At 66.7% G+C, this 57351-nt stretch carries 53 protein-coding genes (2 of these 53 only partly in view); 25 read left to right on the top strand and 28 right to left on the bottom strand.

Annotation, left to right across the window (positions count from 1 at the left end; all coding sequences use genetic code 11):
• Both AC4ELH_RS13720 and AC4ELH_RS13715 read left to right on the top strand, forming a co-directional pair.
• On the top strand, nucleotides 1-468 hold the 3' portion of the coding sequence (locus tag AC4ELH_RS13720) for a helix-turn-helix domain-containing protein (RefSeq protein WP_498884921.1). 399 nt of this gene lie to the left of the window's left edge; the window shows 468 of its 867 coding nt (coding positions 400-867); the start codon falls outside the window, past its left edge; its stop codon occupies nucleotides 466-468.
• A 75-nt stretch (nucleotides 469-543) separates the two neighbouring features.
• Entirely contained in the window at nucleotides 544-1857 is a 1314-nt protein-coding gene (locus tag AC4ELH_RS13715) for an esterase family protein (protein WP_498884919.1), read from the top strand.
• Between the two features lie 271 nt (nucleotides 1858-2128).
• Here AC4ELH_RS13715 and AC4ELH_RS13710 read toward each other — a convergent pair whose 3' ends face one another.
• Nucleotides 2129-3265 (bottom strand): FAD-dependent oxidoreductase, encoded by a 1137-nt coding sequence (locus AC4ELH_RS13710; RefSeq protein WP_064887479.1) that lies wholly within the window; start codon nucleotides 3263-3265, stop codon nucleotides 2129-2131.
• Between the two features lie 59 nt (nucleotides 3266-3324).
• Between AC4ELH_RS13710 and AC4ELH_RS13705 the strand changes: the two genes are divergently transcribed.
• From AC4ELH_RS13705 to AC4ELH_RS13690, 4 genes are read left to right on the top strand one after another with little or no spacing between them, the layout of a single operon-like run.
• Nucleotides 3325-4527, top strand: a complete 1203-nt coding sequence (locus tag AC4ELH_RS13705; RefSeq protein ID WP_498884916.1) for an acyl-CoA dehydrogenase family protein — start codon at nucleotides 3325-3327, stop codon at nucleotides 4525-4527.
• A complete protein-coding gene (locus AC4ELH_RS13700; RefSeq protein ID WP_498884914.1) occupies nucleotides 4520-5728 on the top strand; it encodes an acyl-CoA dehydrogenase family protein in 1209 nt (402 codons plus the stop codon). Before AC4ELH_RS13705 ends, AC4ELH_RS13700 begins: the two co-directional genes overlap by 8 nt.
• Nucleotides 5729-5776: 48 nt before the next feature.
• The gene (locus AC4ELH_RS13695; RefSeq protein WP_448444633.1) at nucleotides 5777-6616 is read left to right on the top strand and encodes an alpha/beta fold hydrolase; all 840 of its coding nucleotides are present in this window, start codon (nucleotides 5777-5779) and stop codon (nucleotides 6614-6616) included.
• A complete protein-coding gene (locus AC4ELH_RS13690; protein WP_498884912.1) occupies nucleotides 6613-7518 on the top strand; it encodes a fumarylacetoacetate hydrolase family protein in 906 nt (301 codons plus the stop codon). Before AC4ELH_RS13695 ends, AC4ELH_RS13690 begins: the two co-directional genes overlap by 4 nt.
• Before the next feature lie 76 nt (nucleotides 7519-7594).
• Here the strand turns inward: AC4ELH_RS13690 and hrpA are convergent, their stop codons facing one another.
• A complete protein-coding gene (hrpA, locus tag AC4ELH_RS13685; protein ID WP_498884911.1) occupies nucleotides 7595-11476 on the bottom strand; it encodes an ATP-dependent RNA helicase HrpA in 3882 nt (1293 codons plus the stop codon).
• A 138-nt stretch (nucleotides 11477-11614) separates the two neighbouring features.
• Between hrpA and AC4ELH_RS13680 the strand changes: the two genes are divergently transcribed.
• Both AC4ELH_RS13680 and AC4ELH_RS13675 read left to right on the top strand, forming a co-directional pair.
• On the top strand, nucleotides 11615-13441 hold the full coding sequence (locus tag AC4ELH_RS13680; protein WP_498884909.1) for an acyl-CoA dehydrogenase: 1827 nt from the start codon (nucleotides 11615-11617) through the stop codon (nucleotides 13439-13441).
• Between the two features lie 25 nt (nucleotides 13442-13466).
• Nucleotides 13467-14177, top strand: coding sequence for a fumarylacetoacetate hydrolase family protein (locus AC4ELH_RS13675; RefSeq protein WP_498884908.1), 711 nt, complete (start codon nucleotides 13467-13469; stop codon nucleotides 14175-14177).
• Here AC4ELH_RS13675 and AC4ELH_RS13670 read toward each other — a convergent pair.
• Complete coding sequence (locus tag AC4ELH_RS13670; RefSeq protein ID WP_498885048.1) at nucleotides 14143-14973, bottom strand: IclR family transcriptional regulator; 831 nt, start codon at nucleotides 14971-14973, stop codon at nucleotides 14143-14145. The two genes, AC4ELH_RS13675 and AC4ELH_RS13670, sit on opposite strands and share 35 nt — an antisense overlap.
• A 115-nt stretch (nucleotides 14974-15088) precedes the next feature.
• On the opposite strand from AC4ELH_RS13670, the gene AC4ELH_RS13665 reads away from it, so the two are divergent.
• From AC4ELH_RS13665 to AC4ELH_RS13655, 3 genes are read left to right on the top strand one after another with little or no spacing between them, the layout of a single operon-like run.
• Nucleotides 15089-16141, top strand: a complete 1053-nt coding sequence (locus AC4ELH_RS13665; protein ID WP_498884906.1) for a zinc-binding dehydrogenase — start codon at nucleotides 15089-15091, stop codon at nucleotides 16139-16141.
• Entirely contained in the window at nucleotides 16138-16542 is a 405-nt protein-coding gene (locus AC4ELH_RS13660; RefSeq protein ID WP_498884904.1) for a nuclear transport factor 2 family protein, read from the top strand. Before AC4ELH_RS13665 ends, AC4ELH_RS13660 begins: the two co-directional genes overlap by 4 nt.
• Entirely contained in the window at nucleotides 16535-17347 is an 813-nt protein-coding gene (locus AC4ELH_RS13655; RefSeq protein WP_498884902.1) for an SDR family NAD(P)-dependent oxidoreductase, read from the top strand. Before AC4ELH_RS13660 ends, AC4ELH_RS13655 begins: the two co-directional genes overlap by 8 nt.
• Here the strand turns inward: AC4ELH_RS13655 and AC4ELH_RS13650 are convergent.
• Genes AC4ELH_RS13650 through AC4ELH_RS13640 form a run of 3 tightly spaced genes read right to left on the bottom strand, consistent with a single transcriptional unit; the run spans nucleotide 17328 to nucleotide 21341 of the window.
• Nucleotides 17328-18518, bottom strand: a complete 1191-nt coding sequence (locus tag AC4ELH_RS13650) for a cytochrome P450 (RefSeq protein WP_498884900.1) — start codon at nucleotides 18516-18518, stop codon at nucleotides 17328-17330. The two genes, AC4ELH_RS13655 and AC4ELH_RS13650, sit on opposite strands and share 20 nt — an antisense overlap.
• The gene (locus tag AC4ELH_RS13645) at nucleotides 18505-19917 is read right to left on the bottom strand and encodes an ABC1 kinase family protein (RefSeq protein ID WP_463791733.1); all 1413 of its coding nucleotides are present in this window, start codon (nucleotides 19915-19917) and stop codon (nucleotides 18505-18507) included. Before AC4ELH_RS13645 ends, AC4ELH_RS13650 begins: the two co-directional genes overlap by 14 nt.
• Nucleotides 19914-21341 carry an ABC1 kinase family protein gene (locus tag AC4ELH_RS13640; protein ID WP_498884898.1) on the bottom strand — a complete coding sequence of 476 codons (1428 nt, stop codon included), beginning with the start codon at nucleotides 21339-21341 and terminating at the stop codon, nucleotides 19914-19916. Before AC4ELH_RS13640 ends, AC4ELH_RS13645 begins: the two co-directional genes overlap by 4 nt.
• A gap of 79 nt (nucleotides 21342-21420) precedes the next feature.
• Here AC4ELH_RS13640 and AC4ELH_RS13635 point away from each other — a divergent pair, with 79 nt between their 5' ends.
• Complete coding sequence (locus tag AC4ELH_RS13635; RefSeq protein WP_498884896.1) at nucleotides 21421-22017, top strand: TetR/AcrR family transcriptional regulator; 597 nt, start codon at nucleotides 21421-21423, stop codon at nucleotides 22015-22017.
• Between the two features lie 33 nt (nucleotides 22018-22050).
• Here the strand turns inward: AC4ELH_RS13635 and AC4ELH_RS13630 are convergent, their stop codons facing one another.
• Nucleotides 22051-23817, bottom strand: coding sequence for an HNH endonuclease signature motif containing protein (locus tag AC4ELH_RS13630; protein ID WP_498884895.1), 1767 nt, complete (start codon nucleotides 23815-23817; stop codon nucleotides 22051-22053).
• 131 nt (nucleotides 23818-23948) lie between these two features.
• Between AC4ELH_RS13630 and AC4ELH_RS13625 the strand changes: the two genes are divergently transcribed.
• The gene (locus AC4ELH_RS13625) at nucleotides 23949-25241 is read left to right on the top strand and encodes an integrase core domain-containing protein (protein ID WP_498884893.1); all 1293 of its coding nucleotides are present in this window, start codon (nucleotides 23949-23951) and stop codon (nucleotides 25239-25241) included.
• A 70-nt stretch (nucleotides 25242-25311) separates the two neighbouring features.
• On the opposite strand, the gene AC4ELH_RS13620 is transcribed toward AC4ELH_RS13625, so the two are convergent.
• Entirely contained in the window at nucleotides 25312-26205 is an 894-nt protein-coding gene (locus AC4ELH_RS13620; protein ID WP_498884892.1) for a mycobacterial-type methylenetetrahydrofolate reductase, read from the bottom strand.
• Nucleotides 26206-26349: 144 nt separating this feature from the next.
• Between AC4ELH_RS13620 and AC4ELH_RS13615 the strand changes: the two genes are divergently transcribed.
• Together AC4ELH_RS13615 and AC4ELH_RS13610 are read left to right on the top strand one after the other, a co-directional pair.
• Nucleotides 26350-27111, top strand: a complete 762-nt coding sequence (locus AC4ELH_RS13615) for an alpha/beta hydrolase family protein (RefSeq protein WP_055118957.1) — start codon at nucleotides 26350-26352, stop codon at nucleotides 27109-27111.
• A 9-nt stretch (nucleotides 27112-27120) separates the two neighbouring features.
• Complete coding sequence (locus tag AC4ELH_RS13610) at nucleotides 27121-27573, top strand: 6,7-dimethyl-8-ribityllumazine synthase (protein ID WP_064880485.1); 453 nt, start codon at nucleotides 27121-27123, stop codon at nucleotides 27571-27573.
• Here the strand turns inward: AC4ELH_RS13610 and AC4ELH_RS13605 are convergent.
• The 4 genes from AC4ELH_RS13605 to AC4ELH_RS13590 all read right to left on the bottom strand — a co-directional run bounded on the left by AC4ELH_RS13605 (nucleotide 27570) and on the right by AC4ELH_RS13590 (nucleotide 31401).
• Nucleotides 27570-28931, bottom strand: a complete 1362-nt coding sequence (locus AC4ELH_RS13605) for an FAD-dependent oxidoreductase (protein WP_498884890.1) — start codon at nucleotides 28929-28931, stop codon at nucleotides 27570-27572. The genes AC4ELH_RS13610 and AC4ELH_RS13605 overlap by 4 nt on opposite strands.
• A 76-nt stretch (nucleotides 28932-29007) precedes the next feature.
• Nucleotides 29008-29913 carry an alpha/beta hydrolase gene (locus AC4ELH_RS13600; RefSeq protein WP_448444614.1) on the bottom strand — a complete coding sequence of 302 codons (906 nt, stop codon included), beginning with the start codon at nucleotides 29911-29913 and terminating at the stop codon, nucleotides 29008-29010.
• A gap of 34 nt (nucleotides 29914-29947) precedes the next feature.
• A complete protein-coding gene (locus AC4ELH_RS13595; protein ID WP_498884887.1) occupies nucleotides 29948-30904 on the bottom strand; it encodes an AraC family transcriptional regulator in 957 nt (318 codons plus the stop codon).
• 98 nt (nucleotides 30905-31002) lie between these two features.
• Nucleotides 31003-31401: an STAS domain-containing protein gene (locus AC4ELH_RS13590; protein ID WP_448444610.1), complete on the bottom strand. Its 399-nt coding sequence runs from the start codon at nucleotides 31399-31401 to the stop codon at nucleotides 31003-31005.
• A gap of 407 nt (nucleotides 31402-31808) precedes the next feature.
• Between AC4ELH_RS13590 and AC4ELH_RS13585 the strand changes: the two genes are divergently transcribed.
• Nucleotides 31809-32429 (top strand): TetR/AcrR family transcriptional regulator, encoded by a 621-nt coding sequence (locus tag AC4ELH_RS13585; protein ID WP_498884885.1) that lies wholly within the window; start codon nucleotides 31809-31811, stop codon nucleotides 32427-32429.
• Here the strand turns inward: AC4ELH_RS13585 and AC4ELH_RS13580 are convergent.
• From AC4ELH_RS13580 to AC4ELH_RS13540, 9 genes are all read right to left on the bottom strand, one after another.
• A complete protein-coding gene (locus AC4ELH_RS13580) occupies nucleotides 32408-32848 on the bottom strand; it encodes a hypothetical protein (protein ID WP_448444607.1) in 441 nt (146 codons plus the stop codon). The genes AC4ELH_RS13585 and AC4ELH_RS13580 overlap by 22 nt on opposite strands.
• Nucleotides 32849-32914: 66 nt before the next feature.
• A complete protein-coding gene (locus tag AC4ELH_RS13575; RefSeq protein ID WP_498884884.1) occupies nucleotides 32915-33454 on the bottom strand; it encodes a hypothetical protein in 540 nt (179 codons plus the stop codon).
• A gap of 235 nt (nucleotides 33455-33689) precedes the next feature.
• Complete coding sequence (locus tag AC4ELH_RS13570; protein ID WP_498884882.1) at nucleotides 33690-34289, bottom strand: TetR/AcrR family transcriptional regulator; 600 nt, start codon at nucleotides 34287-34289, stop codon at nucleotides 33690-33692.
• 48 nt (nucleotides 34290-34337) lie between these two features.
• Nucleotides 34338-34988: a hypothetical protein gene (locus AC4ELH_RS13565; protein ID WP_498884880.1), complete on the bottom strand. Its 651-nt coding sequence runs from the start codon at nucleotides 34986-34988 to the stop codon at nucleotides 34338-34340.
• Entirely contained in the window at nucleotides 34985-35893 is a 909-nt protein-coding gene (locus AC4ELH_RS13560; RefSeq protein WP_498884878.1) for a VWA domain-containing protein, read from the bottom strand. Before AC4ELH_RS13560 ends, AC4ELH_RS13565 begins: the two co-directional genes overlap by 4 nt.
• Nucleotides 35890-36849 carry a hypothetical protein gene (locus tag AC4ELH_RS13555; RefSeq protein ID WP_498884877.1) on the bottom strand — a complete coding sequence of 320 codons (960 nt, stop codon included), beginning with the start codon at nucleotides 36847-36849 and terminating at the stop codon, nucleotides 35890-35892. The genes AC4ELH_RS13560 and AC4ELH_RS13555 overlap by 4 nt, the downstream gene beginning before the upstream one ends.
• Nucleotides 36840-37313: a hypothetical protein gene (locus AC4ELH_RS13550; RefSeq protein WP_064880505.1), complete on the bottom strand. Its 474-nt coding sequence runs from the start codon at nucleotides 37311-37313 to the stop codon at nucleotides 36840-36842. The genes AC4ELH_RS13555 and AC4ELH_RS13550 overlap by 10 nt, the downstream gene beginning before the upstream one ends.
• Nucleotides 37303-38169 carry a DUF58 domain-containing protein gene (locus tag AC4ELH_RS13545; protein WP_498884875.1) on the bottom strand — a complete coding sequence of 289 codons (867 nt, stop codon included), beginning with the start codon at nucleotides 38167-38169 and terminating at the stop codon, nucleotides 37303-37305. The genes AC4ELH_RS13550 and AC4ELH_RS13545 overlap by 11 nt, the downstream gene beginning before the upstream one ends.
• A gap of 7 nt (nucleotides 38170-38176) precedes the next feature.
• Nucleotides 38177-39178 (bottom strand): AAA family ATPase, encoded by a 1002-nt coding sequence (locus tag AC4ELH_RS13540; protein ID WP_498884874.1) that lies wholly within the window; start codon nucleotides 39176-39178, stop codon nucleotides 38177-38179.
• Between the two features lie 137 nt (nucleotides 39179-39315).
• Here AC4ELH_RS13540 and AC4ELH_RS13535 point away from each other — a divergent pair, with 137 nt between their 5' ends.
• Nucleotides 39316-39765: a VOC family protein gene (locus tag AC4ELH_RS13535; protein ID WP_498884872.1), complete on the top strand. Its 450-nt coding sequence runs from the start codon at nucleotides 39316-39318 to the stop codon at nucleotides 39763-39765.
• On the opposite strand, the gene AC4ELH_RS13530 is transcribed toward AC4ELH_RS13535, so the two are convergent.
• Nucleotides 39738-42566, bottom strand: a complete 2829-nt coding sequence (locus tag AC4ELH_RS13530) for an MMPL/RND family transporter (RefSeq protein ID WP_498884871.1) — start codon at nucleotides 42564-42566, stop codon at nucleotides 39738-39740. The genes AC4ELH_RS13535 and AC4ELH_RS13530 overlap by 28 nt on opposite strands.
• Before the next feature lie 77 nt (nucleotides 42567-42643).
• Here AC4ELH_RS13530 and AC4ELH_RS13525 point away from each other — a divergent pair, with 77 nt between their 5' ends.
• Complete coding sequence (locus AC4ELH_RS13525; protein WP_448444589.1) at nucleotides 42644-43357, top strand: WHG domain-containing protein; 714 nt, start codon at nucleotides 42644-42646, stop codon at nucleotides 43355-43357.
• A gap of 5 nt (nucleotides 43358-43362) precedes the next feature.
• Here the strand turns inward: AC4ELH_RS13525 and AC4ELH_RS13520 are convergent, their stop codons facing one another.
• Nucleotides 43363-44544, bottom strand: coding sequence for a zinc-dependent alcohol dehydrogenase (locus AC4ELH_RS13520; RefSeq protein WP_448444587.1), 1182 nt, complete (start codon nucleotides 44542-44544; stop codon nucleotides 43363-43365).
• Nucleotides 44545-44633: 89 nt separating this feature from the next.
• Between AC4ELH_RS13520 and AC4ELH_RS13515 the strand changes: the two genes are divergently transcribed.
• A complete protein-coding gene (locus AC4ELH_RS13515; RefSeq protein ID WP_448444585.1) occupies nucleotides 44634-45128 on the top strand; it encodes a flavin reductase in 495 nt (164 codons plus the stop codon).
• A 3-nt stretch (nucleotides 45129-45131) separates the two neighbouring features.
• Here the strand turns inward: AC4ELH_RS13515 and AC4ELH_RS13510 are convergent, their stop codons facing one another.
• Nucleotides 45132-45851 carry an NUDIX domain-containing protein gene (locus AC4ELH_RS13510; protein WP_448444583.1) on the bottom strand — a complete coding sequence of 240 codons (720 nt, stop codon included), beginning with the start codon at nucleotides 45849-45851 and terminating at the stop codon, nucleotides 45132-45134.
• A 51-nt stretch (nucleotides 45852-45902) separates the two neighbouring features.
• The gene (locus tag AC4ELH_RS13505; RefSeq protein WP_055118998.1) at nucleotides 45903-46280 is read right to left on the bottom strand and encodes a nuclear transport factor 2 family protein; all 378 of its coding nucleotides are present in this window, start codon (nucleotides 46278-46280) and stop codon (nucleotides 45903-45905) included.
• 72 nt (nucleotides 46281-46352) lie between these two features.
• Between AC4ELH_RS13505 and AC4ELH_RS13500 the strand changes: the two genes are divergently transcribed.
• Entirely contained in the window at nucleotides 46353-47048 is a 696-nt protein-coding gene (locus AC4ELH_RS13500) for a cutinase family protein (protein ID WP_498884868.1), read from the top strand.
• 14 nt (nucleotides 47049-47062) lie between these two features.
• Here AC4ELH_RS13500 and AC4ELH_RS13495 read toward each other — a convergent pair whose 3' ends face one another.
• Genes AC4ELH_RS13495 through AC4ELH_RS13485 form a run of 3 tightly spaced genes read right to left on the bottom strand, consistent with a single transcriptional unit; the run spans nucleotide 47063 to nucleotide 50344 of the window.
• The gene (locus tag AC4ELH_RS13495) at nucleotides 47063-48301 is read right to left on the bottom strand and encodes a fatty acid desaturase family protein (RefSeq protein ID WP_418021068.1); all 1239 of its coding nucleotides are present in this window, start codon (nucleotides 48299-48301) and stop codon (nucleotides 47063-47065) included.
• A gap of 20 nt (nucleotides 48302-48321) precedes the next feature.
• Nucleotides 48322-49464, bottom strand: coding sequence for a ferredoxin reductase (locus AC4ELH_RS13490; protein WP_498884865.1), 1143 nt, complete (start codon nucleotides 49462-49464; stop codon nucleotides 48322-48324).
• A 31-nt stretch (nucleotides 49465-49495) separates the two neighbouring features.
• On the bottom strand, nucleotides 49496-50344 hold the full coding sequence (locus AC4ELH_RS13485; RefSeq protein WP_498885046.1) for an adenylate/guanylate cyclase domain-containing protein: 849 nt from the start codon (nucleotides 50342-50344) through the stop codon (nucleotides 49496-49498).
• Between the two features lie 85 nt (nucleotides 50345-50429).
• On the opposite strand from AC4ELH_RS13485, the gene AC4ELH_RS13480 reads away from it, so the two are divergent.
• From AC4ELH_RS13480 to AC4ELH_RS13460, 5 genes are all read left to right on the top strand, one after another.
• A complete protein-coding gene (locus AC4ELH_RS13480; protein ID WP_055119002.1) occupies nucleotides 50430-50903 on the top strand; it encodes a carboxymuconolactone decarboxylase family protein in 474 nt (157 codons plus the stop codon).
• 124 nt (nucleotides 50904-51027) lie between these two features.
• Nucleotides 51028-53571, top strand: a complete 2544-nt coding sequence (locus AC4ELH_RS13475) for a DEAD/DEAH box helicase (RefSeq protein ID WP_498884863.1) — start codon at nucleotides 51028-51030, stop codon at nucleotides 53569-53571.
• A 106-nt stretch (nucleotides 53572-53677) separates the two neighbouring features.
• A complete protein-coding gene (gene helR, locus AC4ELH_RS13470) occupies nucleotides 53678-55849 on the top strand; it encodes an RNA polymerase recycling motor ATPase HelR (RefSeq protein ID WP_448444574.1) in 2172 nt (723 codons plus the stop codon).
• On the top strand, nucleotides 55842-57047 hold the full coding sequence (locus AC4ELH_RS13465; protein ID WP_055119007.1) for an FAD-dependent oxidoreductase: 1206 nt from the start codon (nucleotides 55842-55844) through the stop codon (nucleotides 57045-57047). The genes helR and AC4ELH_RS13465 overlap by 8 nt, the downstream gene beginning before the upstream one ends.
• A 7-nt stretch (nucleotides 57048-57054) precedes the next feature.
• A protein-coding gene (locus AC4ELH_RS13460) for a TetR/AcrR family transcriptional regulator (protein WP_055119009.1) crosses the window boundary here: on the top strand, nucleotides 57055-57351 show its beginning. 327 nt of this gene lie beyond the right edge of the window; 297 of the gene's 624 nt are visible here — the first part of the coding sequence; it begins with the start codon at nucleotides 57055-57057; the stop codon falls past the right edge of the window.

The following is a 57351-nucleotide window of genomic DNA, read 5'->3' as shown; positions in this document are numbered from 1 at the left end:
ACCATCCGATCCATCGAGGACGAGCTGGCCGCCCGGCGTGAAGGCTACCGCCAAGCGGTACTGGCCCATCTGACCCTGCTGCTCATCGATCTGGCCCGCCTCGCCGACGACGTCGTGAGCGACCTGCGGCGCAGCGGCGAGCCATTGCTGGCCGAGGTGTTCTCGGTGATCGACCGCCGGTTGTCCGAGACTCTCTCGCTCAGCGACGTCGCTCACGAGGTCGGGATGACAGCGGGTCATCTCACCACCCTGGTGCGCCGGCGGACCGGTCGCACGGTCGGCGAGTGGATCAACGAGCGCAGGATGAGCCGGGCTCGCGACCTGCTGGGTGAGACGGACCTGGCCGTCTCAGAGGTCGCCACGCGGGTGGGAATGGCCGACCCTGGATACTTCAGCCGCCAGTTTCGCCGCACGCACGGCGTGCCACCACGCGAGTGGCGGCGGCGCGGCCACGGGCATCAGAACTGAATCACCTTGATAACAGAGGGGTTACGCCGGGCGCGGCCCCGGTAGTCGCAACTCAGGCGTTGTTAGCGTGCCGGTGTGAGACTGAGAATGTTCGGTCGGGTGGCGCGCCGCGTGGCGGCCGCGGCGATTTCAGGTTTGATGTTGCCGGCACTGGTGATGGCCGCGCCCACACCGACCGCCGCGGCGTATTCACGCGATGGTCTGCCCGTGGAACGCCTGCAGGTGCCGTCGGCCGCGATGGGCCGCGACATCACGGTTCAGTTCCAGGGCGGCGGACCGCACGCCTTGTACCTGCTCGACGGCCTGCGCGCCCAGGACGACAACAACGGTTGGGACATCAACACCGCCGCGTTCGAGTGGTTCTACAAGTCGGGCATCTCTGTCGTCATGCCCGTCGGAGGGCAGTCCAGCTTCTACAGCGACTGGTACCGCCCCGCGGCCGGCAGTGCGGGCACCACCACCTACAAGTGGGAAACCTTCCTCACCCAGGAACTTCCGGCCTTCCTGGCTGCCAAACGCGACGTCGCGCCGACCGGCAATGCCGTCGTCGGGCTGTCGATGTCCGGTGGCGCGGCCTTGACCCTGGCTATCTGGCATCCAGCCCAGTTCATCTTCGCCGGCGCCCTGTCCGGCTTCCTGAATCCGTCACAGGGCCTGTGGCCCACCATGATCGGCTTCGCGATGAAGGATGCCGGTGGCTACAACCCCACCGACATGTGGGGCATGTCCAGTGATCCGGCCTGGCGTCGCAACGACCCGACGGTCAACATCAACCGGCTGGTGGCCAACAACACCGCGATCTGGGTGTACTGCGGCAACGGTGTTCCTTCCGAACTCGACGATCCCGGCGGTAACTTCGGCACGCTGTACAGCGCGCAGTTCCTGGAGAACATCACGATCAACTCCAACAAGGAGTTCCAGCAGAAGTACGTGGCTGCGGGCGGACGCAACGCGAAGTTCGAGTTCCCGCCGAACGGCACCCACAACTGGAACTACTGGGGATCGCAATTGCAGCAGATGAAGCCCGACCTGCTGCGGGTGCTCAGTCAGAACGCTGCGGCGGCCGCCGCTCCCCCCGCTCCGGCTCCGGCCGTGCCGGGTCAGGTGCCGCCGGCTGTGCCCGGTCAGGTTGCTCCCGCCCTGCCCGGTCAAGTAGCTCCCGCCCTGCCCGGTCAAGTAGCGCAGGTGCCCGGTCAGGTTGCTCAGGTTCCCGGCGTGGCGGCAGCGCCCGCTGCACCGGTGGTACCCGGCACGGCCGGAGTGCCCGGCCAGGTGCCCGGGGTAGCCGGGGTGCCTCGGGTGGCCGGGGTGCCGGGAGCGGTTCCCGCCCCGGTGAGCCCGGTGAGCCCCGGCCTGCAGACCGTGCCCGTCGCGCTGCCCCGGGCCTGAGCCGCGTTCGTAACCCCACGGCGGAAAATCAGCCGAAATTTCGCCGTGGCGTTACATACGCGAAAGAGTCAGCACCGAACCGCTCCTACCGCGCTCGCCGACGATCAGACTGCCGGGGTCTCCCGCACCGAACTTCAGCGTTCTGGGGCTCCCACACCGGGTTTCGAGATCATCCAGACCCGTTCCTCATCCCGGCGGGCGTCGTGCACAATGCCCACAATGTCGGCACCGTGCGGACCCTGATGCTGTCCACCTATGTGGTGCCCGTCGATCAGCCGTTGGTGACGATGGATTGATCTCCGGGCCGCACGCCACGGTAGATGCCGCGGCGCACGATCCACGGCTGGAGTACCCGCTCGATCGACCAGGACGGAAATCGGAAGGCAAATCCGTTGGGAGCGAACACCTCCAACCCATCCGGCTGCACTCCGAGCACCGAGCCCCACCGGCTGGACGGCGGACGGTAGCTGCGCGTCGTGCCGCCCGTGAAGTAGGCGGTCACGTTTCGGGCCAGCAGTCCGTCGGCCCGGTTTCGGGCCGAGGAGCGCAGCGGGTCGGTGGCCGCGACATCGCCGACAGCGAATACGCCATCGTGTCCCGGCACCCGCAGTTCCGGTGTCACCCGAACGAACCCGCGCTCGTCGAGGACGTCCGCCGGCAGCCAGTCCGTGTTCGGCCGGACCCGGCCGATGGTCCACAGCACCGCATCGGCCTGCACCGAAGGTTGTCCCGTGCTCCAGTGGACGGGTTCGGAGGTGATGGCCGCGCAGTCGAAGCCTTCCGGTACCACGGCGCGATGCCCCGGGTGCAGGGTCACGCCCGCCGCAGCCAGCCTGTCTTCGACCCGCTTCCGGGCCCGCCAATGGTGCTGCGGCAGAGGATGCTCGCCGGGGTAGTACAGCCCCACCTGGTTACCCGGCCACCGGACGGCGATGTTGGCCGCACTGCTGGCCGCCGCCGCGCCACCACCGATGACAGCAACCGAACGTGCCGAACCCAATCGCTCGTGTGCAGTCCTCAGCCCGGCATCGACATCGCCTGCCGACTGCAGAACCGCCTGCCGCCAGAAGCCGTTCGTCACACCGGTCGAGATGACCAGCGCGTCATAGGGTTCCACCTGCTCGTTCCCGCCGGCATCCTGCACGCTGACCGTGCGTGCCGAAAAGTCGACGCCTGCCAGCGTGCCGTGCACCGTGCGGACCCGGTCGAGTTCGCGGAACCGGTCGAAGCCGATCCAGTAGTTGCGTGCCCAGTCTTCGGGCCGGGCCAACCGGGTGCCCAGCTCCTGACCGCTGACCAGGCCAGGGTTGACCGAGATGCCGACGACGTCGAAACGACGCGCCAAGCGGATCGCGGTGAGCACGCCGGTGTCGCCGAGTCCCGCAATCACCACGCGCTTTCGGTCCACGACCGTGGACGCTACCGCCCGCCTGCAGGCCGGCAGACCCCTTTCCCTATCGTGGCTGGATGAGCAGCGTCGCTGATGCGGACCGGGTCGCCGACCTCGCCCGCCGGGTCGTGGCCGACCACGACCCCAAGAAAGTCCCCATCCCCGAGTACCTGGCCGCCTGTTACGACGCGGGCCTGTCCTGGGTGCACTTCCCCGAGGGCGTCGGTGGTCTCGGGGTGTCACGTGGTCTGCAGGCCGTGGCCGACCGCATCCTGCAGGGCGCCGGCGGGCCCATCCCGCTGAGCTTGAACCCGATGGGCTACGGCATGGCCGCACCCACGGTGCGCGAGCACGCACAGTCCGATGAGCTCAAGAAATCCTGGCTGCGGCCGCTGGCCAGCACCGAACACATCTGGTGCCAGCTGTTCTCCGAGCCAGGCGCCGGATCAGATCTGGCCGGGCTGGCCACGTCGGCGGTGCCCGATGGCGACGAATGGGTGCTGAACGGGCAGAAGGTGTGGACCAGTCTGGCGCACCGCGCCCGCTGGGGTCTGCTGCTGGCCCGTACGAATCCCGATGTGCCCAAACACAAGGGCCTGACGTACTTCGTGCTGGACATGCACGGCCCGGGCGTCGAGACCAGACCACTGCGACAGATGACCGGCCAGGCCGAGTTCAACGAGGTGTACATCACCGACGCCCGCATCCCCGATGCGCACCGGCTCGGCGCAGTGGGCAACGGCTGGAACGTCGCGATGACCACCCTGATGAACGAGCGCAGCGCGCTCGGTGGCAGCGGCAATCGACGCGGAGCCGGGACCATCTCGGATGCCGTGGCGCTGTGGGCATCACGCCCGGACCTGCGGACTCCGGTGCTGCGGGACCGGCTGAGCCAACTCTGGCTGCGTTCGGAGGCCCAACGGCTGACCGCCGAGCGGTCCCGGGCGGCCGCCACCGTCGGCGGACCGGGACCCGAAGGCTCGATCGGCAAGCTCGTCGGCGCCGAGCTCAACCAGCACATCTACCAGTGGTGCATGGATCTGCTTGGGCCCGAGGGGATCCTGTATCACGGCTACGGGACGGGTGATCGCGACGACGAGCAGGACGGCAAGGACTGGCGTGGGCCCCTCCAGCAGCGCTTCCTACGCAGCAAGGCCAACACCATCGAAGGCGGCACCTCAGAGGTGATGCGCAACATTCTCGGCGAACGGATCCTCGGGCTGCCCGGTGATCTGCGCGCCGATGCCGGTATGCCGTGGAAGGAGATCCCGCGTGGTTGAGAAGCTTGCGGATCAACCCGACGAGCAAGCTGAGAAGCTTGCGGATCAGTCCGAGTTCAGGTTCACCGACGAGCAGGCTCAACTGCGCACCGCGGTCCGAAAGTTCTGTACCGAGAACTTCTCCGAGCCGACGGTGCGGACACTCATGGAATCCGAGCCACGGTTCGATCCGAAAGTGTGGGGCCGGTTGGGCGCTGAGCTCGGCGTGCTCGGCCTGGCGGTTCCCGAGGCCGACGGCGGAGCCGGCGGGACGCTCGTCGACCAGGCCATCGCGGTCGAGGAACTCGGGGCGGCACTGGCCTGCGGACCGGTGTTCGGCACCGTGTTGCTGGCCGTCCCCGCTCTCGTCGCAGCCCCGGCCGGCCCGGTGCGCGACGAACTCATCGGCGCACTCACCGAAGGCACGCGGACCGCGGCGTTCGCGGTGTCGGATCGGGCCGGCGTGTTCGATCCCACCGCGGTGAATATGACTGTCGCCGAAGACGGGACGTTGACCGGCACGGTCGAGCGCGTGGTCGACGGCGACGCCGCGGACACCTTGTTGGTGGCGGCCGCCGGATCCGGCGGCGTCGGCCTGTACGTGGTCGACGCGTCAGACGCGGGAGTGCAACGCACCCCGCTGACCACGCTCGACCTCACGCGGCCGCAGGCCACCATCGTCTTGACCGCGGCGCCCGCCCAACTGGTGGCCGGTCCCGACGAGGCCGACCGCGTCATCACCCACGCATTCCAGGTGGCAGCGACACTCCTGGCCGCCGAACAGATCGGAGCCGCACAGCATCTGCTGGATCTGTCCGTGGAGTACGCGAAATCGAGGCTTCAGTTCGGCAGGCAGATCGGGTCCTTCCAGGCCGTCAAGCACCGGTTGGCGGATGACCTGGTCGACCTCGAGCACGCCCGGTCAGCGACCTATCACGCGGCGTGGGCGCTGACCGACGGCACCGACGACCCGGCGCTGGCAGCCAGCATTGCGCAGGCCACCGCGTCGGCGGCATTTGCCAAGATCGCGGCGGACACCATCCAGGTGCACGGCGGGATCGGGTTCACCTGGGAGCACCAGGCGCACCTGTACTTCAAGCGGGCCACCACCGATGCCGCCCTGTTGGGCAGTGCCGAAGCCCATCGGTCACGCGTGGCCGACCTCGTGCTCGACGATGCCCGGGCCGATCGCGTCCCGTGGGTGGCGACAGGCACACAGTGATCGGTTGAAAAGACGCGGCGGACCTTCTGCGACCGTAAGATTCCGCTGATGGACAGCCCCGTCGAGCACCGCACGCTGGCGGTCGACGGGGTGCGGTCGCCGGTGCTCGTCGCCGGCGCGGCGGGACCGGACGCCGGCGAGGCAGTGGTGTTCGTGCACGGCAACAACGCCGGGGCCAGATGGGACCGTTTGCTGATGCCGGTCGCCGGTATCGCTCGGGTGATCGCCCCGGAGATGCCCGGATTCGGTGCGGCCGACAAGCCGGCACAGTGGCCGTACACCGTGGCGGCCTACGCCGCACATCTGGGCGCGCTTCTGGACCAACTCGGTGTCGAGCGCGCCCACCTGGTCGCCCACGATTTCGGCGGCCCCTGGGCACTCGCCTGGGCGGTCGACCATCTCGATTCCGTCGCCAGCATCACGCTGATCAACACCCCCGTGGTGATCAACCACTTCGCCGCCAAGCTGTGGCGGACACCCGTACTGGCCGAGGCATTGTCGCGGATCGGCAACCCGGCAGTGCTGCGTCGTGTGCTCGCCATGCGCGATCCGGGGCTGCCGGCCGATGCGCTGGAGTCGATCGCCGAGCACATGTTCGCCCGTGGCACACCCGATGCGGTGCTGAAGCTGTACCGATCCACCGGCCCGAATGCCCTTGCCCCGTATGCCGATCGGCTCACCGAGTTCACCGGCGATGTCCTCGTGGTGTGGGGCGCCGATGACCACTACGTGCCGTACGCGCAGACGGACGAGTACCGCCGGATCTTCCGGAGCTGTGAGGTACAGCCGGTGCCAGGCACAGGCCACTGGCCATGGCTCGAGCAACCAGACACGGTGGCCGGACACGTCACCGAGTTCCTGCGCAGGCAGCTCGGGAGGACTCGGTGAAACTACGCCGTGTCCGCACCGCCACCGGCCTGAGGGTGCAATCCCTTGATTCCCAGGGTGATTGGTCTGAGCACTCAGACCGCACAGCCCTTGGTGGTCCGGTTTTCGACGAGGCCTGGCTGACAGCAGCAGCCGACCGCCAGCTGCAACACAGCGACCACCTCCTGCCGTTCCAGCCGGTGTCATTTCGCGACTTCATGTTGTACGAACAGCACAACATCGACGCGGCCCGCGGGCTGATCCGGCGCTTTCACCCCGGCCTCTACCGGGTGACGTCGCTGTACGAACGCGTCACCGGTCGTCCGGTGCCGCAGTTCAGGCCGAAGCCGCTGTTCTATGAGCAGCCGATCTACTACATGTCCAACGCACAGACCTTCGTGCCGACCGGCACCCCGGTTCCGGTCCCGGACTATTCACAGGCGCTCGACTTCGAGTTGGAGATCGGATTCGTGTTGGCCGCACCGTTGTTCAACGCGACACCCGATGAGGCCGCCGAAGCGATCGGAGCGTTCGTCGTACTCAACGATTTCAGCGCCCGCGATGTGCAGCGACCCGAGATGCTCAGCGGCTTCGGGCCGCAGAAGTCCAAGCATTTCGCCAGCTCGATGTCGGACACCGCGGTCACCGCCGACGAGATCCTGCCGCGCATCGAAACCCTCACCGGTTCGGTGGCACTCAACGGGTCGGTGGTCAGCACCGTGAGCAGCGCCGGCATGCAGCACACTTTGGGCGAGGTGCTGGCGCATGCGTCACGCAGCGAACCGCTCTATCCGGGTGAGCTTTTCGGCACCGGGACGCTGCCCGGGGGAAGCGGCATGGAGACCGGGCACTGGCTGCGCAGCGGGGACACCCTCACCCTGATCCTGGACGACATCGGGCAGATCGAGCACACCATCCTCTGATTCTCGCCGAAACCGCATTCCAGCACAGAAAGTGCGAGAGAGGGCCTGCCGGAATGCCGTTTCGGCGGAGGGGCTGTCAGCGGGTGACGCCGTCGATGGCCTTGTAGATGCGCTGCTCGCTGACCGGGCGCGGCGTACCCAGCTGCTGGGCCCACAGGCTCACCCGCAACTCCTCGATCTGCCATGCGATGTCACGGATGTCGGCCGCTGCGGCCCGGCCTGGCGAAAGCGCCTGAACCAGTTCGTCATAGGCATCCTCGACCGCGTGCACACGCGACATCCGGTCTCGGTCGGCGCCGAGCGCCTGGGGCAACCGCTCGAGCCGGCGGGCGATCGCGGTGACATATCGGGCCAGGTCGTTCAGCCGCGCTATCCCGGTCTCGGTGACAAAACCCTTGGGCAACAGGCGTTCCAGTTGAGACCGGATGTCGGCTACCGCATCGGCCTGGGCAGCTGACGGCTTGTCGGGCAGCGCGACCTGCACCTCGTGCGCCGCGGCCAGCACCTTCTCCACCCGGTTCACCCCAGCTTGGGTGGTGGGGCCGAGTTCCTTGCCTGCCCGGGTCAGAACCCCGGCGAACTCCGTCTTCGTCCACACCGGCTTGGGCACCAGCACGTCAGCGGCCGCGTCGGCGCAATCATCGAGCAACGCGGCCAGCGAACCGTCGGGATTGGCGTTGAGCGCCAGCCGGGTGCGGGTGCTCAGGCCGCGTTCGATCGCCTTCACCGGTGAGGGTGTGGTCAGCCGCAGTAGACGCCGCAGGCCCGGCCGCATGGCCGCGGCCTGGTCGGCCGGGTTGGCGAACACCTTGATATCGACGGCTTTTCCGGCGTCGACGAAGGCCGGATAGCCCCTGACTGTGTGACCGCCGCTGACGTTCTCCACTGTGCGTGGCAGCTCGTCGAGATCCTCGGGCCATGCCCGCAGCCCGGTGCGTTCCAGGTCGCCGCCCAGCGCGTCGGCCACAGCCTGTGCGACGGGCACCGCGAGCTGCTCACGCAGCGCGTCGATATCCTTGCCGCGGGCCACCTCTTTGCCGTCGACTGATTCCACGGCGAAGGTCATCCGTAGATGGTCCGGTATCTTGCTCAGGTCGAATGCATCGATGGACACCAGAATGCCGCTGCGCCTGCGCAGTTCGCGCTGCACCTCGTCCAGCAGGGACCCGGCGGACGGATCGATGTCACCCAGGATGGCCCGCGCGGTGTCGGGCGCCGGGACGAAGTTGCGGCGCAGGTCCTTGGGCAGCGATTTGATCAGTGCGGTAACCAGTTCCTCCCGCAGGGCCGGTACCTGCCAGGCGAAACCGTCACCACCGAGCCGCGCCAAGACCCCCACCGGCACATGCACAGTGACGCCGTCGTCGGCCGCCCCGGGCTCGAATCGGTACGTCAGCGGCAGTTCGAGATCGCCGGCCTGCCAGGTATCGGGATTGTCCGCGCCGTCCTCGGACCGCAGCAGATCGTCACGGGTGAAGGTGAGCAGGTCGGGTGTCTTGTGGCGCTGCTTCTTCCACCACGCGTCGAAGTGACGCGCCGATACGATATCGGCCGGGATCCGGGCGTCGTAGAGCGCGTAGATGTCGTCGTCGCCGACCAGCAGGTCACGCCGACGGGCGCGTTCCTCGATCTCCTCGAGTTCGGCCCGCAGCCGCGCGTTGTCGCGGAAGAAGTGGTGGCGGGTCTGCCAATCCCCCTCGACCAAGGCGTGCCGGATGAACAACTCACGGCACAGCTCCGGATCGATCTGGGTGTAGCCGATCTTGCGGCGCGGGACCAACGGTAGCCCATACAGCGTGACCCGCTCGAAAGCCACGACCGCACCACGTTTGGCTTCCCAGTGCGGCTCGCTGTAGTTGCGCTGCACCAGATGTCCGGCGACGCGCTCGATCGCCTCGGGCTCGACCTTGGCGGCGATGCGGCCGAACAGCCGGCTAGTCTCCACCAGGTCGGCCACCACGATACAGCGCGGCGGCTTCTTCGTCAGCACCGAGCCGGGAGCGAGCACGAACCTGGAGTTGCGGGCACCTTGATAATCGCGGGACTCACCCTCGCGCAAGCCGACGTGGGACAGCAGGCCCGCGGTCAGTGCGGCGTGAATGCTGGCCGGCTCGGCGACCTCATCACTCTCGCGGATCCCGATGTCGCGGGCGATGCTGCGCAGCTGTCCGGTCAAGTCCTGCCACTCTCGGATTCGCAGGTAGTGCAGGAATTCGTCGCGGCACATCCTCCGGAACGCATTGCCGGAGAGCTGGTTTCGCTGCTCTCGTAGGTAGTTCCAGAGGTTGAGATACGAGATGAAATCCGAGTGCTCGTCGGCGAACCGGGCGTGCTTCTGACGCGCCGCCTCTTCCTTGTCGCTCGGACGTTCCCGGGGATCGGGAATCGACAGCGCCGCGGCCAGCACCAGTACCTGACGCACGCAGCCCTCGGTGTCGGCCTGCAGGATCATCCGGCCGACCCGCGGATCGAGTGGCAGCCGGGCCAGGCGCCGACCGACGTCGGTCAGCGCACCCGCGGTGTCGAAGGCGCCGAGTTCCTGCAGCAGTTGCACACCGTCGCGGATGCTGCGGGCGTCTGGCGGATCGAGGAAGGGGAACTCCGCGATGTCGCCCAGTTGCAGAGCGGCCATCTGCAGGATGACCGCGGCCAGGTTGGTCCGCAGGATCTCCGGATCGGTGTAGCGCGGCCGAGATTCGAAGTCCTCCTCCGAGTACAGCCGGATACATATGCCCGGAGCGGTGCGCCCGGACCGCCCCGCCCGCTGGGCTGCCGACGCCTGCGAGATCGGCTCGATGGGCAGGCGCTGCACCTTGGTGCGGCGGCTGTAGCGGGAGATCCGCGCGGTGCCGGGGTCGACGACGTAACGGATGCCCGGCACGGTGAGCGATGTCTCGGCCACGTTGGTGGCCAACACGATTCGCCGCCCGCTGTGGCTGGGTTGGAACACCTTCTGCTGATCGGCGGTGGGGAGCCGCGCGTAGAGCGGCAGCACCTCGGTGTTCCTCAGGTCCTTCAAGGCTTCTGCGGTGTCGCGGATCTCGCGTTCGCCGGACAGGAAGACCAGGACGTCTCCCGGGGGCTCGGACTCGAGCTCGCGAACCGCGTCGACGATGGCCTCGGTCGGATCCCGTGGTTCAGTGCGCACGATCTCGTGGTCGGGATCGTCGGGGTCGTCGTCGTCCGAGACCGGTACGGGGACTTCCAGTGGCCGGTACCGGATCTCGACGGGATAGGTCCGGCCCGACACCTCGACGATCGGGGCGTTCGAGAAGTGTGCCGCGAACCGCTCCGGCTCGATGGTGGCCGAGGTGACGATGACCTTCAGATCGGGACGGCGGGGCAACAGCTCGCGCAGGTAGCCCAGCAGGAAGTCGATGTTGAGGCTGCGCTCGTGGGCCTCGTCGAGAATGAGGGTGTCGTAGCGCAGCAGCCGGCGGTCTCTTTGAATCTCTGCGAGCAGAATGCCGTCGGTCATCAGTTTGATCAGGGTGGAATCGCTGGCCTGGTCGGTGAACCGCACGGTGTACCCGACGGCGTCGCCGAGCGGGGTGCCGAGTTCGTCGGCGATGCGTTGGGCGACGGTGCGGGCGGCCAGCCGGCGGGGCTGGGTGTGGCCGATGGTGCCGCGGATACCGCGACCCAGCTCCAGACAGATCTTGGGCAGCTGCGTGGTCTTGCCGGATCCCGTCGCGCCGGCAACCACCACCACCTGGTTCTCACTGATGGCCTTGGCGAGCTCGTCGCGGTGTTCACTGACCGGCAGATCCGGGTAGGTGATTGCCGGGACCGCGGCCTGGCGGGTGAGTACGAGGCCCTCGGCGGTGGCGATCTGTTCGGCGATCTTGGCCGTCTCGCCACCGCGCAGATTCCGCAAGCGGCGGCGCAGCCGGTCCGCGTCACGAATGGTCAGCCCGTCGAGGCGGGAGCGGAGCTCGGCGACTGACGGTTCGGACACTCGGTCAAGGATAGGGGCTTGACCCGGTGTGATGCAGATCACAGCAGATACTGAACTGGCAACCTCCGGTTCCGTAGCCGTAGGTTGCTGCAACCTACGCTTGCGTACCCCGTCAGGACTGGTCGACGCTGGCGGATCGTGGGTCACTACATCGCGAACGTCCGCGACATCGAATTCAATCTCTTCCAGGTTCTGGCCTTGGGGCCGGTCATCGACTCGGGCGCATTCGGCGACCTCGACACCGAGACCGCGCGCACCATGCTCGACGAGGTGGCGCGCTTTGCCGAAGGTGTTGTCGCAGAATCGTTCGTCGACGCCGACCGCAACCCTCCCGAGTTCGATCCGGCCACCCACGACATCACCGTGCCGGGACCACTCGCCAAGACCGTGCAGGCCGTCAAGGACGCCGAGTGGTGGCGCGTCGGGCTCGCCGAGAACGCCGGGGGCACAGCGGCGCCCGCATCGTTGGTGTGGGCGATCCAGGAAATGATCATGTCCGCCAACCCGTCGGCGATGTTCTTCTACGGTCTCGGCCCGGCGATGGCACACACGCTGGCCGAGGTCGGCACCGAAGAGCAGCAGCGCTGGGCGCGCATGAGCATGGACAAGGGCTGGGCCGGCACCATGGTGCTGACCGAGCCCGACGCGGGGTCTGATGTGGGCGCCGGGCGCACCAAGGCCATCGCACAGCCCGACGGCACCTGGCACATCGACGGGGTGAAGCGCTTCATCTCCGGTGGCGACGTCGGCGATACCGCCGAAAACGTCTTCCACCTGGTGCTGGCCCGCCCCGAGGGCGCCGGGCCCGGCACCAAGGGGCTGAGCCTGTTCTATGTCCCGAAGCTCCATTTCGACTCGGAGACCCTCGAACTCGGTGAGCGCAACGGCGTGTACGTCACCGGGCTCGAGCACAAGATGGGCATCAAATCTTCGCCGACGTGCGAGGTCACCTTCGGCGCGCACGGCACCCCGGCCGTCGGCTATCTCGTCGGCGACGTTCACAACGGCATCGCCCAGATGTTCCGGGTGATCGAGAACGCCCGGATGACCGTGGGAGTGAAGTCCGCGGGCACTCTGTCCACCGGCTACCTCAACGCGCTGGCGTACGCCAAGGACCGCATCCAGGGCTCCGACATGCTCAAGATGACCGACAAGACCGCACCGCGAGTCGCGATCATCGAGCACCCTGACGTGCGACGCAGCCTGCTCACCCAGAAGGCCTACGCGGAGGGCCTCCGGTCGGTGTACCTGTACACCGCCGCGCACCAGGATTCCGTGGTGGCGCAACATGTCTCGGGCGCGGACACCGAATTGGCCCATCGCGTCAACGATCTGCTGCTGCCGATCGTCAAGGGTGTCGGTTCGGAGAAGGCCTACGAGGTTCTCACCGAATCGCTGCAGACCCTCGGCGGATCCGGTTACCTGCAGGACTACCCGATCGAGCAGTACATCCGCGACGCCAAGATCGACTCGCTGTACGAGGGCACCACCGCCATTCAGGCGCTGGACTTCTTCTTCCGCAAGATCGTCCGCGACCAGGGCAGCGCGCTGGCCCACGTCGCGGCCCAGATCTCGGCAACTTTGGAAGCCGGGGGTGGGCTGGAGCCTGAAATCGCCCGGCTCGCCACCGCGCTGAACGACGTGCAGTCGATGGCCGCCACCCTCACCGGCTACCTCATGGCGGCACAGGAACAGCCCGAGCAGCTCTACAAGGTCGGCCTCGGTTCGGTGCGGTTTCTGCTGGCGGTGGGCGATCTGCTGATCGGCTGGCGGCTGCTGGTCGGCGCGCAGGTCGCTCAGGCGGCACTGGACACAACGAGCGATCGCGACCGGGCCTTCTACGAAGGCAAGATCGCGGTGGCGAAGTTCTTCGCGCACAACATGTTGCCGCTGCTGACCGCGGTGCGGGAGGTCGTGGAATCGGTCGACGGCGACGTCATGCACCTGGACAACGACGCATTCTGACGCGGGCCCGGGGAAGATGGTTCCCATGGCCGACTTCGTGATCCCACCTCCACCGCAGGCGTCGCTCCCGGTCAGTACCGGGGATGGCCGCTTTCCGGTGCGGCGGGTGTTCTGCGTCGGACGTAACTACGCCGCGCACGCGCGTGAGATGGGCAAGGATCCCGACCGGGAACCGCCATTCTTCTTCATGAAGCCGGCCGACGCCGTGATCGACGCGGCGGGCACCGTCCCGTATCCGTCGCTGACGTCGTCGTTTCACCACGAGATCGAGCTGGTGGTGGCGCTGGGCTCCGGTGGCCGCGAGGTGGCACCGGACGACGCGCTGGAGCTGGTCTGGGGCTACGGCGTCGGTGTCGATCTGACCCGGCGCGATCTGCAGGACGAGGCCAAGAAACTGAGCCGGCCCTGGGATTGGGCCAAGGGTTTCGACGCGTCCGCCCCCTGCACCCCGATCCATCCGGTCTCAGACGTCGGTCACCCGGACAGCGGCGAGATCTGGCTGCGGGTCAACGGTGAGCTGAAGCAGCACGGCGACCTCAGGGACCTGATCTGGTCGGTCCCCGAGGTCATCAGTGCGATCTCGGCGGCCGTGGGCCTGGCCCCCGGCGACCTGATCTACAGCGGGACCCCCGCCGGGGTCGGGCCGATGCAGCCCGGTGACGTCATCTCCGGTGGCGTCGGAGGAGTCGCGGAGTTCAGCTTCACGATCGGCCCAGCCGATCGGCGGCCCGCCTGACCCGCTGGCCGGCGGTGTCCACCTGGCGAGCGGTCATGGATCGCAGCGGGTGTACCGACAGGATCAGCGCGACCCGACCGTCGGCATCGAAGACGGGTGCGGCAATGGTGGCCACCGGCTGCGCCTTGCCTGCCATCCCACCGGACGGCACCAGACCGATCGTGGCGAATTCGGCGAGCAGTTGATCGGTGATGTCGCGAACATGGTCGGGCAGTCCGTCACTCGACAACGTGCCGACCAGTTGTGCCGCCCGGGTCAGATCCGGTGTCGTCCAGTCGATGTCGTAACCACGTTCCCGGGTCTGGGCGAGCACCTCCTCAAGGCGGCCGGCCAACTCCTCGCTGAGGCCAGGTGCCCGTCCGATCCAGCTGCGTTGCTCGTCTGAGCCGCCCCAGGCCGCAAACGCAACGCCGAACGGCGGTGCGTATCGGATCCGGTCACCCGGCGCCGAGGCCGGCTGCCGGCCGGCCCCCTCGAACGCGGTGATCACCAGCTCGTCATCGAGCCGTTCGACGACCGAGGCCGCACAGTCGAGTTCTTGCGAAAGTTTTTGGGCAGCAATGCGAGCCGCATGCGCCAGGGGTCGCGCCGCCTCCGTCCGGGCCGCCACCACGGCCAGGCCCGGTCCGAGAGCGAACGTCTTGTCAGCGGGATCGCGGATCAGCCAGCCGCGGTCGCACAAAGTCTTGAGGATGGCGTGCGCGGTGGCCTGAGTCAGGTCCAGCGCGCTGACCACATCGGAGAACCGCAACCGGGTATCGCCGGCACCCGCCAGCAACTCGATCACATCGAGCACCCGATTGGTCGGCGCCGAGCCCGCACCACGCACCCTTGACTCCGTTCTGGACGGTTCCTACAGTCGACCTTGTCAATTCGAGAGACTATCTCGAATATTAGAGAATTGGTATGCGATGCGCGCAGTTGTCCTCCGGGCCGGTCAACTCCAGGTCCGCGAGATCCCTGATCCCGTACCGGGTCCCGGCGAGCTTCTCTTGCGGGTGCTCAGTACCGCGATCTGCGCGTCCGACGTCCACTTCATGGACCACCCCGAACTCGGTCTCAACGATCCGACCGGCCGATCGCTCTATGACGCGGACCGTGACGTCGTGCTGGGCCACGAGTTCATCGGCGAGGTCATCGGTCACGGGCCCGGCTGCAGCGATCAGTTCCCCGTGGGTAGCCGAGCCACGTCGATCCCCATCAGGCTGGTCAAAGGTGGCGCCGACGGCGCCCACATCATCGGCCAGCACCCGGACACCCCAGGGAGTTTCGCCGAACTGCTGGTAGTGGCTGAATCGATCGCCCGCCCCGTCACCGGCGGCGCCTCGGATGACGCCGTCGCGCTGACGGACGCTTTCGCAGTCGGCGAGTTCTATGTCCGATCCGCCCGGCTCGAGCCCGGCGAGATCCCCATCGTGATCGGCGCCGGGGCGATCGGGCTGTCCGCGGTCGCGGCATTGGCCCGCCGTGGCGTCGAACCGATCATCGTCTCGGACTTCCAGGCCGACCGATGTGCCCTGGCGTGCAAGGCGTTCGGCGCCCACGTCGCCGTCGACCCGGCCGAACGCTCACCGATGGACGTCTGGCGCGAGGTACGCGCCGAACGCAACCTGTGGGGCCCGGCGGTGGTGTTCGAATGCGTCGGCGCATCGGGTCTGATCCAGAAGATCGTCGAGGAATCCGAGATGGGTACCCGGATCTACTGTGCGGGCGGTTGGTACACCGGCGACACCCTCGACATCACCACCGCCACCCGGCAGGGCGTGACCTTGCAGTTCGGCGGCGGGCCGTGGCCGCAGGACTGGTACGGGACGCTGGACGCCATCGTCTCCGGAGACCTGGACCCGACACCCAGCATCGGCATGGTGGTGCCACTCGACGAAGTTCCCGACGCGCTCGACCTGGCCCGCCGCTCGGCAGGACCCGCGCGAATCATTGTGCATCCGAACGGAGACCACGCATGACCACCCACGAAGACCACCTGGACATCATCGACGTACTGGTCCGCTACGCCACCGGGATCGACCGGCGGGACTGGCCGCTGTTCCGCACCGTCTTCACCGATGACTGCGTGCTGGACTACGGCGACATCGGCAAGTGGAACGGAGTCGACGCCGTCACCGAGTTCATGGACCAGTCCCACGCCATGGCCGGGCACACCATGCACCGGCTGAGCAACCACGCGATCACTGTTGACGGGGATACCGCCACCGCGCGCACCTACATCGACGGACTGATCCTGGCACAGGACAACAACTCCGGCGTCAACGCCGTCGGCTTCTACGACGACGATTTGGTCCGAACCTCAGCGGGCTGGAAGATCGCGCGACGACAGTTCACCGCGGTACGGATAGCCAATGTCTGACTTCACAGATCGGTACGGTCCGTGGGCGCTGGTGGCGGGCGCCTCCGACGGGGTCGGCTCCGCAATGGCCGAGGAGTTGGCGCGGCGTGGCCTCAACGTGGTGCTGCTGGCCCGGCGACAAGAGGTTCTCGATGACGTGGCAGCGGCCATCACGGCACGTACCGGCGCGCAAACGCGAACGCTGGCAATAGATCTGGCTACGCCCGGGGCAGCCGGCGAAGTGATCGCTGCGACCGAGGATCTCGATATCGGCTTCCTGGTCTACTGCGCGGGCGCCGATCCGAACTTCCGGCCGTTCCTGTCCAGCCCTCTGTCGGACGCCGAATCGCTGGTGCAACGCAACTGCCTGGTGCCGATGCAACTGTGCCATCACTACGCCCAGCCCATGGTGGAGCGAGGCCGTGGCGGCATCGTCATCTTCGGGTCCGGGGCCGGATTCGCCGGCGGACCGAACATGGTGGCCTACGGCGCGAGCAAGGCCTTCGACATGGTGTTCGCCGAGGCACTCTGGACCGAGCTGCAGCCCTCGGGTGTCGACGTACTCGGGCTGATTCTCGGTAAGACCGATACTCCTGCCCTGCGCAAGCTGGAACATGAGCGAGGCCAGATCTCCTCACCCGAGCACACTCCGCCGGGTGCGGCGGCCGTCGATGATGTGGTGGCGGCGGCATTCGCCAATCTCAGCGAGGGACCGACGTGCCTGGTGGGTCCCGAGATTCAGGCGGCGGCCCAGTTGATGGCCTCCGTCAGCCGCAACGATGCGGTGCGGTTCATCGCGCAGGCGGTCACCGCCGCGATGGGCTGAGGCGAACGGGGACGGTCAGCGGCCCTCGGATGGCGGGGGTATCGCGCCACGTAGGGCTGCCCACCAGCGTCGGTCGGCGTCGCAGCATGTGTCGCAGGGCGGCCGTTGTTTCCAACCGAGCCAACGGGGCACCCAGGCAGTAGTGCGCGCCGTGTCCGAATGTCAACGGGGCAGGTCCCGACCGGCCGGGACGGAATCGGTCTGGATCCGGGTAGAACGCGGGATCGCGGTTGGCAGCCGCGACGCAGGCCAGGACGGTTTCACCCCGTCGGATGTCGATGCCGGCAAGAGTCTGGTCGGCGGTGGCGGTACGACCGGTCGCCTGGACGGGGCCGTCGAGGCGCAACAGTTCAGTGACTACTGCCGGGTCGGCAAGGTCGATCCCGTCTGCCGGGCATATGCCGTCGGGGTCCGGAGTGAGCAGGCGGACAAGGCTGGAACCGAGCAGGTTTGCGGTGGTTTCGTGTCCGGCTACTGCGACGAGAATGGCGGTGACGACGACTTCGTCGAGAGTGAGGCCAGGGTCGGCAGCGATGTAGCTGAGCAGGTCGTCACGGGGATGGCTGCGCCGATCAGCGGCAGCGGGCAACATGTCGGTGAGTAGCGCCGCGGCCGCTCCGATCCCCACTTCGAGTTCGCCCCGATCGGCGAAGCCACCGAGGAGGCGGATGATCGCCGGTGAATTCTCGCGCAGTGCTGAGCACTGATCGACGTCGAGCCCCAACCATGCGCCGATCACCGCGATCGGCAGTGGGAGGGCAATCTGCGCCATCGCATCGAAGGGTCGGTCTGCGGGAATCGTGGAAATCGTTTCATGACATATAGATTCGATGCCTTCGGTCAGTCGGTTGATGAATGTCTTGCCGAAGACATCCCGAACGGCGCCCCGCAATCGGCCGTGGGCGGAGCCGTCGGTGAACAGCATGTTGGCTTCCACGAATGACGAGTTGAAGAATTCCGCTGCGCCGGCGGTCGCCAGGTTTGCGCGGGGGTCGCTGGTCCAATGCTGTCCGGCCAGCACCTCGCGGACTGCGCGATAGCCGAGGACCAGCCATGCCCGCGCGGTGTCGTCCCATACGACGTCGCCGTCGCGGCGCCGTGCGTCGTAGAACAGATAGGGATCGGCCGCGTCCCAGGGAAGTCGTGCCTGCGCGAGATCAGGGATGGTCATGGTGATCCAATCCGCAGGGCAATCCGCGTTCGCGGACCCAGGCATGGTGCAGCTTCCCGAGTTCGGTGGTGGGCTCGGCGACGCCGGAGAGGTCTTCGAGTATCGACCGTACCGGCAGGGTCGCCCGCAATCCGGCCGCGATGTGATCGAAGGCGATCTGGAGGCGTGGCAGGAACACGAATTCGCGGGTCACCGTCATGTCACCGGTCGTCCGATAATTCTGGTCACCGCCGAACATCGACTGCAAGGTGCGCCGTGCGATTTCTGGGCCGTAGGTCACTGGCTGAGGAAGGTTGGTCGCGAAGGCTATGTCCGACACAATGCGCCGCAGTTCTTGAGGTTTGAGCGATGCCTCGTCTGATATCAGTCCCATTTGAAGCATGAAGTCGCGGCAATCGTCATAGCGGCCGTCCATCCCGGCGTGCATCAATGCCAGGAACAGCCAGCGGGGTCTCTCGGCGAAGGTCTGCACGCAGCCGAAATCAAGACAACCGACAGTTCCGTCGGGGTTGAAGCGGAAGTTGCCGGGGTGTGGGTCCACCTGGACGAGGTTGCCGTGGCGGGAACCGCTGTTGATGAACCGGAAGATCACCTCGGCCCAGGTGTTCCGCAAGTCTTGGTCAGCGTTTTGAGCTGCGGCCCAATCCACCCCGTCGAGATAGGTCATGGTCAGTACCCGGTCACTGGATGCCTCCGGGATGACGTCCGGGATCCGGATGAACGGGTGGCCCCTCAGCAGGGCAGCGAACGCCGTGATCATCGCGGCCTCGTGCCGATAGTCGACTTCCTCGGTGATCCGCGCGGTGATCTCGGCGGCCATGGCCCTGATGTCGATGGTCATGCCGGTCGCGGCGGCCCCCAGGCGCATGAATGTCAGCAGTAGCTCGGTGTTGGCCAGGTCATCGCGGATCGCCTGCGCCACACCGGGGTACTGAATCTTGACCGCCACCACACGGCCATCGCGCAGCACCGCCCGGTGCACCTGACCGACCGATGCGGCCGCGATCGGTTCATCGTCGAACTCGGCGAAACAATCGTTTTCTGGGCCGAGTTCACCCTCGAGGACGGTATGCACGAGCGCGGCGGGCATCGGCGGCGCTTCGGCCCGTAACCGAGCCAACGCTTTCTGATACGGGGCGAACCCCGAATTGCCGATCGCGTCGGCGTCGAACATCGACAGAATCTGGCCGGCCTTCATCAAAGCACCCTTGGAATGACCCAACAGCTCGGTGTAATGCTCAGCCGTGCGTTCGTGGAACCGCTCGACGGCGCCTTGCGAACCGGTCTTCTCCCGGATTCCCGCAACCAGCCGCCCACCGGCAGCACGAGCCGTGAACCCGGCCAGCGGCATGGTTCGGCGGAGCCTGCCGCGAGGCACCACATTGTCGGCCGGGGTCATCCGACCTCCCTCCTGAGCCTTGTGTGGTCATCGAAGGCGCCGGGTAGACTTCGTTCACGCACCCAGGCGTGGTGCAGCTTTCCCAATTCAGTTGCGGGTTCGGCAACTCCGTCCATGTCATCGACGATGCTCCGCGCCGGCAGCGTGGCGTGCAGGTCGGCGCAAATATTCGTCAGGGCCTGATTGACCCGCGGAGCGAAGGCGTAGTCATCGGGCACTTGCATGCGAGAGAGCGGATTAGCGGAGTCGGGGCTGAACATCCAACGCGTGGTTCGTGCGGTGCTCTTGGGCGTGTAAGTAACCGGCTGCGGGGCGGCGATGACGTCGTAGAACACTTGAGTCCAGAAATCGCAGAGCTCTTCGCCGGTGATCTGGTAGTCGTCGGTGATGAATCCGGCTCTGATTACGTCAGCACGCAGGTCGTCGAGACGTTTGTCGATGGTGTTGCGCACGATGGAAATCCACATTCTGCGCTTCTGTTCCGCCAGAACCTTGATGCAGCCGAAATCGACGAAGCCGACACTGCCGTCCTTGCCGAACCTGTAATTGCCGGGGTGCGGATCGGCGTGCAGCAGGTTGCTGTGCCGTAGGTTCGAGTAGCTGAACCGTGTGACCACTTCCGCCCAGCGGTTCTTGAGATCTTGTTCGGCTTGTTGCGCTGCAGCCCAATCGATTCCGTCGATGTAGGTCATGGTGAGGACCCGGTCCGTGCAAGCATGTCCGACGATGTCGGGGATACGGAAGAACGGATGGTCGACATACAGCTGATGGAAGGTGGCGATCATTTTCGCCTCACGCTGGTAATCCACTTCTTCAGCGATACGAGCGGCGTACTCGCGCGCCAGCTCGCGTGGGTCGAAGACGATCCCCGAGGCCGAAGTGGCGAACCGCAAGAACGTGGCGATGAGTTCCGTGTTGGCGAGATCCTCTCGGATGGCCTGTGCCACACCGGGGTATTGCACCTTGACCGCAACGTCGCGTCCGTCGGGCAGAACGGCGCGGTGAACTTGTCCGATCGAGGCCGACGCGATCGGCTCGTCGCTGAACTCGGCGAAAGTCGCCACTCCGCCGTCGAGCTCATCGTTCAAGACGTCGCGGACAAGCGCCGGCGCCATGGGAGGAGCATCAGCCTGAAGCCGGACCAGTGCTTGTTGATAGGGCCCGAATCCGCCCGTACCGACATCTGAGGAGTCGATCAACGACATCAGCTGACCAACCTTCATCAGGACACCCTTGGAGTGGCCCAGCATCTCGACATAGCGCTCGGCGGTGCGCTCATGAAACCGCTGTACGGCACCACCGTCACCGGCGAGTTGCTGCACTCCCGCGACGAGGCGGCCGCCGGCAGCACGGGCAGTGAAGCCGGCCAAGGGCATGGTCCGCCGGAGTCGGCCTTGCGGCACATGGTTGTGCTGTTCTGCCATCGAACCACTCCCACCGGGTTGGACTCGTAGTACAGTGCATTCATACGAAGAGTAAGTGATCACTTGCAGGAGGTCAACGATGTCGGCCGGATCAACCCGGGAACGGCTGGTCACCGAGGCGATGAAGTTGTTCAGCGACAGGGGTTTTGAAGCCACAAGCGTCTCCCAGATCGAAGCCGCAGCAGGCTTGTCGGCCGGCTCGGGGGCCCTCTACCGCCACTTCAAATCCAAGGACGCCCTGCTGTCAGCCGGCATCGACCGCCAACTGGACCGCCGCGCAGCCATGCAGGACATCCGCGCTCTCTTCGCCGGCCTCGGGGACCTCCACAGCGAACTGACCGTGCTGGGTCGCTACCTGCTCACGGTGATCGACCAGGAAAGCGAACTACTCCAGATCGCCGCCCGCACGCCGGCAGGTCTGTCCGACCGTCTCGACACTGCGTACGCCGCGCTCGCCGACGGGCTGTGCGCCGAACTGAACGGGTGGATCGGCGCATGGGCGCCGAACAAGTCACCTGACGAGACCCGGGTGCTGGCCTCGCTCGGCATCAACAGTCTGCTCGGAGAACGGCTCGCGTCCAACCTTTTCCGCCGGCCGACGGCGCAATCTGCCGACGACGAGTATCTGCGGGAATGGACCGGTACCCTCGCCGCGCGCGTGGAGTCATTCAGCTAAGCGTGCCATCGAGGTTCACACCACCCGGTGGGGCTAAGGCCCGCGTACTGCCTTGCCGCTGACGGCATTGCCATTGCTTATGGGCTGCCATGGGTCGGGAGTGTCGAGCGGCAGCCACCCGAGCGGAATTTCCGGCTCCACGGCTTCCAGGGCGCATGGTTCTGGGTCCCAGAGGTGTTCGAGGCTGGGAAGGTCAGGTTGGCAGAATGTGCTGTCCCAGTCCGTGTTCCAGTCGAAATCCCACTCTGCGTCCGGCTCGAACTCGGGACCTGGCTTCAGGTCCCAGTCCGGGTCTGGGTCAAGCATCGGCACCGGCCACGGCTCCGGGTCTTGGGTGAGGTTCAGGTCCGGCTGAGATTGTTGTTGGGGGCCTGCTCCCCGTTCCCATCCCCATGTGGGATCCGGTGTGAGGTCGGCTGGTGCGCGTCCGGATTCGGGTGGGGTGAGCAGCAGTTCGGGGCGGTGAAGGTAGTTGATGCGGTTTTGGCCGTGATCCAGCTCTGGCGGCGGGTGCCACTGCACGACACCGTCGGCGGTGATAGTGGTGCTGTAGCCGCCGTCGTCATCGACCAGGCGATTGTCGGGCCCGCAGGCCAATGCCATCACGTCGACATTGGTGTTACCGCCGGCAGCCCAGTCGGCCTCGCCGTGATGGGCTTGACAGCCGTAAGCACCGACGGTGCAGCCCGGTTTGGTGCAGCCCCCGTCGCGGGCGATGAGCATGATGCGTTGAGCCGGGCTGGCGACACGCCGAGCCCGAAAATAGTTCAACGCCGTCCCGGTGGCCCGATCGAACACCGCCAAGTAATGACTGGCGTGAGCACCCATGCGGATGACGTCGCCGATGGGCACCTTCGTCCCACCCCCGCTGACCCCGATCCCGGCACGCGATTCCAGGTCGTGCAAGGTGGTACGCACGATGATCGACACCGGTAACCCGTTGAGCTGACCCAGATCCGTCATCAACGCGATCCGCCCGATCACCACCAACGCGTCGTGCTGACGCTGAGCCAAACTGCGCTGATCATTGTCGATCTGGGCCTGGGTGGGGGTGCCCGACGTGCAGGGCTGCTCGTCGTCGGGGTTGCACATCCCGGGCGCGGCGAACTTGGCGAACAGCACCTCCCACACCGCAGCCGCCTCCGGGGTCAGGTTCGCCGTCAACGCGGTCATGGCATCACGGCCCTGCTTGCCGACACTGACCCCGCGTTTGCGGGCCCGTTCGATGTCATCAGGTTCGGGGCCGTCCTGATCGAGCAGGAACAACCGCAACTCGGCGGTGTCTTTGAGTTCTTTGGGACCCACCCCGACCGCGACCCGCACCAGGTCGGCTTCGAACTGTTCGCGGGTCACCTGATCGACGAACCCCGGTAGCCGGTGCACCGCATCACGCAAAACCTTCACGTGATCGGCGGTGATCAACCCCGCACCTTGCGCGGCAGCCACCACCGGCAACACCGCAGGCAACGGGTCCCCGGTCAACGAACGGCGCGGCCCCAACTCGGCGGCCTCACCCAATCGCCGGCCGGCCTCAGCGGTCGACAGCCACCACCGGATCCGCAGCACCTCATTCCAGGATTTGGCACCCAACTCCTGCGAGGTGGCTGCGGCCTGCAACTGCGCGAGCAGCCGATGCATCGGCGAGGGCATCTGACACAGCAGTTCCTCGTACTCGTCGAGCACCGCCACCAGCTCAGACCGGGTCAACGAAGCCAAATCACACCCGGCGAACGCGTCGAAAGCCGCGCGTAACCCCGCTACCGCCCGGACCGCACCCGCCTCCATGAATCGAACATACATTCGACCACCGACAAGTGCGGCCGCGTGCGCTAGATGTTATGTCTCAGGACATCGGTGACAGTTCTGCATCAGGACATCGGTGACAGTTTCGGTGGTCTTGGTGGTGACACTTCTGCGCTCAGGCTCAGGCGGTGGCTGTCAATGAACCAATCGATCCTCGGATCCGTCTGGCGATCGCGCAGTGGCCCGATGACGCACCCCGCGGCGCGGTCTCGACGTTCTGCGCCGAGCACGGCATCTCGCGAAAGTCGTTCTACGAGCTACGCAAACGCGTTAAGTCCGATGGGCCGGCCGCGGTACTGGAACCCCGGACCCGACGCCCGAAGTCCAGTCCGTCGACTTTGAGCGATGAGCTCAAGCAACAGGCCGTGGCAGTGCGTGCTGCCCTGGAGGCCTCCGGTCTGGATCACGGGCCGATCAGTGTGCACGAGAAGATGCACGCGATGGGCCTGCAGCAGGTGCCTTCCACGGCGTCGCTGGCACGCATCTTCCGCGAGGCCGGAGTGGCACGCCAGGAGCCGAAGAAAAAGCCCCGCTCAGCATGGCGACGGTTCGTGTATCCGGCCCCCAACGCGTGCTGGCAACTCGACGCCACCGAGTACGTCTTGACCCGTGGACGCAAGTGTGTGGTCTTCCAACTCATCGATGACCACTCCCGCTACGCCGTGGCCTCGCACGTGGCCTGGGGTGAAACCGCCGAGGCTGCGATCGCCGTCTTCGACAAAGCTGTCGCCAATCATGGGGTGCCCCAACGACTCCTGTCCGACAACGGAGCAGCACTGAACCCGTCGCGGCGCGGGTGCATCGGCCAACTCGTCACCCACGTGAGCGCTCTGGGCGTGGAGGCGATCACGGGCAAGCCCTACAAGCCCACCACCCAAGGCAAAAACGAACGCTTCCACCAAACCCTGTTCCGCTACCTCGACAAACAGCCTCTCGCCGAGACACTCAACGAACTGCAAGCCCAGGTCGACGAATTCGACCGCATCTACAACACCGAGCGCCCTCATCAAGGGCTGCCCGGCCGCGTCACCCCGCTGACCGCGTGGGAAGCGACCCCCAAGGCAGATGCACCCCGACCAAAACCTGACCGACCCATCTTCCAGCGCATCCCCAGCCGCCACCAACGGCCCCGACCGCAGCTGCCCGCCGACCTGCCCGCCGGCACGCACCTCAGAACGGTGACCACATCAGGCACGATCGGCCTGGACTCGGTGTCCTACAAGGTCGACGTGAACCTCACCTTCGAGCACGTCCTCGTCGTCAGCACCGGCAACAACACCGGCGATGCGGTCATCATCACCGACCTGCACGGCGAAGTCCTCGCCGAGCACACCCGCCCCGCACCCGGCATCACCTACGTCGGCAACGGCCGACCCCCAGGAACCCGCCCCAAGACCACAGAACCGTCACCGAAGTCCTGATACACCAACTGTCACCCATGTCCTGATGCAGAACTGTCACCGATGTCCTGATACATCACAGCCGCGTGCGCTAGACCCGGTCCGGGGCCCAGTACTCCAGCATCTCGGCGAAGGTCTCGAACGCCGGCTTCGACACCCCGTAGGCCGCTTCGAAGTGGATGCTCAACGGGAAACCGAGCTCGGCCACGCCGTCGATGACCCGCTTGTAGAGGTCGAGCATCAGGCGGCGCTTGTCCGCGGGCTCCCGCTGGGCCAGGTCGGTGACGAATGCCTGCTCAGCGGCGACGGCCTCGTTGCCCGGGTCCTGGATGAGCCAGTTGATCAGACCGACCTTGGTCTCCATCTTCGGCACGAACCCGAACGACAGCAGGATCTCTGGGCGGTGATCGGTGGTCTTGGCGAGCTCGGTCAGGAACTCGACGATGGCGTCGGAGTACAGCAGCTGGGTCATGCCGTATGTCGCGCCCCGGTCGCATTTGAAGTTGAACCTGCCCTGCTCGCCCTCACGGGTGGGGATCAGGATGGCGCCGCGGTTGGGCACCAGCTCCTCATAGGTCGACAGGGCATCGGTCGGGGCCACACCCTCGCCCTCGCCGTCCTTCATCGTCCGGGGCACGCCGACGAACGCGATGCCCTCGAAACCCGCCGCACTCAGATCGGTCAGGCGCTTGCCCAGCGCCTCGGAGTCCAGGAACGAGGTGACCTGTGTGCACAGACCGCGCATGCCGGGCAGCTCAGGCCGGAGGATGTTCCAGTAGTCCAGGACATCCATCCGTGGCTTCATCTCGATCGGACGGTCGTCGTCCTCATCGATCATCCCGGGGATCATCACGTGGCGGATCCGGCCTTCGATACCGGTCTCAGATGCCAAGGCGAGCACTTTTCGCGCCTCGTCAACGGGGTACTGCACACCGCGGTCAAGGGTGGGCGGGACGAGTTCCAGCGCGATGGTGTTCAGAGGCACCTGATTGCTCCACACTCTCATTACATTCAGACACGGCGTCATGGGCGGCGTTGACCATGACCGGCCGGTCCATCCACCCTACGGAGCCAGGCCGTGCGACCACACAGGTACCTCCGCCAACCCGCAGCGTGGTAGACCACCTGCATGGCTGAGCGCGTCACATTCCCCAGTTCGACAGGCCCGATGCTGGCCGGGGTGATCGATCGGCCCGACGGACCGGTGCGCGGCTGGGGCGTGTTCTCCCATGGCTTCACCCTCGGCAAGGACTCTCCGGCCGCCTCGCGCATCTGCAAACAGCTGGCTGCCGACGGCATAGGAATGCTGCGCTACGACGCACTCGGCCTGGGCGGATCCGAGGGCGACTGGGGTGACGGCTCCTTCACCCACAAGACCCAGGACATCATCGAGGCCTGCAAGTTCATGGCCGAGCGCGGCACCCCGGCCGACATCCTGATCGGACATTCGTGGGGTGGTTCGGCCGTCATTGCCGCGGCCCGCCGATCACCGGGTGTCCGGGCCGTGGTGACCGTGGGTGCACCGTTCGATCCCACACACGTCGAGCGTCAATACGACGCGGTGATCGAGCAGGTCTGCGCCGAGGGCAGCGGGCAGTGGATGGTCGGCGGGAAGACCCTGACCCTCAAGCGCGCATTCGTCGAGGATGTCCGGGCCACAGAGCTGCTCGACAAGATCAAGGGCCTCAAGATGCCACTGCTCATCCTGCACTCCCCGACCGACAACACCGTCGGCATCAAGAACGCCAGCGACATCTTCTGGGCCGCCCGCCATCCGCGCAGCTTCGTCTCGCTGGAAGGTTCCGAACACCTGTTGACCGGGCCCGGGCAGGCCAAACGCGCCGGACGAATCATCGGCGCCTGGGCCGACGCCTACCTCGACGTGCGATAGCGTCGCTACATGTCTGACGCAGCCACTCAGATCGCGTTCGTGCAAGCCACCTGGCATCGCAACATCGTCGACAAGGCCCGCGAGGGGTTCACCGAGCAGATCGGCACCCATGGCTTCGACGGCGCGGCCCTGGAGTTCTTCGAGGTTCCCGGCGCCTTCGAAATTCCGCTCACCGCAAAGCGTCTGGCACTCACCGGACGTTACCGGGCGATCGTCGCGGCCGGGCTCGTGGTCGACGGCGGCATCTATCGCCACGAGTTCGTGGCCACCGCGGTGATCGACGGACTGATGCGCGTGCAGCTCGACACCGATGTGCCGGTGTTCTCCGTCGTGCTCACCCCGCATCACTTCCACGAGCACGACGAGCACATCGAGTACTTCACCAAGCACTTCGTCAAGAAGGGCGCGGAGGCCGCCAACGCCGTCGCGGCCACCCTGGCGTTGCACAGCTCGCTGGATTAGTCGCGCACCAGGGCGTCCCGGCCGGCCTGGATCACCTCGTCTCGCGCCACCACCTTCACGCGCTCTCGCCCCTGGACCTCCCCCAGTGAGATCTCGTGAGAGTCGAGGCGCTCCCATTCCGCCCACGTGGTGTAGTCGACACCGGTGGCCGACAGGTGCTCGAGTATCGCGTCAGGATCGCGAGTTTCGGGAGTACGCAGACCCGGCAGGTCGTCGAGCAGGCTCGCAACGGTTTCGGCCGCATCGGACTTGGTATGTCCGATCAACCCGATCGGGCCTCGCTTGATCCAACCCGTCACGTAGGCGGCATCGATCAGCCCACCGTCGATATCCAGCACCCGGCCCGCGTCATTCGGCACCACGCCCGCGTGGTGGTCGAACGGCAGCTCCGCCAGATGCGACGACAGATAACCCACGGCACGGTACACCGCTTCCACCCGCCAATCGGTGAATTCTCCTGTGCCGCGGACATTCCCGTCGCCACACAGTTCGGTGCGCTCGGTGCGCAGGCCCGCGACCCGCTCTGTGCCCAGTACCGCCACCGGCGACTGGCACAGGTGAAGGTGAATGCGGTGCGGCGCACCGGTGGGTTCGCGCTGCAGATACTTCATCATGGTGTCCACCACGAGCCTGGTCGACTTGCTCGTGTTGATCGCGTGCTGGCTGGCGTCGTCGATCTCGAAACCCTCCGGATGCACGATGACATCGACGCTGGGCGAGTGTGACAGCTCGCGAAACTCCATGGGGCTGAACTTGATCTGCGCCGGACCGCGGCGGGCGAAGACGTGGACGTCGGTGGCCTGGTTGGCGGCCAGCCTCTGGTAGACGTTGCCCGGGATCTCGGTGCTGAGTTGTTCGTCGGCCGGCTTGGCCAGCATCCGCGCGATGTCGAGTGCCACGTTGCCCGCACCGAGCACGGCGACGCGCTTCGCGGTCAGCGGCCAAGTGCGCGGCACGTCGGGATGCCCGTCGTACCAGGACACGAAGTCGGCGGCACCGTAGCTTCCCGGCAGATCGATGCCCGGGATGTCCAGCGCCCGGTCGGCCCTGGCGCCGGTCGAGAAGATCACCGCGTCGTAGTGGCGGCGCAGATCGGCCAACCGCAGATCCGTGCCGTAGTGGACATTGCCGATGAACCGCACGCTGTTCTCGTCACGGGAGAGCACGCGGCGCAGTGCCTTGATGATCTCTTTGATCCGCGGATGATCCGGGGCGACTCCGTAACGCACGAGTCCGTACGGGGCAGGCAACCGGTCGAATACGTCGACGCGCGCGTGCTCGTACTCCTTGGTCAGGATGTCGGCGGCGTAGATGCCGGCCGGGCCCGCGCCGATGACTGCTACCTGGATCTTCCTCATGCCACCCCTTCTATTTAGGTAAGGCAAGCCTAAATAGAAGGGGTGGCCGTGTGAGGGCTTCCCTACGAGATCCCTGTCACGGTGCGGTGGCGCGCCGCACGTGCCCGGCGATGTGGTCGTAGACCTTCCTGGTGACGTCGACGTTGTTGCTCATGATGTTGTAGCCGTGGTCGACGTCGGGCACTTCGTAGTACTCGGCCAATGCGCCGACCGCGTCGAGTTTCTCGGCGTATCGCCACGCCTCGTCGCGCAACCGGTCGTACTCGGCGGTGACGATCAGCGCCGGGGCGATGCCCTCGATTCCGTCGGCGTTCGCGCCCCAGGCCGGGGACGCCAGCCGGTCGGTGCGACGGGCGCGATCGGGTATGTAGGCGGTATCGAACACCTCGCCCATCCACGGCTTCAACACGGCCTTGGCGCCCACCGGGGAGTGTTTGTCCTTGGTGGCAGTGACCAGGTCCAGCGGCGGGTAGTGCAAGACCTGTAACGCGATCCGCGGTCCACCGCCCTCCAGCGCCAGCCGCGCGGCCGCCGCGGACAAGCTGCCGCCCGCACTCTGCCCACCCACACACAACCGGCTGCCGTCCCAGTCATGTTCGGGCTTCGAGACCCAGCTCAGCACGTCATAGATCTGTTCGGCCGGGGCGGGAAACCGACGATGCGGGGCCAGTAGGTAATCGACGTTGATCACAACGACATCCGCGTGTGCGGCGAGGAAACGGCACCACGGGTCGTCCTGCTCTCGGTGTCCGACGACGAAACCTCCGCCGTGCACGTTCACGTACACCGCGGGCTTTCCCTCGCCGGCCGCCGGGTGATACACCGTGGCGGCAACGTCACCGTGACGGGTCGGGATCGCGATCAGCGTTGTGCGGCCGGGTATTTCGGGGAACCGAACGGCACTCATGGGCCCCGGACGCACTCCTACGGAGAACAATCGGGCCAGGGCATCAGCCACCATCGGCGTGGACAGTATGGACACGTTTTCCTTCGCATGAGCGGTGAGTTCAGTTGGTTCAACTGAGGGTGTCGGACGGATTCTCACCGAAGGTACGCCGGTAGGCAGCCGCGAAACGCCCGGTATGGGCGAATCCCCATCGAGCCGCGACGGCTTGCACCGTCGTTGTCGCCGGATCGGCGTTCAGAAGCTGGCGCCGCGCGAGGTCCAGACGCACCCGGCGCAGATATCCCATCGGCGAGACCTCGAGATGGCGCCGGAACATGTATTGCAACGCGCGGGGCGTGACGTAGACCGCCTCGGCGATGTCGGCAAGGGCGATATCGCGGTCGGCGTTGGCTTCGATGTAGGCGATGGCTCGCCGCAGCAGCGCCGGTTTCGCGTCGCGCCGATCGGTCGGACCGGGTTCGAGCCCGGCGTTGGTCGGCATCGTGGAGACCACGGTCGCAGCCAGCATCGAGGCGGTGGCCGAGGCCAGCAGAGGCGGTACGGGCCCACTCCTGGCCTGCACGACCGAGCGCACGTACTCGATCGCGACGGTGAGCTGGTACCCCGCCTGCGCCGATACCGGGCGATGGCCGGTGAACCGCACGGATCCGCCCGGTTCGCTGGGGCCCGTCGTCGCGACGCGCCCCAGCAATTCGGTGTCGAACATGGTCAGGTCGTAACCGGCCCGGCAGACCCGGCCCGAGTAGGGCAGCTCGGGCGGCGAGAACAACGTGACGTCTCCGGGCCCGAACACATCCTGCGGTTCGCCGATGAAGTTCTCCTCGATACGGCCCGAGTGCACTCTGCACAAGCAGATCCGGTTCAGCGGATCAGCGTCGTACGACATGTGATAGTCGAGCTCGAGTTCGTCGAAACTGATCGACCCCAGCCACTTCCGGACGATGCGCGTCGTCGGGCGCTCGCCCGGACCCCGGCCGATGGACATCTTCGTGTACGCGCGCGCCAAGAAGTCCTCGGTGGCGCCGAGGTTCGTACTGGTGAAATCCAGATCTTCGTTCGCCGTCATCACGTTTCGCTCGAGGTGGACTCACTGGGGCGCGGTCGCTGCCCCAGAAAGCCATTCTACCTGCATTGCTTACGTTGTATACGGCACCAGCGGGAGGGTCAGCCAGAACCGGCCGTCGCGCCCGTGAGGCCCACGACGGGCAGGTGATGGTCCGCGAACACCTTCAGCAGCGGACGCAACGCACTTCCGACCACCACATGCCAGGCCGCGCACTTCTGGTTGCACTCGTCGGCGAAGGCCAACAGTTCGCGGAAACCACTGATCGCCATGAAATCCACCGCGCGTAGATCCAGGACGAAAGGGGTCCCCGGCTGAATGAGCCGGCGGATCGCGGCGATCAATCGGTCCGCGTTGCAGATATCGATTTCTCCCTCGACCACCAGCACAGTGGCCGGGCCACGGATATGCGCCGAGACCCGCGCTCCGGCGCAGTCGACGACTGCGGTGTCGGAAGAACGGACCGGACGCAGCCGATCCGCGTAGTGAACAGCAGTCATGACACTCCATCGCCTAGCTACAAGGGAGCGAGGTGCGACCCTCGATCACGTAACTTTGGCTGTGTCCTCAACCGCATTGAGACTATCGCGATCACCGCCGGCAGGGATCGATTCGGATCCCCGCGCACGAGCCTTCGATAACTCGAAACGCCTTCACTCCCAGCCTTTTTCGCCGCAGAGCACGCGGTTCTGCAGGTGACGAGGATTTCGTTGCCTGGATCGGCTCGTACCTCTGGATGTTCGTTTATTGACCCGCATGCCCGAGGCGCCGTGTCACAGGCCATGTTCAGTTCTTTATGTGAATCCGGCCACCCGGCGATCGCCAAGGACCCGGAAACTCCTGGACATCGACCCAATCCCCACAAACGTGAACATGGCTCATGTCAGCGATGTGCGACGATTCAGGCGTGGTCACCCACAAGCCACTACGGCGCCGCCAACCAGTACAGGAGCGCAGCAGACGACGCGTCGAGCGCATCCGGGCTGCGGCGCTCGAGCTGCTCGAGACTGAGGGCGTCGACGCCGTCACCACCCGCGCCATCGCCCACCGCGCCGAAGTTCCGGTCGCGACGGTGTACCAGTTCTTCCCGAACCGGGATGCGATCCTGCAGGAGATCGTCACCGACCACCTGGACCGTCGCGATGCCGAAGGCGCAGCAGTCCTGGCCGCGCTGGCGCCGACCAGCCTCGCCGAGGTCGCCCACGGCATCTTCGAATTCCACTACGAACACCTGCGGAACCATCCGCACCTGGTCAACTTGCACTACACCAGCCTGGCGAGTGGACAGATCGCCGATCCGCGAGTGCGCCGGGCCGAGTTCGCCACCGCGCTGCATGCCGGCCTGCTGCACTGGGGGCTGCTGCGGGAGGATACCGATCCGCTTGTGACGATGGTCGCCGTCGAGATGGGTGATCGCCTGCTGGAGATGGCCTTTCACGCCGGCCCCGAGAAGGACCGCGCGATTCTCACCGAGGGCGAACACGCGCTCACCCAGTATCTGCAGGCCTACGCCGCACCCACCGCCTGATCAAAGCCACCGGCGCGGAGTTGCTTGGCCAGCGCGAACCGGGTGAGCGTGCCGACGAACCGGTCGAGTTGCGTTGGCCGGGCGCGCATCCGCGGGCCGAAGGCCCATTGCCCATCACAGCGTTCGAGTACGAGCTCCTCCACCGGCTCGTCGAACACCGGGGTCGCCACGCCCGGCGAGCTCGCATCAGTCCAGTTTTCGACGATGTGCGCCTGCAGGCGGCCGCCGTCGACCCGCCGGACCCGTACCGACGTCGGCGTGACCGATACGGCGAGTGTGGTGGTTTCGAAATCGCCGCCGATCCCGACCTGGACGACGTCGTCGACGAGGGGAACACTCAGCCAGGTGGTTTCGGGCCGAAGTTGGTCCAGCAGCCGGTCCAGACCGGCCGTCTGCAGGGTCGACGAACACGCACGCATACCGTTAATGATTATCATTTTCACCAACTGCCCTCAACTTCTCGGGCAACTGCGCAGCTCAGCAGGTCAGCGGCGGGCCCCGCTGCCACCGACTTCGGCGGCCAGTGGCGGCGGCAACGGTGTCGTCGGCGTGGGCGACGCGGTGGCCGGAGCGGGAGCCGCGCCCGGACTCTTCACCGAGTCCTGTGTGGCGGGGGCGCCGGGGCGGTGAAAGTCGATCATCGCCTCCTCCCGGATCACCTTCTCCCCCACACTGAGCACCAGCGACTTCGCCGTAACCAGGTACTCGATCCCGGCGTTGTCCACCCGGAACGCGCCGTCGTCGTTCCGCGTCGCGGGCACGATCAGCTTGGCGCCGTCGCGCAGCCGGACACCGCGGTACTCGTACTTGCCGCCCGACACCGAACAGATCGCAACCCTGGAGGCGTCAGTGCTGCCGTACAGCACGGTGGCGTCCGCGCTCGGACACCGTGCCGTCGAGTCGACATATCCACGGCCATCACTGGCCGGCGCGGCCGAGACCGACGGAACACCCACCGCGAGCAACGTGACACCCGCCGTCACCGCAGCGGTGAGACAGCGACGCGGGGACCAGACACCAGACATCGGTTACCACTGAACCACGGCTTTGCTGTTTACGAGAGCGTCAACCCCGAGACAGCACCGAATCGTTAGGTCCCCGCAATACAACCGGTTCTGACGGGGAGAACACCACCGCGATCCGGCCGTAGCCCTGCGTCACCCAGGACACGGCTGGGTCTCGGAGATCAGCCGGTCCTGTTCCCCATGGCGTGGTCAGGCAATCAAGAGCGAACGGCATTGCGCTGGAGGTGGTTCGAGACTAAAGCGCCAGGCTGCGCATGGTCCTGACCACGAAGTCGTCCAGCAGGGCGTCGCGGGTGGGCCAGTCGTTGGTGGTGATCAACAGGGCATAGAAGCCGAGCAGGAAGAAAACCGCACTGTTCCACGGGCTGACGTCGGCAGCAACCTCACCTTGCTGCTGGGCCAGTTCGATCTCGCGCGCGACACCCGAGATCACCGGGTGCTCCTGGCTGTCCGGCGCGGGGGGACGGGTCTGCGAGAAATGCAGGGCCAGAAAGTCTTTGAACAACACGTCACCTAGCCGTCGTTCCAGGCCGATGACGAGCCGCATCGACTCGCGCAGCCCGTCCTCCAGGGTGTGCGGCTTCTTGAGGAACTGCGTGTACAGCTTGGCGATACGTACCTCTTCGCGCTGCTCGAGTTCGAGCAGCACATGTTCCTTGGTGGGGAAGTGAAAGAAGAACGTGCCGTGTGCGACGCCCGCCGCAGTGACGATCGTGCCCACATCCGCTTCGGCCATCCCGGCGCGCTTGAACTCGGCGATCGCCGCACCCATCAACCGCTCACGCGTCTGTAGGCGCTTCGCCTCACGCGCGGACAGCCCGTCTGCCACAGCCATTCCATTCCTTCGTGTTGACCGGGCCCAACGCGCCCGACTCACCCGAATCTAACCCGTGGCCGCGTCACGCAAGATCTGCTGCAGCCGGTCCAACGGATCACCGGAGGTCGGGTCGAGCCGATTCGGGGGCTGGGTAGGCGCCGTCCCGCCGGCCCCCGGCGGCAGTACCGGCGCTGCCGGTGCTGGGGGTGGCGGGTTCGGCGGCACGATCGCTCCGGCCGCACCGATCTTGCTGTTCAACCGCGCGGGGGCCTCGTTGTCGGCAAAGCAACCCGCAGGGGCACGGTCGATCACCTCCCGTGCGGACAGGTAATGGCTCAGTGCCGTCCGGCCATCGGAAGCCGCGGCGGCACGGTCACCGAGTGACTCGCGTACCAGTTCCAGATTGATCCTCGCCGAACATGATTGAGCTCCATTCAGACGGGCCACCGCGTCACTGAAGTTCTGATCGGCGTCGACGAGCCGGCCCTCGAGAACGGCCAGTGCGCCCGCAGCGAAACTGGCCTTGCCGGGTTCGACGACGTTGAGCATCTGGAGCCGACCCACCTCGCTCCTCAGCGCCTCGGTGTCCCGGTCGGTGAAGCTCGCCGCCGTCGAATTACCGATCAGCACCACCGAGAGGAGTTTGACGATCGCGATGACGAGCACCAACGCCACCGGTGCCGAGTACACCAGAAGGCGGCGACGCACCGTGCTCATGACCGCAGCCCCATGTCGATCAGTCGAGTGCGACGGAATTCACGAAGCACCCGATAGAGCTCGACCAGGATGAGCAGGGCGGCCACAGCGGCGAACACCCAGTACAGCTCCACGGCGATGGTCACCGGTACGGCCGCAGGTGACTGACTTCGGGTTTCGTCGCCCGGCAACGCTTCGGCCAACGGTCTCGCATCCGTACGCGACACGAACGGCACCCCGATCTGCTCGGCCACCCCGCGAAGCGCCTGCGCCCCGGCGTCGTCGTACCCGAGTACCGCGCCCCCGTCCACCGCATTCTCGGTCAGCTGGAATTCACGTTGCGGTGCCTGCGATTCCGGGGCGCCCGCGCCGAGATAGAACACGAGGTTCTGGGCGCGCGGAAATTGCTGTACGGCGCTGATCAGCTGGTAGCGCAGGATGTTGGCGGCGGCGCCGACGTTGGCATCCGGGGTGTCCGACGCCTCGGGTGCGGCATTGGTCGCGGCCACCACGGGGCGCAGGCTCCAGGTGTCGGCGGACAGTGGCCAGTCCACCGACGGGCGGTCGGCGAAGGAAATCAGGGCGAAGCGTGCCTGAGGGTAGCGTTCGATCAGGGCCGTGATGTCGTCGCGGGCCGCCGCGATCCGTTTCCCCGACATGTCCGGTGAACGGTCCAACAGCACAAAGATATTCGGGTCGCGATCGCCGGCGGGTCGGGGCACGGTGTCGTGCGTTCTTCCGGCGACGGGGCCGAGCGCAGCCACCAGCAGCAGCAGGCCGGCTGTGGTGAGTGCCGACCAGCGCCACACCGAGGCCCAACCACCACCCTGCGCCCGGACCCGCCCGAAGCTGATCGCGCGGGCCCCGAGCAGTACCACCGCGAGCACCGCGACCAGCAGCGGCGGCAGGATCGGTTCAAACCTCATCCCCGCATCACCACCGGCCACCACCACAGCACCGCCATGGCCAGCAGCGCGAGCAACACCGGAACCCCCGGCGTTTCGGCCGATCGGACGTCCGCTGACTCACCGGTCGATCCCGCTTGCGGCGGATGGTCCCGGATCTCGGTCAGATGCGAAGCGACATCGGCCGATCCAAACGATCTACCACCGGTGGTGCGGGCCAGTTCGCCGGCAGCGCCATCTCCGGATCCGGGGGTGATCGCGTTGACCTGAACACCGGCCGTCACCGCCAGATCGCGGAGTCGGTCGGTGTCGAACAGCGGTGCCACGTCACCAGGTCGGGGCAGGGACTCAGGGCCCACATAGATCATCGACCGGCGCTGCGCGGACGGCTCGGAAAAGGACGGAAACCCGGTCAGACACATCGCCAGCACATCCTCGACACCGGCGGCGTAATCGACGTAGGACACCGGCGCGACGAACGGCCGCGCACCTTCCTGCTGCCCGAATGCGGCGAACTGTGCTGCGGCGTATTGGTAGTCCCGGGTCAGTGGAATGACCCGCCGGTTCGCCGAGGTCAACCCGACCCGCTCGGTGCCGAAGGAGCCGGCCCGATCGGCGAAGTACCGCAGCGTGGTGCTGACGGCGGGATCGGTGAGCGGGCCGCCGACGCACACCATGATGTCCTCCGGGGTCGCAATCTGGTTGGCACGGCTCCACGACGGCAGGCCGGTGGGACGGGCCGCGATCAGCGCCGAGGCCGCGAAGGCGACCGTCAGCGTCACCATGGCGACGACGGCTGCCACGGTTCGCCGGCGCGCGGCGCGCACGTACTCGGGCAGCCGGGTCAGCCGCCGGGTATTGGCCAGCGGAACGAATTCGTCCGGGTCCACCGACTGCTTCGGCAGCAGGGCCAGGCCAACGCACCCGGCAAGTGCGAGGCAACCGGCGGCCGCCACCGCCCACCAGATCAGGTCCATCCGCGGATCAACTCCTCGGTGGTGGCGCTGGCCGTACCCGCATCGAGCGTCGAACGGTGGTTGAACTGAATGTCGGTGAGGTCTTCCAGAACCGGCGCGGCGGGCGCCGCGGCACTGTCCGCGATCGCGTCGACCTGCATGTACTGTGCCTGCACTCCGGTGGCAGCATGCAGGAATGCGCGCAGTTCGGCACTCAGCGCCGAACCCGCGCCTGCCGCGGTGAGATCCCCCGCCCGGTAACGGTTTCCGATGAGCCGCACCGCGCGGGCCGACCGTCGGCGCAGCAGTTCGGCCCGGGCGGCACCGAGGACGGGCAGCTCCCGCACCGCTCGCCGTCGCGACGTCAGCACGAAAACCCCTCCGTACCACGCGCACAGCAGCAGGGTCAGGCCGATCGCGATCCACAGCCACACCGATGAGTAGGGTGTCGGGCCGATAACATCCTGCAGCAGGTCATCCGGCACGGGCGTACACCCCGGTCATCGCGGTCAATGCCGCCCTGATCCGCACGCTCCCGGTCACCCGGGCATGAGGTATTCGCTGCCTGGTCAGGAATTCGGAAAGTTGGTCGCGCCGTTGCGCTTCTGCCCGCCGATAGGCCTCGATGACGTCTTGGTCCAGCCCGGTCAGGATGGGTCGCCCGTCGGCGACCTCATAGCTGCGGCCGGTGTCGCGGTGTGCGCTCACCGCAGGCATGTCACTGACCAGGGCCCACAGCACGTCGTGGCGGGCGGTCAATGAACCAAGGACCTCGGCCAACCGGTCACTCATCTCGGGCTCGTCGGAAACGACGAAGATCAGCAGCCGGTGACGGTAATGGCGGGCCACCCACTCGAGCTGAACCAGGATGTCGCTCGGACCGGGATGGTCGGTGGCGTGGTGGTGGAACCGGTGCAGCATGCTCTCGATGTGGGTCTCGCCGCGACGCAGCCGGATGTCCACATTGCCGCGATGGTCGCCGAGCACCATCGCGATCTCGTCGGATCGGGGCAGCGTCATCAATCCGATCGCACCGATGAGATGTTGGGCCACAGTCCTTTTCACCTCACCCGACGGCGCCAGTGCGCAACTGTTGCGCCCGGCGTCCGCGATCACCAGGACCTTGTGGTGCTTCTCGGAGACGAACCGCTTGATCAGGGTGTGCCCAGAGCGTGCGGTGGCCTTCCAGTCGATGTCGCGGACGTCGTCACCGGGCACGTAGGGGCGCAGCTCGTCGAATTCCAGGCTGCGGGTGTGCACCAGCGCGTAACGGCCGCCTTCGAGCAGCCCGCCGATGTCGCGGCCGGCATACGCCTTGGCGGAGTCCAGGTATCTGCCCATCGCGACCTCACGGGACCTGCACCGCGCGCAGCACCGCATCGATGACGACATCGGGGGTGATTCGGGCGGTGGCGGCTTCGAAGCCGAGAATCAGCCGGTGCCGCAGCACGCGGTGGGCCAGGCGGGCGATGTCATCGGGCACCACGTGGTCCCGTCCGCGCAGCATCGCCAAGGCGCGTGCCGTCCGGCACAGCGCCAGCGTCGCTCGCGGGCTGGCGCCGTAGTCGATCACCCGTGCCAGGTTGGCGGGCAGATGCTGTCCGGGCTCACGGGTGACCGCCACGAGGCGGCTGGCGTACTCGACCAGCGCCCGGTCGAGATATACCGTCCGGACGATGTCCTGCACGCGACGTATGTCGTCGATGGTGACGACGGGAGCTGCACGGTTACCCCGGTCGTAGAGGCCTGCGTCCATCCGGGCGGCGATCTCCACCTCGTCCTCGACCGAGGGGTAGCCCACGATCTCCTTGAGCATGAAGCGGTCGGTCTGAGCCTCCGACAGCGGATAGGTGCCCTCCTGGTCGACCGGGTTCTGGGTGGCGATGACGAGAAACGGTTCGGGGATGGGATATTCGACGCCGGCGATCGTGGTCTGGCGTTCCTCCATCGCCTCCAGCATGGCGCTCTGGGTCTTGGCGCTGGATCGGTTGATCTCGTCCAGCAACACGATGTTGGCGTGTACCGGGCCCAGTTGTGTCGCGAACGAGTTGCTGGCCGCCTCGTAGATCTGGGTGCCGATGATGTCGCTGGGCAACAGGTCGGGTGTGCACTGGATGCGGCGGAAGCTTCCGTCGATGGACTCGGCCACCACTCGGGCGGCCGTGGTCTTGGCCAAGCCGGGCACGCTTTCCAGCAGTAGGTGTCCACCGGCGAGCAGCGCGACCAGCATCGATTCGCGCAAATGGTCCTGGCCGACCACCCGGGCGGAGAACGCCGAGGTCACCGCACCCACAATGCGCTTAGCTTCGGCGGCATCGCGCTGGTCAGCCTGCAATCGCGGTGCGGTCATGGATCCTCTCCGGTTCGGTCGTCCCCCTTCCCCAGACCCAGTCGATGTACCCAGACTTTGCCGATGTCATGCGCGCGGGATTAGTCGGGCTCCGCGCCCGGGTATCCGGGCCGTACGCCACGCGGAGAGGAATTCCGATGGAAAGCAAGGACCTTCCAACTCCTGAGACGGGGATGCTGTTGACCCACTTCCTGACCGTCGCCGACGTGCCGCGATCGAGGGCTTTCTACCGCGACGTGCTCGGCGGCGAGGTGGTGATGGCCGAGGACCCGTGCATCGTCAAACTGGCGAACGGTTGGCTGATCATGAACCCCGGCGGCGGCCCCACACCCGACAAGCCGGACGTGACGCTGCACCCGCCGACCGATCCGCACACCGCGACCAGCTTTCTGAACATCCGGGTGGCCGACATCGACGCGTGTTACCGGGAATGGAGCTCGAAAGGCGCGGAATTCCTGACCCCGCCCATCGACCGGAAGGCCGAAGTCCGGTGCTACATGCGCGATCCGGACGGCTACCTCATCGAGGTGGGTCAGATGACCGGTCTACTGAGCGGCGTTCATGCCGGCACAGGTTCGGCGACCTGACGTGGGCTCACCTGTCCGGCGATGCGCCGGGGCCACCAGAACCAGCGTCCGAGCAGCACGGCGATCGGCGGGACCACGAACGTCCGTACCACCAGGGTGTCGATCATCAGGCCGATGCCGATGGTGGAGCCCACCTGGGCGATCGTCACCACACTGGCGCCGAGCATCGCGAACATGGTCAGCCCGAACACGATCCCGGCGACGGTGACGACGCTGCCGGTGCCGGCGAAGGCCCGGATCGTCGCGGTGCGGACGCCGGCCCGCGCCTCGTCACGCAGCCGCATCGCCAACAGCAGGTTGTAGTCCGCACCGACGGCAACCAGGGCGATGAAGGCCAGGGCGGGCACGGCCCAGTGCAGGGGCTGGCCGAACAGGTACTGCCAGACCGCGACACTGGCTCCCAGCGCCGATGCGTAGGAGATGGTGACGGTCGCCAGCACCACGATCCCGGCGACTGGACTGCGCAGCATGCCTGCCACGATCACGAAGATCAGCACCAGCGTGGCGATCACGAGCAGGGTGAAGTCGTGTTGCACGTAGTCGATCAGCTCGGCGGTGGCGGTGCCGACGCCGGTCAGGTCGACGACGCCGCTGGAGGCCAGCGGCGTGTCCTTGAGTGCCTCGGTGGCGGCAATACGAATCTCGCTCGAGCGGTCCGCACCGTCGCGGCCCCAGGACTCACCGTCGCCGTAGACCAGCAATCGGGTGGCACGGCCGTCCGGGGAGAACATCATGCCCATCGCCCGGCGGTACTCCGGGTCGTCGAAAGTCCTTGGTGGCAGATAGAATCCACCTTCTGAGCTGCCGTCAAAGTCGGTGCTGAGCCGCGACAGGTAGGCGGTCATCTGTTGCATCTGCGGGCCGACCGATCCCAGGCTGGAGCGCAGGGTCGACGTGAGAGCACGCAGTTGCGTCAGCGCCGAGCGCATGGTCGCCACTGCATTGGCCGCACCGTCGAGTGAGTTCGTGGCGCGGGTGGCACCATCGTTGAGTGCCCCCGCCCCGCCTGCCAGGGTGCCGGTCGCACTCACCGCGTCGTCGAGGGGCGTGACGATTTTCTGCACTGCCGCGCAGATGGGATTGGCCGCGCAGTTGGGGTTGCTGTTGACGAATTGCCGCAGCGGGTCGGCGTAGCCGGAGACCGACTGGAGGTTGCCCTGCAATCCCGACATACCCGTCCCGATGTCCTGTGAGCCGGCCCCGACCCGGTTCAGGCCGTCGACGGCGCCGCTCAAGCCGCGTTGCATGCCGTCGAGGGCGGCGTCGAGTTGGCCGATGGTGGCCGTGACAGTGTCCACAGAGCTCATCCCGTCGAGCGCGGATTGCGCTGTGCCGTCGAGCTGTTCGCCGATCTGGCCGGCCTGGTAGGTCAGGGTGCCCTGGCGCACCGGCATCCCGGCCGGCCTGCTGGCTGATTGAACCGTCCGTACCCCGCGTACTTCCAGGATCTTTCGGGTGACCCGCTCGATCGTGATGAGCCCGGCTGGATTGCGCAGATCGCGATCGGCCTCGACCGAGACGATCTCAGGCAGGAGCCGGTTGTCCGGGAACCGGTCGTGGACCGCCCGGTATCCGCGACTGGAGTCGGTGTCCGCGGGTTGCGCGCTCAGTTCCGCGAAGGAGATGTTGGCGCCGAGCAATGGCACCGCGCAGAAGACCAGCGCAGCCACGGCGACCACCAGGACCGGTCCTGGCCAGCGGGCCACCGCCGTGCCGATCCGGCGCCACCGGTGGCTGATCGTCGCGGCCCGCGGTTCCACCCAACCGCGCCGGCCGAACCAGCCGATCAACGCCGGGGTGAGGGTGAGCGCGCCCAGCATCGCCGCGAGAACACCTATCCCGCTGGGTATCCCGGCGCTGCGCAGAAAGCTCACCTTGGCGAAGGTCAGGCAGAACAACGCGGTGGCAATGGTCGCGGCGGAGCCGGCGATCACCGGGGCCACCCGCCGGTAGGCGTCGGCCAACGCATCCGGTTGCGTCATCCCCGCCCGCCGGTTCTCGTGGTAACGGCCCAGTAGGAAGATGCCGTAGTCGGTCCCCGCGCCCAGCACCATCGCCGACATCAGCGCCACCGAGAACACCGACACCTCGATCACGCCGTGCTCGCCGAGCAGCGCGACCACCGGCCGGGCGACCGCCAGGGACAGACCGACGGAGGCGAGCGGGACTGCGGCAGTGATCGGCGAGCGGTAGACGAACAGCAGCAGGGCCGCGATCAACCCGACCGTCAGGACGGTGATCCTCGCCAATTGCGAGTCCAGCGCGGCGAATTCATCGACCAGGCTGGGCCCGGGGCCGGTGACGTGGACACGCAATCCGCGCGGGATGTCAGGCGCGTCGACCGCAGCTCGCAGGGCGGTCACGGCGTCGGTCGCGGTGGTGCTGCCCAATTGGCCGGAGAGCCGGGCCATCAGGTAGGCCGACGTGTGGTCCCGGCTTTCGAAGACTCCTGCGGCGGCCGGGTCGTCCCACAGGTCCATCACCGATTCGACGCCGGGAGTGGCGGTGCGCAAGCGGTCGGCCAAGCTGCGGTAGTAGCCGCGGTCGGACTCGCCCAGCGTGCGGTCCGCCTCGAGGACGACGTAGGCGATGTTGTTGCTGTCGGAATCTCCGAACAGCGTGCCCATCCGTTGCGCTGCCTGCGTCGCCCCGGAATCGGTGGGGAAGAACGCCCGGGACTGCTCCTTCACGACGTGTTCCAGCTGGGGCACCGCGACGTTGCCGAGGCCCGCCAGGACCAACCAGGCCGCCACGACCAGGAGTGCATACCGACTCACCGCTCGGGCAATGGTCTCCAACATGGCTCCCCCAACATCCATAACAATGTTATTGGCAGGTATAACATTGTTATGGCAGCATGTCCAGGACGATGTCCAGCATGGGAATTCGCGAAAGCTTGATCGAGGAGAGCCTCCAGGTCCTCGAGGAGAGCGGACCTGAGGCACTCAGCGCCCGCATGCTGGCCAAGCGGATCGGCGCGTCGACGATGGCGGTGTACACCCACTTCGAGGGCATGCCCGGCCTCTACGAGGCACTGGTGCGGGAGTCGTACGTCCGCTTCGGCGAACACCTGAGCCGACGGCCCGACACCGACGACCCGGTGGCGGATCTACTCGCCTCCGGCCTCGCCTACCGCGAGTACGCACTGACCTACCCGCAGCGCTACCGGCTGATGTTCGGGGTCACGTCGCCGTCCATCACGCTGCCGATCGGCCGTGATCTCACCGTCGACGGCAAACCGGCAGCTCTGTCGGAGATCAACTCGGTCTTCGCGCAGATCCCGGCATTCGTACAGCGCTGCATGGATGCCGGCGCGATCGACGTGGGCGATCCGGTGGCCGTGGCCGCCCAGATCTGGACGATGATGCACGGCTACGTCCTGGCCGAGATCATCGGTGTCTTCGGCGTCGACGGCGCGGGAGTCTCGCGGGTGCTCGCACCCCACATCACCAATCTCCTGGTCGGCCTCGGCGGTGACCGCGAACGTATCCAGCTGTCGTTTCAGCGACTGGATCCGCCTGCGACGCCGCCGCGCCCGCCATCACCCGCGACCGCCACCGTCCGGCGCGGGCGCCGGACCCGCAACCCCTAGGCCGCCTACGGCCTGAGGATGATCTTGACGGCGCCGTCCCGCTTCTTCTGGAAGATGTCGTACGCGTGCGGAGCTTCATCGAGCGGCAGCACGTGCGTGGCGAAATCGTCGACACCCAAGGGGTCGTCATCGCCGAGCAACGGCAGAATGTCGCCCACCCACTTCTTCACATTTGCCTGTCCCATCCGCAACTGGACCTGCTTGTCGAACAAAGTCAGCATCGGCAGTGGGTCCGCCATGCCGCCGTAGACGCCGATGAGAGAGATCGTGCCGCCGCGGCGCACGATGTCGATCGCCGAATAGAACGCGTCCAGCCGGTCCAGCCCGGCGTTCTGCATGAACGGCTTGGCGATCGCGTCGGGCATCAACGCGGTCATCTTCTGCAGGGCGGAGGCCACCGGCGAACCGTGCGCCTCCATGCCGACGGCATCGATCACCGAGTCCGTGCCTCGGCCTTCGGTCATCGACCGCACCGCGTCGCCGACCGATTCGTCGAGTGTGTCGAGGTCGATGGTGGTGATGCCGCGAAGTTCGGCACGGGCCAGCCGCTCCCGGATCCGATCCACTGCGATCACCCGGTAGCCGAGATGTTGTGCGATGCGGGCTGCCATGTCGCCGATCGGCCCGAGCCCGAGGACCGTCACCGAGCCCCCATCGGGAATGTCGGCATAGGCAACGGCCTGCCATGCGGTGGGCAGCACGTCCGACAGATAGACGAACCGCGAATCCGGCGGCCCCTCAGGCACTTTGATGTGCGTGAACTGGGCCTGGGGCACTCGGAGATACTCGGCTTGACCGCCGGGAACCTGACCGTAGAGCTCCGAATAGCCGAACAGCGCGGCGCCCATGCCCTGATCACGAACCTGGGTGGTCTCGCACTGCGTGTAGAGCTGCTGATCGCACATGAAGCAGTGGCCGCACGAAATCTGGAAGGGGATGACCACACGCTCGCCGACTGTCAGACTGCCGACGGCGGAACCCACCTCTTGGACGATGCCCATCGGCTCGTGGCCCAGGATGTCGCCCGGATGCATGAAGGCACCGAGCACCTCATAGAGATGGAGGTCCGAGCCGCAGATGTTGGTCGAGGTCACCTCGATGATTGCGTCGGTGGGATCTTGGATCTCGGGGTCGGGCACGGTATCGACCCGCACGTCCCGCCGACCGTGCCAGGTAACAGCTTTCAAGATCTACTCCCATCGCTCGCGGTATCGCAGGTGAGGGCTACCCCGCCAGACCGGCGCCAAACCGCACCGGGGTGGTCGACAATGGGCTGATGGCACAGAGCTGGGACGGCTTCGATGGATTTCTCGAGCTCATCGACTACCCGATGTTCGTCGTGACCGCACACGGCGAGGACGGGCCGGCAGGTTGTCTGGTCGGCTTCACCACTCAGGCCAGCATCGATCCACCTCGTTTCCTTGTCGGTATTTCGAAGCAGAACCACACCTTTGCCGTCTCGGAAGCGGCCACGCATCTGGGTGTGCACCTATTGGCCGGCGACGACCTCGAACTGGCTCGCTGGTTCGGTGGCCAGACCGGTGACGAGGTCGACAAGTTCGCCGAGTGCAGCTGGCATCTAGGCACCGCCGGCACACCGATTCTCGATGCCGCCCCGGCCTGGTTCGTCGGCGTCATCCTCGACCGGTTCGATCTCGGCGACCATGTCGGCTACCTGTTGAATCCGGTTGACGGCCAGGCGCCCGGCGAGCCGCGGCCATGGGTCAACCTCAGCGACGTCGCCGACCTCAAGCCCGGACACGACGCCTGAGCGTCACTTCCAGGCGAAAACCGGCTGCTCGAGTTCGTCGACCGGATCCGTACGACCCTCCAGGGCCAACCACCGCAACTGCAACAGGACCGCACCGGTCGGCGCGTGGATCAGATCGTTGCCCAACGGAATCTGCACGACCGGGCGCGGGCTCTCCGGGATCGTGATGAACCGCGGCGAATCCTCGCGCTGCAGTTGGTGCAGGCCCACGCGGTACGCCGCCACCACCTCGTCGGGAGACGGCCGTAGATCCAGCCGGCCGCCGCCCCAGATCACCACCGGGGTGATGACGTAGCCGGAGCGGGTCGGGTAGTCGTCGAGCAGTCCCAGCACCGACGAGTCCGACAGGCTCACCCCGACCTCTTCGTCCAGTTCCCGCAGCGCGGCCTCGACCGCATTTTCACCCGGGTCCAGCCGGCCGCCGGGAAGCGCCCACTGCGCAGCGTGCGACGACAACCGAGATGTCCTGCGACACAACAGAAAAGCTGCCCCGCCCGACACATCCACCATGCGGCCGTCCAGCCCGGGCTCCGGCATCGGCCGTCCGCCGATCCACTCGTCGACCGGCGCCGGATCCACCCGGTCCTCACCGAGTTCGGAATCGACCAGCACCACCGCGACCGCCGCATGCCGCTTCGTCGGGTCGGTCACGGCGCGGCGCTCGTGCCCCGCCAGATGCGCCCCGATACGTTCCCGCAGGGCTTCGTCATAGGCGATCGTCACCGCTCGACCATATGCGGGTACGCCGAAGACCCGACGCCGAGGTGACGCCCGCTACTGGTCCGGCTTGCGGGTCTGCTGATACAGCGCGAGCTTCCAGGCTCCGTCGACCCGGTGGTAGACGCTGGACATGGCGCCGACGAAGGCGGGCTCCTCCCCCTCGCGATAGGCCGTACCGGTGTACACCAGGGCGGCGGTGTCGTCGTCGAGCACGATGAGCCGCACCCCGCTGATCTCATAGGCACGCCACGGCGGCGACTCCGAGAGTGCGCTGACGACCGTGTTGCGGTCCATCACCATGCCGTTGGCGAGCACCATCACCGCATCGGGCAGCATCAGCTCGCCGTAGAAATCGGCGCCGGTGGACTCGCACAGCGAGTCCCACCCGGCACGTTCGATGTGCAGGAGTTCGTCGGAAACTTGGCTGGTCACTGCTGGGTGATACCCGTTACTCGGACCCGGTATGCCTGGGCAACATTGTTAAAACAGTGGTAGAAGTGACGTGTGGGTGTCCGTCAGGTATCGGCCCTCGCGGGCATCGCAGCAGTGGCTGCGACCGCCGCGCTGGGCACGATCGCGACGCCCATCGCGATACCCTCCGCCTCAGCCGCACCCGACTGTCCAGACATCGAGGTCGTCTTCGCCCGCGGCACCGACGAACCCGCCGGTATCGGCAATGTCGGCAAGGCGTTCGTCGACACGCTGCGCCCCATGGTCAAGGGCTCGACGATCGGCACCTACGCGGTCCAGTACCCCGCGTCGTGGGACTTCATGAAGGCCGCGGCCGGCGCCACCGACATGAGCAAGCGCGTCCAGGCAACCGCGGCCCGGTGCCCCAAGACCAAGATCGTGATGGGCGGCTATTCACAGGGCGCGGCCGTCGTCGACGTGGTGGCCACCTCGCCGATCGCCGGTCTGGGCTACAGCGCCCCACTGCCCGCAGCGGTCGTCCCGCGCGTCGCGTCGGTCGTGGTCTTCGGGAACCCGTCGGCGCGCCTCGGTCAGCCGTTGACCCGGATGAGCCCGGACTTCGGCGCCAGGACCGCGGACCTGTGCAACACCAACGACCCGATCTGTTCACTCGGCCGGGACTGGAATGCGCACATCACCTATCCGAAATCGGGCCTGATCAAGCTCGCCGCGCGATGGGTCACGCGTCACGTCCAGCCGCCGCCTCCAGCGCCGGCTGCTCGGCGCTGAGCCAGTTCCCTGGTTCACCCGACGGCAATCGAGCCGGTCTCGAGCTCGCGCAACGCAGTTCGTAAACCTCGCCGCTTACCGGTGTGCGGATCCACACCGAAGCTCTCCCGCATGCCGGCCCGCACCCGAAACTTGAGCTCTGAATGGGTCTCCGGGGCGTCGTCGGAGGTGGCCTTCAGCAACTTGTCGGGCAAAGCCAGCTTCAGGATGGTCCAGAACGACTGAAAGTACTGGCGTGGAAGGGAACCCGTTGTGTACGGCAGGTCGTACTTCTCGCACAGCGCCCGCACCTTTCGGCTGATCTCGGCGTAGCGGTTGCTGGGCAGGTCCGGAAACAGGTGGTGCTCAATCTGGTAGCACAGGTTGCCGCTCATGAACGCCATCAGCGGCCCGGCATTGAAGTTCGCCGAGGCCAGCATCTGCCGCAGATACCACTCCGCATGTGTCTCGTCCGCGAACTCTTCCCGGGTGAATTTCTCTGCGCCGTCGGGGAAGTGCCCGCAGAAGATCACCATGTATGCCCAATAGTTGCGGATCAGATTGGCGATCACGTTGGCTCGCAGGGTGTGCTTCCAATTCGGTCCCGACAACGCCGGGTAGACCAGATAGTCCTTGCCCACCTGCTTGCCCACCTTCTTGCCGATCACCCTCAGGTCCCTGCGCACCTCGGCCATGGACTTCTCGCCTCTGCGGAACCTCGTCGTCTCCAGGCCATGGGCGGCCACGCCCCATTCGAACAAGGTGCCGAGCAACAGGTTGTAGACCGGGTTGCCGATCATCCACCGCTCCCACCGTTGATCCCGGGTCAGACGCATGATGCCGTAGCCGATGTCGTCATCGAGCCCGACGACATTGGTGTACTTGTGATGAATGAAGTTGTGAGATTTCTTCCAGTGCACACTCGGTGCTGTGGTGTCCCACTCCCATTCGGTGGAGTGGATCTCCGGATCGTTCATCCAGTCCCATTGGCCGTGGATGATGTTGTGCCCGAGTTCCATGTTCTCGATGATCTTCGCGCTCGCCAGCATGGCGATGCCGGCGTATCGCGCGATTCGATTTCCACTGGCGAACAACGCGATTCGACCACCGGCAGCCAAGCCACGTTGAAGTTGGATCGCCCGCCGGATATAGCGAGCGTCCCGCTCTCCCCGGGATTCCTCGATCTCGACTCTGATCGCGTCGAGTTCGGCGGCGAGCGCCTCGACGTCCTCGGCGGTGAGATGCGCGTATTGCTTGATGTCGGCGATGGCCATGTCTCTCCTCGGCGGATCTCCTAGACGTTCAAAGTGCAATCCCCTGCGGCGGTCGAGATGCAGGTGTTGATGCGGTCGCCCGCGCCGTGCTCCGCACCGGAGCGGAAGTCACGGACGTGTCCGGACTCCAGAGGCAGCACGCAGGTTTGGCAGATACCCATCCGGCAACCGAACGGCATCTGTATCCCGACCTTCTCGCCGGCCTCCAGAAGGGAGGTGGCACCGTCGATCTCGACGGACTTGTCCGAGAAGGCAAAGGTGACCGTGCCGCCACCGCCACCCTTGTCGGTTCGGGCGATGACGAAACGCTCGGTATGCAGATTCTCGGTACGCCCGGCGTCGTTCCAGATGGCTTCGATGGTGTCGAGCATCGCCGGCGGGCCGCACGCCCAGGTGGGGCGCTGTCTCCAGTCGGGAACGATGTCGTCGAGCGCCGCACCGAAGTCGAGGTGGCCCTGCTCATCGGTCAACTGCAAGTGCATGCGGTACCCGTGCAGCTCCTGGCCGAGGCCCTGCAGCTCGTCGTGAAAGATGACTCGGTCGGCACAAGGTGCGGAATGGATGTGCACGACGTCAGGGTCGTATCCACGGTGTTTCAGTGTTCGGAGCATCGCCATGATCGGGGTGACGCCGCTGCCGGCCGAGACCAGCAGGAGCCGGTCCGGCGGCGGATCGGGCAGCGCAAATTCTCCCCGAGGAGAAGCCAGCCGAACGATCGTGCCCGGTTTCACACCGCCGACCAGGTGGCTCGACAAGAAGCCCTCGGGAGTGGCCTTGACGGTGATCGAGATCAGGTCCGCCTGCCTCCGCGGGACTGATGTCAGCGAGTAGGAACGCCAGTGCCACCGTCCGTCGACGTGCAGACCGATGCCCACGTACTGGCCCGGCCGGTAATCGCCGGAGAACCCCCAGCCCGGTTTGATAGTGACCGTGGCCGAATCCTCGGTTTCCTTGCGGACCTCGACCACCTGCCCGCGTAGCTCACGCGCCGACCACAACGGATTGAGCAGCTTGAGATAGTCGTCGGGTAGCAGCGGCGTGGTGGCCCGCGCGAGCAATCCGCGCAGCACATTGACCTTAGGCGTGGAGGCGGTCTCGACGTCGCTCGCCGGCTTCTCACTCCAGCGGCTCAGCCGCCGCAACGTACGGGTCTTGGTGAACATACGTACGCTGACTACCCGGGCGGGTTTGAGTTCACACGTCGGATTTGCGCTCGACGCTGACCTGCCCCACGCTGACCGGGAAAAGCCGGTGAGCGCCAGGGAGTCCCTTCAGTTCCACCTCACGTGCCGCGCCCAGCACGACGTCGTCGAGATGCTCGACCGCGTCCCCGACCGGCTCGCTGACCAGGATCTCGCCACCATCGGCCTGTCCGGCGACCCGCGCCGCCATCGCCACATCGAGCCCGAAAAGATCAGCACCGCGGCGCACCGACGTGCCCATGTGCACCCCGATCCGCACCCGGATCGCCTGCCAGCGCTGGGGATTCTCCGTGAGCGCGCGTTGCACGTCGGTGGCGAAGCGCACCGCGTTCTCCGGGTCGGCGAACGCGATCATGAACCCGTCGCCCTGGGTCTTGACCACATGACCGCCATGCTTGTCGACCCGCGCCTGAACGAGTTTGTTGTGCTTCTCCAGCAGCTTCACCCAGGCCCGGTCACCCATCGCGGCGTTGTATTCGGTCGAGCCCTCGATGTCGGAGAAGACGATGACGACGCGCCCGTCAGCGGTCAGCCGGGCCAGGTCCGGGCGTTCCACCTGAGCCCATCCGGCCAGATCCTCGATCGAGTTGCGCACCGTCGCGCCCAGGCCCTTGTTGATCAGCATGTCCGCGGTCTGAAAGACCGTCTTGATCGCCAGGGGCGCCACCCCGCGACGACGCTTCCGCCGCCGGTCCTCGTCCTCGAGCTTCATGCGCTCGATCTCACGGCGGGCGTTCGCCAGCTGCCGCCGGCTCACGATGAACAGCACCAGGAACGTCACGAACGCCGCGAACAGCGCGACGACAACCACCAGCAGTACGACCTCGACAGTGGACGGCATCGGCACCCGCTGATTATCGCCGCATGTCACATTTCGTCGATTCGCGGTGTCCCAAGGGGGTAGTCACCGACAACTAGGAGTCACCATGGATGCTCGTTTGAACCTGTTCGAGAACCGGACCGCCGCCAAGATGCTGAAGTACGTCACGTCGGCGGGCAAGGTCATCACGGACTCGACGCTTCCCGAGTCCACCCACCAATTGGTGGCGCTGCGCGCCAGCCAGATCAACGGCTGCGGCTTCTGCACCGACATGCACACCAAGGACGCCGCTGCCGCCGGTGAGACCCAGCAGCGCCTGCACCTGGTCGCGGCGTGGCGGGAGGCAACGGTGTTCACCGAAGCCGAACGCGCCGCGCTGGAACTGACCGAGGAGGGCACCCGGATCGCCGACGCCGCGGGCGGGGTCAGCGACGAGGTGTGGGCGAATGCGGTCAAGCACTACGACGAAGACCAACTGGCCGCCCTGGTGTGCCTGATCGCCTTCATGAACACCGTCAACCGCCTGAACGTGATCGTGCAGATGCCCGCAGGCGACTATCAGCCGGGGCAGTTCGGATAGCGACGCCGCGCTCGCGTTCGTAACGCAGTGGCGGGCGAGGGGCCAGTTCTTCGCCACAGCGTTACGAACGTGAACCGTGCCAGGCGATCGGCGGTGCCGGTCAACTGGCACGCTGGTCATCAATATGACCACTCCCCTGCTCGACGATCCGAACGACCTCTCGGCACTGCAAGCCAAGGGCGGCGACGCCGACGCTCTGTTCACCGACTTCGCCGGCTGGGCGGAGGCCAACGGCACCACCCTCTACCCCGCGCAGGAGGAGGCGCTGATCGAACTGGTCAGCGGGGCGAACGTGATCCTGGCGACGCCGACCGGCTCCGGCAAGTCGCTGGTGGCGACCGGGGCGATCTACGCGGCGCTCGCCACGGACCGGGTCAGTTTCTACACCGCCCCGATCAAGGCGCTGGTGAGCGAGAAGTTCTTCGCTCTGTGCGACGTGTTCGGCGCGGCCAACGTCGGCATGCTCACCGGGGACGCGTCGGTCAACGCGGACGCCCCGATCATCGCCTGCACCGCGGAGATCCTGGCCAACCTGGCGCTACGTGAAGGTGCCGACGCTGACATCGGCCTGGTGGTGATGGACGAGTTCCACTTCTACGGCGACCCGGACCGCGGCTGGGCGTGGCAGGTGCCGCTGCTGGAACTGCCCAAGGCCCAGTTCCTGCTGATGTCGGCGACGCTGGGCGACGTCGAATTCCTGCGCAAGGATCTGACCCGGCGCACCGGGCGGGAGACGGCCCTGGTGGCCGGGGCGCAACGGCCGGTACCGCTGTTCTTCTCGTATGCCACCACGCCGATGCACGAGACCATCGCCGACCTGCTCGACACCAAGCAGGCGCCGATCTACGTCGTGCACTTCACCCAGGCCTCCGCGCTGGAGCGGGCGCAGGCCCTGATGAGCGTCAACGTCAGCACCAAGGAGGAGAAGGCCGCGATCGCCGAGATGATCGGCGGTTTCCGGTTTTCCACGACATTCGGGACCACGCTGTCGCGGCTGGTGCGCCACGGCATCGGCGTCCACCACGCCGGCATGCTGCCCAAATACCGCCGGCTGGTGGAACAGTTGGCCCAGGCCGGCTTGCTCAAGGTGATCTGCGGTACCGACACCCTCGGCGTCGGGATCAACGTGCCGATCCGCACCGTCGTGTTCTCCGCGTTGTCCAAATACGACGGCACCCGGATGCGGCTGCTCAACGCCCGCGAGTTCCACCAAATCGCCGGGCGCGCCGGCCGCGCCGGATACGACACGGCGGGCACCGTCGTGGTGCAGGCACCCGACCACGAGGTCGAGAACATCAAGCAGTTCGCCAAGGTGGCCGACGATCCGAAGAAGCGCCGAAAGCTGGTGCGGCGCAAGGCGCCAGAGGGCATGGTGCCGTGGGGTGAGAACACTATGACCCGACTGATCGACGCCGCGCCCGAGGCGTTGACCAGCAACATGCGGGTCTCCACGGCGATGATCCTCGACGTGGTCGACCGTCCCGGCGATCCGTTCGCGGCGATGCGGCGCCTGCTCACCGACAACCATGAACCGCGCAAGCGTCAGCTGAAACACATCCGGGAGGCCGTGGGCATCGCCCGGTCCCTGCTGCAGGCCGGCGTCGTGGAACGTCTCGACGAACCCGAGGCCGATGGTCGTCGCTACCGGCTGACCGTCGACCTGCCGCCCGATTTCGCGCTCAACCAACCGCTGTCGACCTTCGCTCTGGCCGCGGTGGACGTGCTCGATCCCGACGCGGAAGATCCAGCAAGCTATGCCTTGAATGTCATTTCGGTGATCGAGGCGACCCTGGAAGATCCCCGCCAGATTCTGGCCGCGCAGCTGAACAAGGCCAGGGGCGAAGCGGTGGCCGAGATGAAGGCCGAGGGCATCGAGTACGACGAACGCATCGAACTGCTCGACGAGGTCACCTATCCCAAGCCGCTGGCCGAACTGCTGCAACACACCTACGAGGTGTACCGCCAGACCAATCCGTGGGCGGCCGACGGGCACCTGTCGCCCAAGTCGGTGGTGCGTGAGATGTGGGAACGGGCCCTGACCTTCCGTGAGTACATCAGCGTCTATGGGCTGACCCGCTCCGAAGGCGCGGTGCTGCGCTACCTGTCGGATGCGTTCAAGGCGCTGCGCTCCGGTGTGCCCGCCTCGGCGCGGACCGAGCAACTCGCCGACATCGTCGAATGGCTCGGCGAATTGGTGCGCCAGGTGGATTCCAGCCTGCTCGACGAGTGGGAGCAGCTGACGAGTCCGGACCAACCTCACGACGCACCGGTGGCGGTTCCGGCCCGACCACGGCCGCTGACCGGCAACGAGCGGGCATTCACCGCGATGGTGCGCAACGCACTGTTCCGTCGGGTGGAGTTGTTCGCGCGGGCCCGCTGGGACGAGCTCGGTGCGCTGGACGCCTCATCCGGGTGGACGGCCGAACGCTGGGCCGAAATCGGGGAAGAGTACTTCGACGAGCACGCCGAGGTGGGCACCGGAGCAGATGCTCGGGGCCCGGCGTTGCTGATCTTCGACCGGCAGCCGCAGGTGTGGCGGATTCGACAGATCCTCGAAGATCCTGCCGGAGATCACGATTGGGGCTTCGACGTGGAAGTCGACCTGGCCGCGAGCGACGAAGAGGGTGCCGCGGTGCTGCGTATCGTGGATGTCGGCCGGATGGGGTGAGCGCTTGCTGACCTGAATTTTATCGCGACCCCGGGGCCTTGCGGCAAGGCCCCGGTGATGGCGCACAATCGCTGGCCGGAGCAAGCCACGGAGGAACAGGGAGCACGTGCCAGCTGACGATCACGATGTCGAAGTGCAGTCCGAACAGACCTATGTCGACGGGCTCTATACCCGCCTGGACGCCGAACGCATCCGGGTGCGTGACCGCTACCGCACCGCGCTGCGCGAGCACGGCGGCTCCGCGGTGGAACGCGACGCCGAGGTGCGCGCATTGGCCAAGGAAGCCAACCGGCTCGACGTGGCCGACAACGGCCTGTGCTTCGGGCGGCTGGAAACCGTTGCCGGGGAACATCTCTACGTCGGGCGCCTCGGCATCTTCGATCGCGAGGACGACTACGAGCCGTTGCTGCTGGACTGGCGGGCACCGCTGGCGCGACCGTTCTACACCGCAACCGGGGCCAACCCGGAGAACATGCGCCGGCGGCGCCAGTTCCGCACCCTGGGTCGGCGGGTGCTCGATTTCACCGACGAGGTGCTGGGCCGGCCCACCGCGGGCGACGAAGGTGACGAGGACGCCGCACTGCTGGCCGCGGTGAACGCTCCGCGCGGCGAGGGCATGCGCGACATCGTCGCCACGATCCAGTCCGAGCAGGACGAGGTCATCCGCAACGAACACACCGGCGTGCTGGTGGTCGAGGGCGGCCCTGGCACCGGGAAGACCGTGGTGGCGCTGCACCGGGTGGCCTACCTGCTCTACACCCACCGGGAGCGGATCGAACGTCACGGCGTGCTCGTGGTCGGACCCAACGAGGCGTTCCTGAACCACATCGGCCGGGTGCTGCCCTCACTGGGCGAGTCCGACGCGGTGTTCATGACGCCCGGCGACCTGGCTCCCGGCCTGCACGTCACCGCCGAGGACGCACCCGAGGTGGCCGCGATCAAGGGCTCGTTGAAGATCCTCGACGTGCTGGCCGCCGCGGTCGCCGACCGCCAGGAGGTCCCCGACGAGCCGATCTACATCGAACTGCCCGATGTCACCGTCCGCATCGACGCCGAAACCGCGCAGTGGGCCATCGAGGAGGCCCGTGAAACCGGACTACCGCACAACGAGGCGCGTACGACGTTCCGCGACATCGTCACCTACGTCCTCACCGAACGTGCCGTCGCGCGTATCGGCAAGGGCTGGTTGAGCCGTCAGGACAAGGCGGCGTGGGAGGAGCTGCGGGCCAGCGTGGTCAGCGAGCTCGACGAGAACGCGGCGTTCGCCGCGGCACTAGATCGACTCTGGCCGATCCTGACCCCGGAGACCCTGCTGGCCCCGCTGTATTCGTCGGCCGAGAGGTTGGCCGCGGCCGGCGCCGACCCTCGCCTGTTGCGTACCGACGGCAGCGCCTGGACCGTGTCGGACTTGCCGTTGCTCGACGAGCTGGTCGACCTCCTGGGCCGGGACAAGGCGGGCGAGGAAGCCGCCGAACGCGAACGGCGCGAGGAAGCCGCCTACGCCGCAGGCGTGCTCGATCTGATGATCGCCCGCGAGGACCTGATGGACGACGAGGACCACCTGCTGGCCAGCGACCTCATCGACGCCGAGGACCTGGCCGACCGGTTCCTCGAGCGCGACACCCGGGAACTCGCCGAACGCGCTGCGGCCGACCGGGATTGGACCTACGGTCATGTTGTGGTCGACGAAGCCCAGGAACTGTCCGAGATGGACTGGCGGGTGTTGATGCGTCGGTGTCCACGCCGGTCCTTCACGGTGGTCGGCGACCTGGCTCAGCGCCGCTCGGCCGCCGGCGCCCGGTCCTGGGACGCGATGCTCGAACCCTACGTGCCCGGCCGGTGGATCTACCGGACCCTGTCGGTCAACTACCGGACCCCGGCCGAGATCATGGCGGTGGCCGGGGCGCTTCTCGCCGAGTTCGCGCCCGGCGTGAAACCGCCGGAGTCCGTCCGGTCCTGCGGTGTGCAGCCGTGGGCCAAGCAGCTGACCGCCGCTGAAATCCCGTCAGCTGTCGAGGAGTTCGTGCGGGAGGAAGCCACCCGAGAAGGCACATGTGTGGTGATCGGCCCACCCGGCGTGCCCGGTGCGGTGGCCCCGTCGGAAACCAAGGGCCTCGAGTTCGACGCCGTGCTCGTGGTGGAGCCCGCACACATCCTGGCCGACGGCGACCGCGGCGCCGCCGAGTTGTATGTCGCCCTCACCCGGGCGACGCAGCGCCTCGGCGTGCTGCACACCGAACCCCTGCCCGACGCGCTGAACGGACTCGCCCGTGCCTGACACCACCTGTGCGATCGTCGGCGGTGGCCCCGCCGGAATGATGCTCGGGCTGATCCTGGCCCGGTGCGGGGTACCGGTCACCGTCATGGAGAAGCACGCCGACTTCCTGCGCGACTTCCGCGGCGACACCGTGCACCCGAGCACCATGCGCATGCTCGACGAGCTGGGCCTCTTCGGAGAGTTCGACAAGATCGGCTACAGCAAGGTCGAAAAGGGCGAGTTCACGGTCGACGGCGAGCCGGTGACGCTGGTCGACTTCCGTCGGCTACGCCAGCCCCACCCATACGTGGCGATGGTGCCGCAGTGGGACTTCCTCGACCTGCTGGCCGATGCGGGCAGAGCAGAACCCAACTTCACCCTGCGCATGCAGACCGAGGTGACCGGACTACTGCGCGAAGGCGAGCGCGTCACCGGGGTCCGCTACACCAGTCCGGACGGGGACGGGGAACTGCGCGCCGAGCTCACCGTGGCCTGCGACGGGCGCACGTCGCTGGTCAGGCGGGAGGCCGGACTCAACACGCGGGACTACCCGGTGCCCTTCGACGTGTGGTGGTTCCGCCTGCCACGCACCGAAGATGGCCAGTACTCACTGATCCCGCGGACCGCGCCCGGACGGGCGTTGATCATGATTCCCCGCACCGGCTACTTCCAGGTCGCCTACCTGATCCCGAAGGGCAGCGACGCCGGACTCCGGGCCCGCGGACTGGACGCCTTCCACGCCGAACTCGCCGAGCTCATTCCCGAAGCCGATCCCGGCGCACTCATCTCCTGGGACGACGTCAAGCATCTCGACGTCCAACTCAACCGTCTGCCGCGGTGGCACCGCGAGGGGCTGCTGTGCATCGGCGACGCCGCCCACGCCATGTCGCCGGTCGGCGGCGTCGGCATCAATGTCGCCATCCAGGACGCCGCCGCGGCCGCCCGCCTGCTGTACCAGCCGCTACGGGAGCATCGGGTCACCGGATCCGACCTGGCCGCTGTGCAGCGCCGGCGCACGCTGCCCACCGTCATCACCCAGGGCTTCCAACGGATCCTGCATCGCCGGGTGATTGCGCCCGTCATGGCCGGGGCCGACATCACCCCGCCCGGAGCTCTGCTGAAGATCGTGCAACGGTTCCCCCAGCTGACCGCGATTCCGGCGTACCTGGTCGGTACCGGGGTGCGTCCCGAGCACGTCGCCGCACCGGCCCGTCGATAGGTGCGGCGTGGGAGGAAAACAGAATCCCGATCAGCGCCGACGCGAATTATGCGACGCGGCAATCACTCTGCTGGCTCGCGAGGGTGTCAAAGGCGTCACCCATCTGAAGGTCGACCGCAAAGCCGGGGTACCGGACGGCACCACGTCGTTCTACTTCCGCACCAGCGCGGCCTTGATGCGGGCGGCGGCCAACCGCATCGCCGATCTGGACCTGGCCGATCTGACCGCGGCCACGGGTTCCGGGGCGCACGGTGATGTGCGCGGTCTGGCGCGGCTGGTCATCCGGTCGAGCACCGGCGCGCGT

This window comes from Mycobacterium shunyiense, assembly GCF_058270075.1.
Note: the sequence above shows the minus strand (reverse complement) of the source record. Positions and strands in the feature narration are given on the sequence as shown.

Coding starts and splice junctions, on each gene's coding strand:
- AC4ELH_RS13535 (WP_498884872.1), top strand. CDS start 39,316: ATGGAAAGCAAGGACCTTCCAACTCCTGAGACGGGGATGCTGTTGACC.
- AC4ELH_RS13485 (WP_498885046.1), bottom strand. CDS start 50,344: ATGCCGTCCACTGTCGAGGTCGTACTGCTGGTGGTTGTCGTCGCGCTG.
- AC4ELH_RS13480 (WP_055119002.1), top strand. CDS start 50,430: ATGGATGCTCGTTTGAACCTGTTCGAGAACCGGACCGCCGCCAAGATG.
- AC4ELH_RS13645 (WP_463791733.1), bottom strand. CDS start 19,917: ATGACCCCGGCCGACAATGTGGTGCCTCGCGGCAGGCTCCGCCGAACC.
- AC4ELH_RS13695 (WP_448444633.1), top strand. CDS start 5,777: ATGGACAGCCCCGTCGAGCACCGCACGCTGGCGGTCGACGGGGTGCGG.
- AC4ELH_RS13540 (WP_498884874.1), bottom strand. CDS start 39,178: ATGACCGCACCGCGATTGCAGGCTGACCAGCGCGATGCCGCCGAAGCT.
- AC4ELH_RS13635 (WP_498884896.1), top strand. CDS start 21,421: ATGTCGGCCGGATCAACCCGGGAACGGCTGGTCACCGAGGCGATGAAG.
- AC4ELH_RS13615 (WP_055118957.1), top strand. CDS start 26,350: ATGGCTGAGCGCGTCACATTCCCCAGTTCGACAGGCCCGATGCTGGCC.
- AC4ELH_RS13495 (WP_418021068.1), bottom strand. CDS start 48,301: ATGGCCATCGCCGACATCAAGCAATACGCGCATCTCACCGCCGAGGAC.
- AC4ELH_RS13665 (WP_498884906.1), top strand. CDS start 15,089: ATGCGCGCAGTTGTCCTCCGGGCCGGTCAACTCCAGGTCCGCGAGATC.
- AC4ELH_RS13655 (WP_498884902.1), top strand. CDS start 16,535: ATGTCTGACTTCACAGATCGGTACGGTCCGTGGGCGCTGGTGGCGGGC.
- AC4ELH_RS13515 (WP_448444585.1), top strand. CDS start 44,634: ATGGCACAGAGCTGGGACGGCTTCGATGGATTTCTCGAGCTCATCGAC.
- AC4ELH_RS13630 (WP_498884895.1), bottom strand. CDS start 23,817: ATGTATGTTCGATTCATGGAGGCGGGTGCGGTCCGGGCGGTAGCGGGG.
- AC4ELH_RS13490 (WP_498884865.1), bottom strand. CDS start 49,464: ATGTTCACCAAGACCCGTACGTTGCGGCGGCTGAGCCGCTGGAGTGAG.
- AC4ELH_RS13650 (WP_498884900.1), bottom strand. CDS start 18,518: ATGACCATCCCTGATCTCGCGCAGGCACGACTTCCCTGGGACGCGGCC.
- AC4ELH_RS13610 (WP_064880485.1), top strand. CDS start 27,121: ATGTCTGACGCAGCCACTCAGATCGCGTTCGTGCAAGCCACCTGGCAT.
- AC4ELH_RS13575 (WP_498884884.1), bottom strand. CDS start 33,454: ATGTCTGGTGTCTGGTCCCCGCGTCGCTGTCTCACCGCTGCGGTGACG.
- AC4ELH_RS13675 (WP_498884908.1), top strand. CDS start 13,467: ATGGCCGACTTCGTGATCCCACCTCCACCGCAGGCGTCGCTCCCGGTC.
- AC4ELH_RS13580 (WP_448444607.1), bottom strand. CDS start 32,848: ATGCGTGCGTGTTCGTCGACCCTGCAGACGGCCGGTCTGGACCGGCTG.
- AC4ELH_RS13605 (WP_498884890.1), bottom strand. CDS start 28,931: ATGAGGAAGATCCAGGTAGCAGTCATCGGCGCGGGCCCGGCCGGCATC.
- AC4ELH_RS13705 (WP_498884916.1), top strand. CDS start 3,325: ATGAGCAGCGTCGCTGATGCGGACCGGGTCGCCGACCTCGCCCGCCGG.
- AC4ELH_RS13560 (WP_498884878.1), bottom strand. CDS start 35,893: ATGAGGTTTGAACCGATCCTGCCGCCGCTGCTGGTCGCGGTGCTCGCG.
- AC4ELH_RS13545 (WP_498884875.1), bottom strand. CDS start 38,169: ATGGGCAGATACCTGGACTCCGCCAAGGCGTATGCCGGCCGCGACATC.
- AC4ELH_RS13570 (WP_498884882.1), bottom strand. CDS start 34,289: ATGGCTGTGGCAGACGGGCTGTCCGCGCGTGAGGCGAAGCGCCTACAG.
- AC4ELH_RS13640 (WP_498884898.1), bottom strand. CDS start 21,341: ATGGCAGAACAGCACAACCATGTGCCGCAAGGCCGACTCCGGCGGACC.
- AC4ELH_RS13555 (WP_498884877.1), bottom strand. CDS start 36,849: ATGGACCTGATCTGGTGGGCGGTGGCGGCCGCCGGTTGCCTCGCACTT.
- AC4ELH_RS13565 (WP_498884880.1), bottom strand. CDS start 34,988: ATGAGCACGGTGCGTCGCCGCCTTCTGGTGTACTCGGCACCGGTGGCG.
- AC4ELH_RS13475 (WP_498884863.1), top strand. CDS start 51,028: ATGACCACTCCCCTGCTCGACGATCCGAACGACCTCTCGGCACTGCAA.
- AC4ELH_RS13525 (WP_448444589.1), top strand. CDS start 42,644: ATGGGAATTCGCGAAAGCTTGATCGAGGAGAGCCTCCAGGTCCTCGAG.
- AC4ELH_RS13590 (WP_448444610.1), bottom strand. CDS start 31,401: ATGACTGCTGTTCACTACGCGGATCGGCTGCGTCCGGTCCGTTCTTCC.
- AC4ELH_RS13530 (WP_498884871.1), bottom strand. CDS start 42,566: ATGTTGGAGACCATTGCCCGAGCGGTGAGTCGGTATGCACTCCTGGTC.
- AC4ELH_RS13595 (WP_498884887.1), bottom strand. CDS start 30,904: ATGACGGCGAACGAAGATCTGGATTTCACCAGTACGAACCTCGGCGCC.
- AC4ELH_RS13660 (WP_498884904.1), top strand. CDS start 16,138: ATGACCACCCACGAAGACCACCTGGACATCATCGACGTACTGGTCCGC.